A 55210-nucleotide genomic window follows, 5' to 3' on the forward strand; every position below is an offset into this window, starting at 1 on the left:
GCCTTCCAGTGTTTCGCGAGGGATGGCCCCTGGCCGCGCAGCAGTGCGATGGGCAGCAGGAACAGCGCGGCGATCGCCACCCGCACCGCCGCCGTCGGCAGCGCGCCGAACTCCGCCGCGCCGATGCGCATGAAGAGAAAAGACGCGCCCCAGAGCGCGCCGAGCAGCACGAGGTCGATCAACCAGGCGCTGGGTGCGAGGGGCTTGGCGGCGGCGATGTTGTTGTTCGTTGTGGTCATGCGTCTTTCGCTCTGTTATGAGTGCTCAGAGCGCTCCCTCGAGTTCGAGCAGTGCGGTCTTGCGTTCGAGCCCGCCAGCGTAACCGGTCAGCGAGCCGTCGGCACCGAGCACGCGATGGCAGGGCACGATCACGCTGATTGGGTTGCGCCCCACGGCCGCGCCCACCGCGCGCACCGCGGCCGGGTTGCCCACGTTCAGGCTCAGCTTGCCGTAGCTCGTGGTGGCGCCGGCCGGAATGGCCAGCAGTTCCTGCCACACGCTCTGCTGGAACGCGGTGCCGTGCGACAGGTCGAGCTTCATGTCGAAGCGATCGCGCTTGCCGGCGAAATAGTCGCGCAGCTGGGCGGCCGCCTCCACGAGTGCGGGATGGTCGTCCTTCGTGATCCAGCCCGCAGTGTCGGGCCAGTGGCGCTGCTGGTCGAACCAGACGCCCGCCAGGCCCTGGTCGGTGGCCGCCATCGTGATGCCGCCGAGCGGCGTGTCGATGTGCGAGGTGTAGATGACTTTGCTCTTGAACTTCATGACATTTCAGGCGGTGAGGCCTGCCGTAGTGATGAGAGGGGATTCCGTGGCCGCCGCTGCGGTGGCGGCCACGGCAGGAGAAGGAGAAGAGGGCGCGTGCCAGGCCCGCAGCACCGCATAGCTGCGCCACGGCCGCCAGGCTTGCGAGGCTTCGCTGGCCGCGCGCGCGGTGGTCACGCCCAGCGCCTTCTGCAGCGCCACGTCGCCGGCCGGGAAGGCATCGGGCCAGCGCAGCGCGCGCATGGCGATGTACTGCGCAGTCCAGGCGCCGATGCCGGGCAGCTCCTGCAGTGCGGCGATGGTCGAGGGCACATCCGCCCCCGCATGCAGCGCCAGCTTGCCGGCCGCGACTTCGCGCGCGATGGCATGCAGCGCGCTCTGCCGCTGGCGCACGATGCCGAGCTGGCCCAGCGCGTCGCCGCTCGCGGCGGCAATGGCCGCGGGCGTGGGAAACAGGCGATCCAATCCTTCGACGGGCGTCGCAAGCGGCTCGCCGAAGGCCTCGACCAGCCGCGAGCCCAGCGTGCGCGCCGCGGCCACCGTGATCTGCTGGCCCAGCACCGCACGCACCGCCAGCTCGAAGCCGTCGACCGCGCCGGGCACGCGCAGTCCGTCGCCATGCGGAAAGGCCGCATGCAGCGCTGCGTTGATGGCCATCGGCTCGGCGTCGAGATCGAACAGCGCGCGGGCGCGGCTGATGACGATGGGCAGCACTGCGGCCAGCGAATCGCTGATCGACAGCAGCACCTGTTCGCGCTCGAGGTCGAAGCGCAGCTGCAGCCAGCCGGCATGCGCCTGTCCGCCCTGCTGGATGCGCAGCGTGCGGGTGAGCTTCACGTAAGTGGGTGCGCTGCCCTTGGCGGGCTCCTTGCCGTCCGATGTCGAGACGACTTCGACGCCGCGCAGCGCACGGCGCGCGAAGAAGCCGAGCATGGCGTTGGCGTCATAAGGCGGACGAAAGCCCAGCCGCACCTCGATCGCCTTGCCTTCACCGCCCTCGGCCGTGGCGCCGCCGGCGCGCCGCAAGGCGCTCGGGTTCAGGCCGTAGTGTTCGAGAAAGGCCGCATTGAACCGCCGCACGCTCGCGAAGCCGCTGGCCAGCGCCACCTGCGTCATCGGCAGGCGGGTGTCGGCAATGAGCTGCTTGGCGGCCAGCAACCGGCGCGTCTGCAGGTATTGCAGCGGGGATACGCCGAACTGCACCTCGAAGATGCGCCGCAGGTGACGGTCGCTCACGCCGAGCCGCGCCGCGATCTGCGCCGCGCCCGGGCCGTCCTCCGACCACGCATCGGGCTCGTCGATCAGCCGTGCCGCCTGCAGCGCGAGGATGCGCGAGGCGTCCTCGGTCGACCAGGTGGCCGCGCGCGGCGCGAGTTCGGGCCGGCAGCGCAGGCAGGGGCGAAAGCCCGCGGCCTCGGCCTGTGCCGCGTGGCGGAAGAACCGGCAGTTCTCGCGCCGCGGCAGCTTGACGCGGCAGACAGGACGGCAATAGATGCCGGTGGAGGTCACGGCGGTGAAGAACGACCCGTCGAAGCGCGCATCGTGCGTCTTCATCGCCAGGTAGCAGGCGTCGCTCTCGAGCGCTTCGGTGGGTGTGTGGCTGGTAGGCATGGGGAAATGATACGGTTTCGACTCGTTTCAACTGGCCGTTTTCGGACATGTGGGCGCCCGGAGCCTTGCCTACAATGCCTCGTTCTAAAAACCAACAGGGAAACGCCTTTCATGCAGCTCAGCGCGTCCATCTTCAAGGCCTATGACATTCGCGGCGTCGTGCCCGTCACTCTCGATGCGGAGGTGGCCGAAGCGCTCGGCCGGGCCTTCGGCAGCGCCGCCCGTGCCGCCGGCGAGAAGTCCGTGGCCGTGGGACGCGATGGCCGCCTGTCGGGCCCCGTGCTGGCCGAGGCGCTGATCAAGGGCCTCGTGGCCACCGGCGTCGAGGTGATCGACGTGGGCGCCGTCACCACCCCGATGCTGTACTTCGCGGCCCACACGCTGTGCACGAGCGGCATCCAGGTCACCGGCAGCCACAACCCCAAGGACTACAACGGCTTCAAGATGGTGCTGGCCGGCCGCGCGATCTACGGCGACGAGATCCAGGGCCTGCGCAAGACCATGGAAGCCGGCACCGCGCAGCTCGCCCCCAGCGGCAGTGTGCGCAAGGTCGACGTGACCGAGGCCTACGTGAAGCGCATTGCCGGCGACATCAAGCTGGCACGCCCGATGAAGATCGTGGTCGACTCGGGCAACGGCATCGCGGGTGCATCGGCCCCGGCCATCTTCCGCGCCATCGGCTGCGAGGTGACCGAACTGTTCAGCGAAGTCGACGGCGACTTCCCCAACCACCATCCCGATCCGAGCAAGCCCGAGAACCTCAAGGACCTGATGGCCGCGCTGGCCGCGGGCGATGCCGAACTGGGCCTGGCTTTCGACGGCGACGGCGACCGCCTGGGCATCGTCACCAAGGACGGCCAGAACATCTTCCCCGACCGCCAGATGCAGCTCTTTGCGCAGGACGTGCTGTCGCGCGTGCCTGGCGGCACCATCGTCTACGACGTGAAGTGCTCGCAGCGCCTGGCGCCGGCCATCGAGGCCGCGGGCGGCGTGCCGATGATCTTCAAGACCGGCCATTCGCTCATCAAGGCGAAGATGAAGGAAATCGATTCGCCGCTGGGTGGCGAGATGAGCGGTCACATCTTCTTCAAGGAGCGCTGGTTCGGCTTCGACGACGGCACCTATGCGGGCTGCCGGCTGCTCGAAATCCTGAGCAAGAGCCCGAACGCGAGCGACGTGCTCAACGCGCTGCCCACCAGCTTCTCGACGCCCGAACTGAACGTGCCCTGCGCCGAAGGCGAGCCGCACACCGTGGTCGACAAGCTCGTGAAGGGCGCGAGCTTCGCGGCCCCGGCCAAGGTCTCGACCATCGACGGCCTGCGCGTCGACTGGCCCGATGGCTTCGGCCTGATCCGCGCATCGAACACCACCCCCGTGCTCGTGCTTCGCTTCGAAGGCCAGACCGATGCCGCGCTGAAGCGCATCGAAACCGAGATGCTCGCGCTGCTGCGTACGGCCAAGCCCGACGCCAAGCTCGCCGAAGCGTCCCACTGAGCCTGTGCGTTCCCTGCTGCTGCGCCTCTACGGCGTCTTCACCACCGTTGTGCAACCGCTCGTGCGCCGCAAGCTGCGGCGCCGCGCGGAGGCCGAGCCGGGCTATGGCGTGGCCGTGGAAGAGCGCTTCGGCCACTACGACGAAGCCACCACCGGCCAGGCCCAATGCTGGGTGCATGCGGTTTCGCTCGGCGAGACCCGCGCGGCCGCCATCCTGATCGCCGAACTGCGCAGGCAGTACCCGGGCATCCCGATCCTGCTCACGCACGGCACCGCCACCGGCCGTGAAGAAGGCGCCAAGCTGCTCGAACCGGGCGACACGCAGGTCTGGCAGCCATGGGACACGCCGGGCGCGGTGGCGCGTTTCCTGGACCGCTTCGAGCCGCGCATCGGCGTGCTGATGGAGACCGAGGTCTGGCCCGAAATGGCCGCCGCCTGCGCAGAGCGCCGCATTCCGCTGGTACTGGCCAACGCGCGGCTCAACGAGAAATCGCTGGCCGCGGCCGAACGGCTCGCATGGCTCGCGCGGCCCGCCTACTCGGCCCTTGCGGCCGTGTGGGCGCAGACCGAAGCCGATGCGCACCGGCTGGTGTCGCTCGGCGCCAAGGTGGCCGGCATCTACGGCAACCTCAAGTTCGACGCCACGCCCGACGTGCGCCAGCTGAACGCGGCCGTGTCGCTGCGCGAGCGCCTGCCGCGGCCGATGGTCGTGCTCGCGAGCTCGCGCGACGGTGAGGAGCGGATGCTGCTCGAAGTGCTCAAGCGCTTCGGCGCGACCTCGCCCGTGCCGCCGGAGCAGGGCGCGATCCGCTCGATTGCCAAGCGCGTGCACGACGTGCAATGGATGATCGTGCCGCGCCACCCGCAGCGCTTCGATGAAGTGGCGGCGCTGATTGAAGCCGAAGGCTTCGCCGTGGCGCGCCGCAGCGCGGCGGGCCAGCCGGCCGAGGCAGAGATCTGGCTCGGCGATTCGCTGGGCGAGATGGCGCTGTACTACGGCCTGGCCGACGTAGCACTGCTGGGCGGCAGCTTCGAGCCGCTGGGCGGGCAGAACCTGATCGAGCCGGCGGCCTGCGGCTGCCCGGTGGTCATGGGACCGTCGACTTTCAACTTCGCCGAGGCGGCGCAGCTCTCGCTGGCGGCCGGCGCATCGCTGCGCGTCGAGAACATGGAGCAGGCCGTCACGGCCGCGCTGAAGCTGGTCGAGAACCCCGAGCGCCGCGCCACGATGGCGCAGGCCGCGCTGGCGTTCTCTTCGTCGAATCGCGGAGCGGCCGAGCGCACGGCGGCCGCGGTGCTGGCGATTGCGCAGGCGGCGGAGCCTGTCGCGTCGGAACATGCGCCGCTCGAAAGCGAGCCGCCGCGCGCCGAACCCACACTCGACTGAGTTTGCATGGCTCCTTCCCCCTCTGGGGGAAGGCTGGGATGGGGGCAAGCGCCCAACGAGCGCCGCAGTGGGGCCGAGGCCGTTGTGCCCCCACCCCGGCCCTCCCCCGGGAGGGGAGGGAGAAAGAGCTTCAGCGCACCGGCGGATTGAGGATCACCGGCGGCACCGGTGCCGTCGGCATCGTCGGCGCCGGCGGATTGAACGGCGGCACCGGCACCGGCGGAATCACCGGAATGCTCGGCGGCGCGACCGGCGTCGTTGTGCTGCGATCCGGCCCCGTGGCCGGAGGCACCGCCGGCACGCTGCCGCTGCTCGCCAGCGTCGCGTTGATCGCGTTCATGTCGTCGATCGTCAGCGTGCCATTCGCCTGGCGCAGCTTCAGGTTGCCCAGCAGCACGTTGTAGCGGGCCTGCGCGAGGTCGCGCTTGGTCTGGAACAGCTGGCTCTGCGAATTCAGCACGTCGATGTTGATGCGCACGCCCACCTGGTAGCCCAGCCGGTTGGCGTCGAGCGCGCTCTGGCTCGAGGCCTCGGCCGCTTCCAGCGCCTTCACCTGCCCCGCGCCCGAGACGAGCCCGAGGTACGCCGCGCGCGTGGCCTGCGCCACGCTGCGCTTGGTGCCGTCGAGCACGCTGCGAGACTGGTCCTCGAGCGCCAGCGTTTCCTTGACGCGGTTCTCGGTGGCGAAGCCGGCGAACAGCGGCAGGTTGAACGTGACGCCGACGGTGGCCGCGTTGACGCGCGTGCCCACGGTGCTGGTGCTGGTGCCCGTCGGATTGCGCGTGACGTTGTAGCCCAGGTTGGCGTCGAGCGTGGGCTTGTGGCCGGCCTTGGCCTTGTCCACTTCGAGCCCGGCCACGTCGAGGCCCAGGCGGGCCTGCTGGATGGCGGGGTGCACGTCGTCGGCCTGCGCGACCCAGGCGTTGATGTCCGCGGGCATGGCGGCGGGCAGCACGACAGGCACCCGCAGCGGCACCGGTACGCTGCCGGGGCGGCCGACCAATTGGTCGAGCACGATCTTCTTTACCTGCAGGTCGTTCTCGGCCGCGATTTCCTGGGCAATTACCAGGTCGTAGCGCGCCTGTGCCTCGCGCGAATCGGTGATGGTGGAGGTGCCGACCTCGAAGTTGCGCTTGGCCGACGCCAGCTGCTCGGCCACGGCGACCTTCTGCGCACGCACGAGTGCCAGGCTGTCCTGGCTCGCGAGCACGTCGAAATACGCCTGGCTCACGCGCACGATCAGGTCCTGCTCGGCAATGGTGAGCACCGCCTGCGCGATGTCGGCCTGGCGCTTGCCCTGCTCGTAGGTGGCCCAGTTGGCCGGCCGGTACAGCGGCTGCGTGGCGTTGATGCCGACGTTCTGCGTGTTGAAGTCGCGCGGCGTGGTGGTGCCGCGGCCGGTGCCCGTGAGGGTGTCGATGTCGAGGTCGCTGCGCGTCACGCCGGCCGTGAGCCCGACGGCGGGCAGGATGCCGGCCTTGGCCTGCGCGGCGCGTGCGATGCTGGCATCGTACTGGGCCCGCGCGCCCTGGTAGGTGGCGTCGAAGCCGCGGGCGGATTCATAGAGTTCGTTCAGTGTCTGGCTCTGGGCCGGCGATGCGAGCAGGGCTGCGAAGAGGCTTGCGAGCGCTGCGGAAAGAGGCGAAAGCCGGGGCCTGGAAGGCATTGAACGTCCTTGAAGAAAGAATCAGTAGCGCGGGACCGTGGGGTCGTGCGAGGACCAGGCGTCGATGCCGCCCGCCACATTGGCGAGCTCGGCAAAGCCGTTCTGGTTCAGGAAGGCGGCCACGCGCTGGCTGCGCGCGCCGTGATGGCAGAGGCAGGCGATGCGGTGGTCCTGGCCCAGTTCGGCCAGCCGCCCGGGAATCTCGTTCATCGGAATCGTGACCAGGGTGAAGCCTTGGGGCGCGACGCTCGCGGTCTGCAGTTCCCAGGGCTCGCGCACGTCGAGCAGCACAGGGGCGGCGTCGGCGTTCTGGGCGAACCAGGCGGCAAGGTCGGCGGGGCGGACTTGGTCGATCATTCGGTCAACCGCCCGCTCAGAACGAGAAGCGCGAGGGCTCGGGGAAGTTCAGCAGCCGCGGGGCCACGGTGTCCCAAGGCTGGAGGGTGTCCCACTTGCTTTCGCTGGTGCGGGTGACGAAGTGGGCGCGCATCATCGGCTCTTCGCCCACGATGGCCGAGAGGCGGCCGCCGACCTTGAGCGAACCCAGCAGGTTCTGCGGAATGCGCGCGACCGAGCCGCTGAGCACGATCACGTCGAAGCTCGGGCCGCTGGCCAGCGGCACGGCGCCGTCGGCATGGCGCACTTCGACGTTGGTCACGCCGTTCTGGCGCAGCGTCTCGGCGGCGCGGGCGGCCAGCACGGGGTTGATTTCGAGCGACAGCACCTGCGCGGCGCGGGCGCCCAGCAGGGCGGCCATGAAGCCGGAGCCGGTGCCGATCTCGAGCACCGATTCATGCTTCTGGATGTGCAGGTCCTGCAGCGTGCGGGCCTCGACCTTGGGCGACAGCATGATCTCGCCGGGCACCGAACCGTCCAGCAGCGGCAGCTCCATGTCGAAGAAGGACAGCGTGCGGTGCGCGTCGGGCACGTAGTCTTCGCGGCGGATTTCGGCCAGCAGTTCGAGGATGTCGGTTTCCAGCACGTCCCAGGGGCGGATCTGCTGTTCGATCATGTTGAAGCGCAGGCGCTCGAGGGTGGGGGTGGGGTTCATGGCGTGGCTTTCCTTGTGGGCTCAGGACAAACCTTCAATTTTAGGCGTCGCTGGCGACGCCGCCGGTCCGGAGCGCATGCAGAGTCCGTTGATCACCACGTCGGCCTGGGTGGCGAGGTACTTTTCAGGGTCGAGGGCGGACGCGCCGTCGACACAGACCATGGCCGAATGCTTCCAGAGCATGATGAAGACCATGGGCGCCACCACCGAATAGATCGCATGGTCGACGTCGATGGACGTGAACTCGCCGCTGTCGATGCCGCGCTGGAAAATGCGCCGCAGCAACTCGTGGCCGGGGCGGACCACCTCGCGGCGGTAGAACTCCGCCAGGTCGGGAAAGTTGGCGCCCTCGCTCATCATGAGCTTGGTCAGGCCCGAGGCCTGGGTCTTGCCGACGCGCTCCCACCACACACTCATGCAGTAGCGCAGCATGTCGGCCGTGGTGCCCTCGAAAGCCTCGAATTCGGCATTCCACTCGGTGAAACGGCCGCCGAGGTTTTCCATGACCACGGCCTTGAAAAGTTCTTCCTTGCTCGGAAAATAGAGAAAGAGGGTGCCCTTGGAGACGCCGGCACGCGCCGCCACTTCCTCGGAGCGGGTGGCGGCAAAGCCTTTTTCGACGAACAGGTCGAGCGCGGCGGCCAGCAGTTCGCCGGGGCGCGCCTCTTTCCGGCGCTCGCGCTTGGCGCGCACCGGGCAGATGATCTTGTCGACGAAGGAACGGGGCGGGGACATGGTGTTAATGACTCGCGGGTTAGTAATGTAGTGACCGGCATCCGTCACGTCAAGTCGCGACAATACCGGGCTCGTCTTTTTCCAACCGCCCGGAGCCGCACCATGTCCACTTCATCGCCGCCCACCGAAACCGTCGTGCTCGGCGGAGGCTGCTTCTGGTGCACCGAGGCGGTGTTCGACCGGGTGCAGGGCGTGCTGGACGTGGAATCGGGCTATTGCAACGGCCAGGCCGTCAACCCGACCTACGAGCAGGTCTGCACCGGCCGTACCGGCCACGCTGAGGTGGTGAAGCTCGAATTCGACCCCGCGCAGATCAGCCTGCGCGAAGTCCTCGAAATCTTCTTCGTCGTGCACGACCCGACCACACTCAACCGCCAGGGCAACGACGCCGGCACCCAGTACCGCAGCGGCATCTACTACACCGGCGACGCGCAGAAGCAGGTGGCCGAGGAGGTCATCCGCGAGATCGCGGCCAGCAAGACCTACAGCTCGCCTGTCGTGACCGAGGTGGCGCAGCTCGCCAATTACTCGACGGCCGAGGCCTATCACCAGGATTACTTCCTGAACAACCCGAACCAGGGCTACTGCGCGTTCGTCGTGGGCCCCAAGGTCGAGAAGTTCCAGAAGACCTTCGCGTCGCGCGTCAAGGCCTGAGCGCCGACCGGTACCTGCGCCCCGTGCATCTCTCCATCCGCCAGCCCCGGACCCGTTCGACCCGTGCGCTCGTCATCGCGCTGATGGTCGCGGTGTGGTTCGCGGGCACGCTGGGGCTGATGCACCGCTCGCTGCACGTGCCGGGCCTGCCCGCCGCGGCGGCGGCGCAAGTTGCCCACAAGCATACGGGCCACCAATTGGCCAGCCTGTTCGGCGAACACAACGACGCCGAGTGCCGGCTGTACGACCAGCTCTCGCACGGCTCCGGCGTGCTCGGCGTGCCGCTGGTGGTGCTGCCGATGCTGCTGCCGTCGGCCACCTTTGCTTTTCTCGAGGGCGAATCCGTCGCCCGCTGGGTCGCGCTGTTCGACGCGCGCGGCCCGCCTTCCACTCGCTGAATCCCCTGTGTTCCGGCTGCTGCACCCGCTTCCTGCGCGGGTGGCGGCCGGTCGTTTCCCGATTCAACGAGTGTCCCTTCATGACTCCCAATTTCCGTCGCAACGCCATCGGCGTTGCCGTTCTTTCGCTCGCCTCCTTCGCAAGCATGGCCCAGGACCAGGCGCAGGTTCAGGCCCAACCCGCCGATGCCACCAGCCTGCGCGAGGTCACCGTCACCGGCAACCCGCTCGGCGCCTCCGAACTGATCGCGCCCACCACCACGCTGTCGGGCGACAAGCTGCTGCTGCGCTCCCAATCGACGCTTGGTGAAACGCTGGACAACGTGCCCGGCGTGAGCAGCAGCTACTTCGGCCCCAACGCCAGCCGCCCGATCATCCGCGGGCAGGACGGTGACCGCATCCGCATCCTGCAGAACGGCGGCGGCGCGCCCGATGCCTCCGCGCTCAGCTACGACCATGCGGTGCCTGTCGATGCGCTGGTCACTGACCGCATCGAAGTGCTGCGCGGCCCGTCGGCGCTGCAGTACGGCGGCAGCGCCGTCGGCGGCGTGGTCAACGTGATCGACAACCGCATCCCGACCGAGCCGATCAACGGCTTCGGCGGCCGCGCCGACCTGGGCTATGCCACCGGCAACAAGGAGAAGAACGGCGGCGTGGTGCTCGAAGGCGGCAACGACCGCTTCGCACTGCACGTCGACGCCTTCAACCGCGACTCGAAAGACGTCTCGGTGCCCATCACCCTCGAATGCAGCAAGCCCGGCTCGCCGTGGACGGCGCGCAAGATCTGCAACTCGGCCAACGAGGCGCACGGCGGCGCCGTCGGCGGCACGATGTTCTTCGACCAGGGCTACATCGGCGCCTCGGTCAGCACCTACCGCAGCACCTACGGCACCGTGGCCGAGGACGACGTCACCATCGGCATGAAGTCCGACCGCTATGCGCTCGAGGGCGAATGGCGCCCGGGCGGCTTCATCAGCAGCATCCACGCCAAGATGAGCCACACCGACTACCGCCACACCGAGTTCGAGGGCGGCACGCCGGGCACCACGTTCTCCAACATGAGCAACGACCTGCGCATCGAGGCGCGCCATCAGAAGATCGGCAACTTCGAGGGCCTGGTGGGCTTCAGCAGCGAAACCAATCGCTTCGCCGCCGATGGCGAGGAGGCCTTCGCGCCGCACAGCCGCACGCGCTCCAATGCGCTGTTCATGTACGAGGAATACGGCACCTCGTGGGGCCGGCTGAGCTTCGGTGCGCGCACCGAGCAGGTCCGCATCCGATCGCTGGGCTATCCGGACGATCCGACGGTCACGCGCTTTGCGGTCGGCGAGCGCACCTTCAACCCGCACAGCGCGGCCTTCGGTGCGCTGGTCAACCTCGCGCCTCAGTGGCAGCTGACTTCGAACCTCGCCTACACCGAGCGCGCACCGAAGGACTACGAACTGCTGGCCAACGGCCCGCACGTGGCGACAGCCGCATGGGAAGTGGGCGACCCGAACCTGAAGAAGGAAAAGTCGACCGGCCTGGACCTGGGCGCGCAATGGAAGTCGGGCCCGAACACGGCCCGCGTCAACGCCTACGTCACGCGCTTCAGCAACTACATCGGCCTGACGGCATCGGGGCGCAACCTCGATGAAGAAGGCAACGTGGCCGAGCCCGGCGCCACCGATACGCTGGCCGAGTACGTCTACAGCGGCGTGCGTGCGCGCTTCACCGGCATCGAGGCCAACGGCAACCTGCGCCTGCTGGGCAGCGAAGGCTTCGCGCGCATGGATGACGCCGGCACGCTGGACCTCGAATGGCGCGGCGACATCGTGCGCGCGAAGAACCTCGACACCGGAGAGCCGCTGCCGCGCATCGCGCCGCTGCGCCTTGGGGCGACGCTGGCCTATGCCAACGGTCCGTGGGGCGCGCGCTTCGGCTTCGACTACAACGCGGCGCAGCATCGCATCCCGTCGGTGGGCGCGCGCGAGACCGATGCCTACACGCTGTGGAATGCGGCCATCACCTATCGCATGAAGGTGCAGCGCGCCAACCTCACCTGGTATGCGCGCATGGACAACATCACGAACAAGCTGGCCTACAGCGCGACGTCGATCCTGACGACGACGGTGTATCCGAACGCGCCGCTGCCCGGGCGCACGCTGAAGGTCGGTTTGCGCGTGACGTTCTGATCCCGTGTTTCTCTCTCCCCTTCCGGGGGAGGGCTGCCCCCATCCCAGCCTTCCCCCGGGAGGGGAAGGAGCAAGACACTCACTGGGCTATCCTCGCCGAGTGAATTCCTTCGTCATCTCCTCGCTGCTCCCCGTCGTCCTGCTGATCGCCGCGGGCTACCTCGCCGGCAAGCGCCGCTGGATCGGCGGCAATGCGGTGAAGGACCTGTCGCATCTCATCTTCCTGCTGCTCGCGCCCGCGCTGCTGTTCCGCGCCATGAGCACGGTGCACGTCGAGCAACTGAGCCTCAAGCCGGTGGCGGCGTACTTCGTCGCCTCGGGCCTGCTGTTCGCGGCCACGCTGGCGCTGCGCGGATTCAACCGCACCGCGGCGGTGATCGCGCTGGCCAACACGTACAGCAACACGGTGATGATCGGCATCGCGCTGATCGGCTTGGCGTATGGCGAAGAGGGCATGGTGGTGCTGCTCACGCTGATCTCGCTGCATTCGCTGGTGCTCCTGACCAGCGCCACGGTGGTGCTGGAACTGGCCGTCGCGCGCGAGCACGCGGGTGTCGGCGACGAAGACAGGCGACCGTCGATGGCACGCACCGTGATGCGTGCGCTGCGCAACGCCATCATCCACCCCGTGCCGCTGCCGATCATCGCGGGCCTGCTGTTCGCGCAGACCGGGCTGGTCATGCCCGAGGTCATCGACAAGCCGATCCAGCTGCTCGGCCAGGCCTTCGGCCCCGTCGCGCTGGTGATGGTGGGTATCACGCTTGCGCTCACGCCCATCGGCCGGCACTGGCGCGGTGCGCTGGTGCAGGCGCTGGTGAAGAACCTGCTGCATCCGCTGCTGGTGGCCGCCATCGGCTGGCTGCTGGGCGTGCGCGGCATTCCGCTCACGGTGATGGTGGTGGCGGCAGCGCTGCCGATCGGCGCCAACGTGTTCCTTTTCTCGCAGCGCTACCGCACGGCCGAAGACCTGGTGACGGCCAGCGTCGCCATGTCGACGGTGCTGGGGCTCGCCACGCTCCCGCTCGTGATGGTCTGGGTGCAGTGGCTGCCATAAAGGAGCTCGCCCCCAGGCTTCGCGCACTTCGTGTCGCTACGCCAACCCCCTACCCGGGGCGACACCAGCAGCCCGGCAAAGCCGGTTCTGCGGTGTCCCGCGACTGAATCGCGCCAGTTTCATAGCGCGCCGGATTCCGGCGTTTTCGCGAACTTTTGCCCGACTGAACGACAGCGCTAGCCCTATGCCGTTTGGCAGGGGTGGCCGTTTGGTGGGCTGGCGCGCGGCGTTCGCGCCTCTACATTTGCCGGCTGATGACGATCTACCCGGCGCGTGTTTCGCCCCTTGCCCTTGCAGTGACGGCGGTGGTCGCGACAGTGATCGCGCTGCACGGCGCACGCGCGCATGCGGCGGGCGAGGCCAAGCCATGCCGCACGCCCTGCCTGGCCGTTCCTGTGCCGGCGGAGGCACCGCCGGCCAAGGAGGTTGAGCCCAAGCCCGCCGTCGTGCGGCCGGCGCCGAAGCCGCGCCCGCAGATCACCGCCACCGCGGCGCCGGCGCCCGAGGCGCATCGCGAACCCGTCGAGCGGCGCCCCGTGCCTTCGAAACGCTGCAGCGAGATCAACATGCGCGCCGCCGTGGGCGAGCCGCTGTCGGACCAGGACATGAAGACATTGAGGAGCCAATGCTGATGAAGACCACCACCACCACACAACGAGTCCGCCTGGCGCTGCGCGCGTTCACGCTGTTCGCCGCTGTGCTCGCCGCTGCCTGTGCGCACCGCCCCGCGCCGGGCAACGCCATGCCCTTCGACCAGGCCGTGAACCAGGCGGTGGACGACCTGATGGTGCAGACGCAGAAGCTGCCGGCCTTCCTCGCCAAGGTGGAATCCACGCTCACGCAGCGCCGCATCGTGATCGACCCGCTGCTCGAAGGCGCGAGCGGCCAGCAGACCGAGGTGACGCGCGTGGCCGAGCAGCGCATCGTGCAGCGCATGCAGGCACAGTTCAAGCAGTTCACCGTCACGCCGTTCAATGCCAGCGAGATCGGCAACGCGCAGTACGTGCTCAACGGCACGCTGGTGCGCGACAAGGACGCCTCGGGCGCACCGTACCGGCTGAACCTCGCGCTGACCGAGATCCGGAGCGGCGTGGTGATTGCGCAGTCGGTCACGCGCATTAGCGACGCCACGCTCGACACGCGGCCCACCGCCTTCTTTCGCGACAGCCCGGTGAACGGCAAGGACCGCGGCGTCGAGGGCTACATCCGCACCGCCGAAACCCAGCCCGGCCAGGCCGCCGACGCGCTGTACCTGGAGCGCCTGCCGACCTCGACCGTGCTGCAGGAAGCCACCGCCGCCTACGAGGCCGGCCGCATGAGCGAGGCGCTCGGCCGCTACGAGGCCGCGTCGAAGCGCCCCGACGGCCAGCAACTGCGCATCTACAGCGGGCTGTACCTCACGCAATCGCAGCTCGGCCGTACGGCCGATGCCGAGAAGACCTTCGGCACGATCGCGCGGCTGGGGCTCGAAACCAACAACCTGAGCGTGAAGTTCCTGTTCAAGCCGGGCTCGACCGACTTCCTCTCCGACCCGAAGATCAGCGCCGCCTATCCGATGTGGCTGCGCCAGATCGCGCGGCAGGCGGCGCAGATCGATTCCTGCGTGGTGGTCACGGGCCACACGAGCCGCACGGGCTCCGAGGCGGTGAACGAGCGGCTGTCGCTGCAGCGCGCGGTGAGCGTGAAGACCCGGCTGGTGGGCGAGGCGCCGCCGCTGTCGAAGAAGCTGCGCGAATCGGGCATGGGCTTTCGCGAGAACATCGTTGGAACGGGAGCCGACGATGCGAGCGACGCGCTGGACCGGCGCGTCGAGTTCAAGGTAGTCGGTTGCGAGGCCTGACGCCGAAGCAAGTCAGGGCGCGAGCCGCTCGCGCACCCAGTCCGCGCCTTCGGGCCGGTAGCGCAGCCGGTCGTGCAGCCGGCTCTTGCGGCCCTGCCAGAACTCCCAGCGGTCGGGCACCAGCCGGTAGCCGCCCCAGTGCGGGGGGCGCGGCGGCGAGAGCAGGTGCTTGGCCGCGGCAACGGCGGCGTTCTTCACCAGCACGTCGCGTCCGCTGATCACCTCGCTCTGCGGGCTGGCCCAGGCGCCGATGCGCGAGTCAAGCGGGCGGCTCGCGAAGTAGGCGTCGCTCTCTTCAGTGCCTGCCTTCTCGACGCGGCCTTCGATGCGCACCACGCGCTCCAACTCGACCCAATGGAACTGCAGCGACGCATACGGATTGCCCGACAGCTCGCGGCCCTTGCGGCTCTCGTAGTTGGTGTACCAGACGATGCCGCGCGCGTCGTAGCCCTTGATGAGCACGATGCGGCTGGACGGCCGCAGGTCGCTGCCCACTGTGCACAGCGTCATCGCGTTGGGCTCGGGCACCTGCGCGTCGATGGCTTCGGTGAGCCAGCGCTCGAACTGCTTCAGCGGATCGCCCGCGCTGTGGGCTTCGCCGAGTTCGGCGCGCTCGTAGCTCTTGCGCAGCGCCGCCAATGCGTTATTGGAGAGGGGAGAGGTCATGCGGGGATTGTTGCGCACATACTCAGACCATGACGTCCAGGACAGCGAATTCCCCGATGGTGATCGTGCTGGCCTCGGGCCGCGGCGAACGCTTCACCGCGGCCGGCGGCACGGGCTCGAAGTTGAAGGCGCTGCTCGCCGGCAGGCCGGTTCTGGAGCGCACGCTCGACGCGGTGCGCGCCAGCGGCCTGCCGTGGCACGTGGAAGATGGGGGGCACCCCGGCATGGGCGATTCGATCGCGGCCGCGGTGCGCGCAACGCCCGATGCAGCCGGCTGGCTGATCTTGCCGGGCGATCTGCCGCTGGTGCAGCCCGCGACGCTGCGGGCCGTTGCAGCGGCCCTCGGTGGCCGGGTGAATGCCGTGCAGCCGCAGTACCGGGGCGAGCGCGGCCATCCGGTGGGCTTTGCCGCCGGCTGCGGCGCGCAACTCGCCATGCTGGAGGGAGGCCTGGGCGCATCGTCCATCCTGCGGTCGATGCGTGCCATCGATTCGGTGGCCGACCTGGTGGTGGACGACGTCGGCGTGGTCACCGACATCGACACGCCCGAGGCGCTGGCGCAGGCCGAGGCGCTGTGGCTGGCGCGCGAGGGCGCCTAGCTTTTGCCGCCCGTTTCGATCAAGGCTTGGTGATCACCGCGCAGGCGATGCGCGGGCCCGAGTTGCCCGACGGCTGCGTCGTGAAGTCGTCGCGGTCGCGATGCACCACCAGCGCGCGGCCCACCACGTTGTTGGCGGCGCCGTCCGTCAGCGAGATCGAGTGGTCTTCCACGCTGAAGCGGGCCACGCCGCTGGCGTTGGCCACCAGGCTCGGCAGTTCGCCGGCATGGCTGCCGGCGGCGGCGAACTTGCCGTGCGTTCCGCCGGTCGGGTTGAAGTGGCCGCCCGAGGCGTCGCCGTTGTTGCCGCAGTCGCCCTTTTCGTGGATGTGGAAACCGTGCTCGCTGCCCGGCGCCAGCCCACGCACTTCGCCCGACACGCGCACGCCGTGGTCGAGCGCGGTGAAGGTCACCGTGCCGCGCGTCGGGTTGGGCGTGATGGCGCCGGTCGGTACCAGCTCGACGGCAGTGCTCGGCTTGCCGCCCATGCTGCCGCAGGCGGCGAGAAGGGCACAGGCGAGAAGGGCGGCGCCGGCGGCGGCGAGACGACGTTGGGTCATGTGTTTTCCTTGGACGATTCGGAAGGTTGGGAAGAAGGGTCTGAAGACCCCGGAACATATACCGGAGGCTGCGGCGCCTGACAATCGGCCGCGCCCTCGGTTTGCTGCTGGCGCTGCTGCTCCTGAACGGCGGCCAGTGCCACCAGGCGGGCCAGCGCCGCGTCGTGGATCGAGTGGCGCTGCAGTTCGAGCAGCGTCTGGCGCGCATAGTCGAGCGAAGTGCCGTAGCGGCCGACGGCGTTGGCGAAGATGTGGCGGTAGCGCTCGTCGCTGAGCTCGCCGGTGAAGTTGGGGCTGCGCCGCGACAGCGTGAACGCCAGCGCGCGCACGGGGCCCTCGGCCGTGCCGCATTGCAGCCACTTTGGGTCGTACACGCCGGTCGGCATCTCGCGCAGCCAGAGCCGGCGCAGCGTTGCGAGACCCTCGGTCCTGGGCACGCGGAACACCATGCCGCGGCAGCTGCCGCCCGAGAGCAGTCCGAACACGAGGCCGGGCACCTGGACGCTGCCGCGGTTCACGCGGCTCCACATCTTCAGCGCGCGGTGCCAGCCGCGCACCCAGGCCTGGCGCCGCTCGACGAAGTCGAACTCGGGCCGCCAGATCAGCGAGCCGTAGCCGAAGAGCCAGAGATCCTCATGCCCGCCCCAGTCGGCGATGGCGCGCTCGAGCATCGGCTGCGGATCGCGCAGGGGTTTGGGCATGGGGTCAAGTCCCGGCGGACCGGGGTTCGGCGCAGGGTCCGACATGGGGATGCCGGGACCGCCACCTACAATTTCCTGATCATGGTTCACCGCACCATTATTTACCTACCCCTTCCCTATGGAGCAAGACCCCCGATGAGCGATGACGACAGCCAGCAGAATTTCATCCTCGGATTCGTCATGGCGCTGATCGCCCTGGTGATCTTCTTCGTGGTCGGCATCGTGCTCTGGCACAAGGGCCACAACCCGTCGGCCGCGCACGCCGCCGCCAAGCCCGCGGCGGTGGTGATCTCGGCGCCTGTCCCCGGCGCGGCGCCCAAGGTGGCCGAGGTCACCGAGACCGTGACGGTCACGATCCCTGACGGCGCAAGCATCCGCGTGGTCGACGGCGTGGTGAACTTCTACTTCGCGACCGGCAGCGCCGACCTCGCACCCGGTGCCGCCGAGGCGCTGGCCGCGGTCATCAAGGGCGTCGAGAGCGGCCGCAAGGCGGTGGTCTCGGGCTTCCACGACACCACCGGCGATGCCGCCATCAACGAACAGCTCGCGAAGAAACGCGCCGAGATGGTGCGCGACGTGCTCGTGGGCCTGGGCGTGCCGGCAGCCAAGGTCGACCTGCAGAGGCCCGCCGTGACAGCCGGCTCGGGCAACGATGCCGAGGCGCGCCGCGTCGAGGTGAAGCTGGTGGACTGAGCGCCGCGCGCATCGGCTGCAAGAACAAGAAGAAGCCCGGTGACGCCGGGCTTTTTCATGGGTGCCTCCCTGCAGGGGCGCGGACGAGTGGATTCGTATTGGCGGGCACCCGGATTTCATCGGGCTTTCGTGCCCGGCTTGTTACCATGGGTCTCCAGGCCCACAGCCGCCCTGGCGGCACGCAGCAAGAGCCACCGACTCCATGAGCAGCAGCACACACCCCATCGTCCGCGACGTCACCGATCGCATCCGCGAGCGCAGCAAGGGGCTGCGCAGCGCGTACCTCTCCCGCCTCGCCGAAATCCGCGACCGCGACCGCGGCTCCGACCGCATGGGCTGCGCCAACGTGGCACACGCCGTGGCCGGCATCCCGGCCAACGACAAGTTCCGCGTGGTGGCCGAGCGCGCGCCCAACATCGGCATCGTCACCGCCTACAACGACATGCTCTCGGCCCACGCGCCGTACCAAGGCTACCCCGACATCATCAAGCACGAAGCCCGCCGGCTCGGCGCCACCGCGCAGGTGGCCGGCGGCGTGCCCGCCATGTGCGACGGCGTCACGCAGGGCACCCCTGGCATGGAGCTGAGCCTGTTCAGCCGCGACCTGATCGCCATGAGCACGGCGGTCGCGCTCACGCACGACATGTTCGACAGCGCGCTGCTGCTCGGCGTGTGCGACAAGATCGTGCCGGGCCTGCTGATCGGCGCGCTCCACTTCGGCCATCTGCCGACCGTGTTCGTGCCCGCCGGCCCGATGCCCTCGGGCCTGTCGAACAACGCCAAGTCGAAGGTGCGCGAACAGGCGGCGCAAGGCCTCGTGGGGCGCCAGGGCCTGCTCGATGCCGAGATGGCCGCCTATCACACGGTGGGCACCTGCACCTTCTACGGCACCGCCAACAGCAACCAGATGCTGCTCGAGGCCATGGGCCTGCACGTGCCCGGCACGGCCTTCATCCAGCCCGGCGACGCGATGCGCGAAACGCTCACGCGCGAAGCGGTGCGCACGGTGCTGGGCAAGGCGAGCGACGTTTCCTTCCAATGCCCGCCCATCGGCGAGATGGTGGACGAGCGCTGCATCGTCAACGCCATGGTTGCGCTGCTCGCCACGGGCGGCTCCACCAACCACCTGATCCACTGGGTGGCCGTGGCGCGCGCCGCCGGCATCGTGATCGACTGGGACGATTTCTCGAAGCTCTCCGACGTGGTGCCGCTGCTGAGCCGCGTGTACCCCAACGGCAGCGCCGACGTGAACGAGTTCCAGGCCGCGGGCGGCCCGGGCCTTGTGATCGGCGAGCTGGTCGACGCCGGCCTCATGCATGCCGACGTGCTGACGGTGCGTGCGGGCGGCATCCGCGAATACGCGAACATCCCGGCGCTGGTGGGCGATGGCGCCGAACAGCGCCTGCAATGGAGCCCCGCGGCGCCGCTGAAGAACGAAGCCATCACACGCACGGTCGCGAATCCGTTCAGTGCCACCGGCGGCCTCAAGCTGCTGGGCGGCAACCTCGGTCGCAGCGTCATCAAGGTTTCCTCGGTGCCCGACGACCGCCATGTCATCGAAGCGCCCGCGCGCGTGTTCGACTCGCAGGCCGCGCTGCACAAGGCCTTCACCGCCGGCGAACTCGAGCGCGACGTGGTCTGCGTGGTGCGCTGGCAGGGCCCGCAGGCCAACGGCATGCCTGAGCTGCACAAGCTCACGCCGCCGCTGTCGGTGCTGCAGGGCAAAGGATTCCGCGTGGCGCTGGTCACCGATGGCCGCATGAGCGGCGCGTCGGGCAAGATACCGGCCGCGATCCACGTCTCGCCCGAAGCGGCCGCGGGCGGCCCGCTCGCCAAGGTGCGCGACGGCGACCTGATCCGCCTCGATGCGGTCGCGGGTACGCTGGCCGTGCTGCTGCCCGAAGACGAATGGGCCGCGCGCGAAACCGCGACGCTGCCCGAAGCGCAGCGCATCGCCGACGGACACGGCCTCGGCCGCGAACTGTTCGCCGGCATGCGCCGCAATGCATTGACCGCTGAAGAAGGAGCCTGCTCATGGCTATGAACGACACCAAACTCACCGCCCTCGAAGTCATGCGCGACGCGCCGGTCATCCCGGTCATCGTGCTGAACGACGTGAAGGACGCCGTCCCTCTCGCTCGCGCGCTGGTGGCCGGCGGCATCCGCATGCTCGAAGTCACGCTGCGCACGCCGCAGGCGCTGCAGTGTATCGAAGCTATCGCCAGGGACGTTCCCGAGGCCGTGGCCGGCGCCGGCACCATCCGCAGCGCGGCCGATGCCCAGGCCTCGGCGCTGGCCGGCGCGAAGTTCGGCGTGAGCCCGGGCTACACGCGTGCGGTCGGCAAGGCCTGCCACGACCTCGGCCTGCCGCTGCTGCCCGGCGTGGCCACCGGCAGCGAGATCATGATGGCGCAGGAAGACGGCTACACCCAGCTCAAGTTCTTCCCCGCGCTGCAGGCCGGCGGGCTGCCGATGCTCAAGGCCTGGCAGGGTCCGTTCGGCGAAGTCACCTTCTGCCCGACGGGCGGCATCCATGTGGGCAACGCGGCCGAGTTCCTCGCGCTGTCGAATGTGGCCTGCGTGGGCGGTTCGTGGATCGTGCCGACCGACGCGATCCGCGACGGCGACTGGGCCCGCATCGAGCAACTGGCGCGCGCCGCGAGCCAGCTGCCGCGCTGATCATGCGCACCGATTTCGACGCGAGCGACCTGAAGGTCATCGCGTTCGACGTCTTCGGCACGGTGGTCGACTGGCACAGCGGCATTGCCGCCGAGGCCGAGCGCGCGTTGCCGGGTGTGGACGGCGCGGCCTTCGCGCTGGCGTGGCGCGCGGGCTACCAGCCCGCGATGAAGGCCGTGATGGAGCGCATTGCCGCGGGCGAGGGCGGCTTCACGCTGCTCGACGAGCTGCACCTGAGCATGCTCGAACAGGTGCTTCGCGACTTCGGCCTGTCCGAGCGCCTCGACGCGGCCGCCAGGCGCGACCTGAGCCGCGCCTGGCACCGCCTGCCGGCTTGGCCCGATTCGGTGGCGGGGCTCACGCGGCTCAAGAAGAAGTTCACCATCTGCACGCTGTCGAACGGCAACATCGGCCTGCTTACCGAGATGGCGAAACGCGCGGGCCTGCCCTGGGACTGCGTGCTGTCGGCCGAGGTGTTCAAGGCCTACAAGCCCGATCCGCGCACCTATCTCGGCGTGGCGGGTGTGTTCGATGCAACGCCGGGCCAGGTGATGTTGGCCGCGGCGCACCACGACGACCTGGCCGCCGCACGTGTGTGCGGCCTGAAGACGGCCTACATCGAGCGCCCGCACGAATTCGGCCGCGCCAAGCCGAAGGACGTGTCGCCGCAGCCGGACAACAACCTGCACGTGCGCGACATCGACGCACTGGCCGACCTGCTGGGCTGCTGATCAGCCGGTGAGCAGCTTCTCCACCGTACGCAGGTTGCGCGTGGTGGTGCTCGACTTGTAGCGCGTCTTGGCCAGCAACTTGGCCACCGGCGTATCGAGGCTTTCGCCGCGCGGGCATTGCCAGTACAGCACGCCCTTGCCAGGCTTCAGTTGTTCGACATCGGTATCGAAGGTGCCGGCCGTCTCCACGATCTCGTCGAGCATCGCGGTGTCCGAGCCGAACACGATGTAGGGATGCCGCTCGTCGTCGATGCGCTCGAAGGGATAGCCCGCGGCCAAGTCGGCCACCTGCTTCTGGGTGAGCAGCACGATCCATGCCTCGTAGCCGAATCGCTTGCGCAGCGCCTGCTCGATGCGCGTGCGCAATGCGGTGGCATCGCGCTCGTCGGTGTCGAACAGCACGTTGCCGCTGGCGAGCACGGTTCGCACCGCGCCGAAGCCGAGTTCTTCCGCGAACAGCGCCTTCAGGTCGGCGCTCTTGATCGCGATGCCGTTGACGTTCACGCCACGCAGCAGGGCAACGCGGCGGGTCATCAGCGCAGGCCGCCGCCGGCGGCGCCTTCGTCACGCTGGATGAGTTCGATCTTGTAGCCGTCAGGGTCCGTCACGAACGCGATCACGGTGGTGCCGCCCTTGACCGGCCCCGCCTCGCGCGTCACGTTGCCGCCCGCGGCCTTGATCTTCTCGCAGGCCGCGTATGCGTCGGGCACGCCCAGCGCGATGTGGCCGTAGGCGGTGCCCAGTTCGTAGCTCTCGGTGCCCCAGTTGTAGGTGAGCTCGATCTCGGCCTGCTCGGGGTTGCCCTTGCCGTAGCCGATGAAGGCGAGGCTGTACTTGTACTCCGGGTTCTCCGAGGTGCGCAGCAGGTTCATGCCGAGCACCTTGGTGTAGAAGTCGATGGAGCGCTGGAGGTTGCCGACGCGCAGCATGGTGTGGAGGAGTCGCATCTCGTGGGGCCGTTGGGCGTGAAGAAAGGGAGGCCGCTATTGTCTGCCTCCCGCCGCGGCGATCAAGCCGCCAGTGTCAGCAGGTGGGCCTGGTGGCGCTTCAGGAATTCCATCAGGTGCTGGGGATATTCAGGCACCACCGCATCGCGCACGCTGGGGCGGGCCGCCAGCGCCTTGCGCCAGGCCTTGATTCTGGGCAATGCGTCGAAGACATGCGAGTCGCTGATCGCATCGAACACCTCGAAGTAGCGGAACACCGGTGCGAAGACCGCGTCGACGAGGCTGAAGCTCGGGCCTGCGAAATAGGGGCCTTCTCCCGAGGCTGCCAGCGCCGACTCCACGCGCTCGAACCTGGCGACGAGCGCCAGCCGCTTCTGCTCGAACACCGCCCCGTCCTGCGTGGTCTCGTAACCCCAGAGGTCACCGAGGATGGCCGAGCCGAACTCCATCCACGCGCGATGTTCGGCGCGCTCGAGCGGGTCTTCGGGGTGCAGGCGGGCGCCGGGCTGTGTCTCCTCGAGGTACTCGCAGATCACGTTGCTTTCGAACAGCACGGCCTCGCTGCCGTCGGGCCGGCGCACCTTCAGCAGCGGCACCTTGCCGAGTGGCGAGATGTCGAGAAACCACTGCGGCTTGCTCGCGAGGTCGATGACCACGCGCTCGAAGGGCACGCCCTTTTCATGCAATGCGATCGCGGCGCGCTGGACGTACGGGCAAAGCAGGTGGCTGACGAGGGTGAGGGCTTGTTGCGTCATGGGGCTTTCCGTTCTGGCTCAAGGTGTGTCTGGAACGCCGCGATTCTTCCGGTCCCGAACAACCTTTTCCCGAAAAGCCCATTCGGAAAAACGACCTCGTGTGCTATGCCGCCGCGTCGAGCCAGTGCGTGATGCGCCCGCCGTGCATCACGCCGATGCGGTCGGCCATCGCGTGTGCCTCGGCCTCGTTGTGCGTGACGAGGATGGCGGTCTGGCCGGCCTGCTTGAGGATGCCGTGCACCTCCGAGGCCAGCCGCTCGCGCGTGCCGCCGTCGAGGTTGGAGAACGGCTCGTCGAGCAGCAGCAGGGCGGGCGAGGGCGCGAGCGCGCGGGCCAGCGCGACGCGTTGCTGCTGGCCGCCGGAGAGCTCGTGCGGATAGCGTTCGCCCGCGTCGGCGAGGCCGACCAGCGCCAGCATTTCCGCCACGCGCGATTGCTGCGCCGTGCGGCCCAGCCGGCGCAGCCCGAACGCCACGTTCTTGGCGGCCGACAGGTGCGGGAACAGCGCGTACTCCTGGAACATCATGCCCACGCGCCGCTGCTCGGGCGGCAGGTGCTTCTGCGCGGACGACAGCACCACGTCGCCGAGCCGGACCGTGCCGGCGCGCACGGGCTCGAAGCCTGCGATGGCTCGCAGCACCGTCGTCTTGCCGCAGCCCGAAGGGCCGAACAGGCAGCCGATTTCGCCCGCGTCCAATGCCAGCGAGAAGCCGTCGACGACCGTGTGCGGGCCGCGCGGTGTGTCGTATGCGAGCTGGATCGCATCGAGGTGCAGGGGGGAACTCATGGTGTCTGGTCGGGGCCGGGTGCGGCCGAAGGCGCACCCAGCTGGTTGCGCGCGAGCAGCAGGACGGGCAGCAGGCCGGCCAGCACGATGGCGAGCGCGGCAATCGCGCCTTCTTCATACGTGCCGCGCGCGGCCTCGGCATAGAGCCACGTGGCGAGGGTGTCGAAATTGGCGGGCCGCAGCAGCAGCGTGGCCGGCAGCTCCTTCATCGCATCGACGAACACCAGCAGCGCGCCCGTGGCGATGGCGGGGCGCAGCAGCGGCAGGTGCACGCGGCGCAGCGTGCCGCCGGTGGTTTCGCCGAGCAGGCGCGAGGCCTGCTCGATGGCGGGAGGAATGCGCGCGAGGCCGGCCTCGATGCCGCCGACCGGCATCGCGAGAAAGCGGATCGCGCAGGCCACGACCAGCACGATGCCCGCGCCCATGAGCGGCAGACCCTGCCATCCGAATGCCGTGGCAAGCGCGCTGTCGAAGGCCAGCGCCGGCGTGAGCAGGCCGATGGCCAGCACCGTGCCCGGCACCGCGTAGCCCAACGTTGCCGCACGCGCCTGCCATCGCGCGCGGTTGGCGAGGCCCGCGCCCTGGCTGCGCGAGGCCCAGGCCACGACCAGCCCCGCCGCGACCGCGGCCGCGGTGACACCCGAAGCCAGCGCCAGCGTGTTGCCGAGGCTCGCGACCAGGCCCTGGGAAATGCCGCCGCCCTGATGCAGCCGCTTGAAGCTTTCCCGCACGAGGTAGAGCGCAGGGGCCACGAAGCCGATCAGCACCGGCAGCGCCGCCGTTGCGCTGGCGGCCCACGCCGCGCCACCGTGCAGCCGCCGCGGCTGCACTGCGCGCATGCGCTGTGCCGAGCCGAAGCGCTGGTGCTGCCGGCCATTGCGTTCGAGCCAGACCAGCGCCATCACCACGAACAGCATCGCGCAGGCGATCTGCGCCGCCCCCGCGAGGTCGGAGCGCGTGATCCACGTCGTGTAGACAGCCACCGTCAACGTGTTCACGCCGAGGAACTCCGAGGCGCCGATGTCGTTGAGCGTTTCGAGCAGCGCGAGGCTCAGCCCCACGGCCAGCGCCGGCCGCGCCAGCGGCAGCGCCACGCGGAAGAATGCGCCGCGCCGGCTCTCGCCGAGCGTGCGCGCCGCTTCCATCAGGTGCGCCGGCTGCGTCATGAACATCGCGCGCGCCGTCATGTAGACGTACGGATAGAGCACGAAGCCCAGCACGAAGATCGCACCTGGCATCGAACGCAGATCGGGCAGGCGGAACTGGCGCGGGCTGTCGAAGCCCAGCATCCAGCGGATCGCGCCCTGGACGGGGCCGATGGGATGCAGCAGGTCGAGGTACGCGAAGGCGACGATGTAGGTCGGCATTGCCAGCGGCAGCAGCAGCGCCCAGTGCAGCACGCCGCGCCCCGGGAAGTCATGCGCCGTCACCAGCCACGCGCAGCCGGTGCCGATCACCAGCACCAGCACGCCCACGCCCGTGAGCAGCATGGCCGTGTTGAGCGCCGCCTGCGGCAGCACGTGCGCGAGCAGCGGCCCCCAGTGCCCGAAGCCCGAGCCGAACGCGAGCCACGCCAGCGTGAGCACCGGCGCGAGCACGCCGACGGCGATGGCGAACGAGGCAAGACGCCAGACCGGACCTGCGGCATGCAGGCCCGGGAGCTGGCGTCGTGTCATTCGCATGCTTCCTCAGGCACCGGGAAGGCGTGCCCGGCCGCTTGCGTCACTGGTCGAAGCCGACCTTGTCGACCAGCGCACTGGCCTGCTTGCGGTACTTGGCGATCTCGGCCACGGGCAGCGGGTCGGTCTTCAGCTCGCCGATGCTCGACGCAATGATCGGGTCGAGCGCGACGCCCTTGCGCACCGGGTACTCGTAGTTGGTCTGCGCATACAGCGCCTGTGCTGGCTCCGACACCAGGAACTCGAGCAGCTTGACCGCGTTGGCGCGCTGCGGCGCGTTCTTCGCCACGGCCGCGCCGCTGATGTTGACGTGCGTGCCGCTGTTCTTGGCGAAGGTCGGGCGCACCACCTTGATGGCGTCGCCCCACTTGCGCGCGTCGGTACCTTCCTTGGAGCTCTTCATCTGGCCGACGTAGTACGAGTTGGCGAGGCCCACGTCGCAGATGCCGCCGAGGATGTCGCGCGCCACGTCGCGGTCGCCGCCCGTGGCCTTGCGCGCGAGGTTGGACTTGACGCCGCGCAGCCACTGCTCGGCCTTGGCCTCACCGTCGTGTGCGATGAGTGCAGCGACCAGTGCTGTGTTGTAGGGGTGCTGGCCGGCGCGGATGCAGACCTTGCCCTTGTACTTCGGGTTGGCGAGGTCTTCGTAGCGGAAGCTCGTGAGTGGCTGGGCCTTGTCGGCATAGAGCACGCGCGCGCGCAGCGAGAGCGAGAACCACTGGCCGTCGACGCCGCGCAGGTTGGCCGGAATGGCCGATTCGAGCGCGGGCGATTTCACGGGCTGTGTCACGCCGCCGTCGACGAGGTCCATCAGGGCGCCGATGTCCACGGTCATCAGCACGTCGGCTGGCGAGCGGGCGCCTTCGGCCTTGACGCGCTCCAGCAGGCCGTCCTTCACGAACACGGTGTTGACCTTGATGTTGCTCTGTGCGCTGAAGGCCGAGATGAGCGGCTGGATCAGCACGGCCTCGCGCGTCGTGTAGAGCGTGAGTTCGTCGTTCGCAGCGTGGGCGGGCAGGGCGGTGAGGGCGAGCCAGGCGGTGGTGACGCCGATCAGTGCGCGCGCGGCGCGGGGTTGAGCGCCAGAGCGTTCGGTCATGAAAAATCCTCCAGGACGGTGACGTGTTCTTGTGAAATACATTGGCGGGCGCGGCCTGCGTCACCAATGCGAACAATTATCACTGACGAAGAGAGGATGAGCCGTTTGGACTTACGAGCTGAAGGCCTACTGCAGGCGAATCGACGTTCAGTGTCCACGCGGTGAGCGCCGGATTGTCGATGTCGGCGGCCAGGGTTCGTGCGGCTCCCGCCCCATCCGGATCCCCAAGGGCGGCGCGAAGGAGGTAGGCCCGCACGACGAACTCGCGCATGCCGGTTCGTGCGGCGATGTCCATCAGCTCGTCCACCTGCCGGCGGATCGGCGAGGTGCGACGCGACACGCCAAGACGGCAAAGCGCCTCGAGCACATAGGCCTCGCCCCACAGGTAGGCGTCTGGCGGGCGGGTGCAGCGAGCCAGCGTGTCCAACAGAATTTCCTCGGCGCGCGCAGCGTCGCCGCGCGCCATCGCCACCAGCCCGAGGCCGCGGCCGGCTACGCCTTCCCAGCATGGATCGCCCAACTGGCACCCCAGCGCGAAGGCGTGCTCGAAGCGCTCCGCGGCCGACTCCAGTTGGCCAGCGCTCAGGTCGATTTCGGCGCGAAAGGACAAGGGCCAGGGAAGGAATGCGGTCCATAGCCGGCCCGCCTGGTCGACGGCACGGTCGACGATCAGCCTTGCTGCTTCCCACTCGCCGCGCAAGATCATGGCCCGGCCCAGCATGGACTCGGCGTAGATCACCTGTTTGGGCTCACCCGCCTCCAGCGCCCAGGCTGCGGCGTCGCGCAGCGTTTCCATGGCGGCCGGGTAGCAGGCCGTGTCGCTCAGGATGGAACCCTTCACCGTGGCGATCCGGGCCCGCTCGGCAAGACAGGCGCCTGCCAACGGCCCGGCCCGCGCCATCCACGCCAGCGCGCGCTCGTAGCGCCCTCGCAGGAACTCGACGTAGCCCAATTCGCGGCATGCGGCGGCGGCCAGTTCGGGGGCGGCTTCACGGCCGATGGCCAAGGCCTCGTGCAGGGCCGCGGCGCCTTCCTCGTCGCGGCCGCGCGCCGCATGCACCAGCGCGCCGCCCAGCGCGACCCGCACGCGCGTGCGCAGGGCGGGATCGCCCGTGCCGTCGGCGTCGACCATGGCTCGGCGCAGGCATTGCAGGCCTGCCTCGAGCACGCCTGCGCCGATGGCCGCCTCGCCTGCTTCGAGTTGCGCCAGGGCCGCCGCGCGGCCGATGGTCGGCCGGGCCGTCGGCGTGGCCGTCACGGTGTGCAGTGCGTCGGCCAGCGCGGGCCCGGGTGCGACACCAAGCTCGCGACTGAACAGTTCACGGCAGGCGGCCGCTTGCCGCGCCGCGCCCACCCCATCGCCCGCCGCCGCGAGGCAGCGCACCAGCAGGACATGGGCGTTCTCGTCCAGCGGATTCAGGCTGACGAGCCGGTAGGCGATCTCGGCTGCCGCGCCCGGCGCGCCGCCCGTAACCCGCGACAGGGCGGCCTCGCGCAGCACGGCTTCCGACGTGGCTTGCATCCTTCGCCGCTCGGCCTGCAGCCACGCTGCAAACGATGGGCTCGATGAAAAGCCCAGGCCCTCCAGCAGTTCGCATCCGAGCCCATGAAGCGACAACGCGTCCGACCAGTCTCCACGCGTCAGCACCGCAACGTCGACGCCGGCGACCTGCTCGTGCGGAAAGGCGATTGCATCTCCGCGCAGCGTGCAGTCGCCCAGGGCCCGACGCAGCTCGCGAAGGTTCCAGCGCAGGGCAGCCAACGGGTCTTCCGCATCCTCGAACAGCAATCCGGCCAGGCGCTGCCGCGCAACGGCGCCTGGTTGGAGCGCGAGATAGGCAAGCAGTCCCCAGGCCTTGTGGCCCCGGATGGGCACGGCGGGGCCGTCTGCGCTCACCACACACGGCACGCCGAGAAGCTGGACGAAGGGCCTCATCCCTGCAGTGTGGCAGAGCGAGGCACCGGCCGCAGCAGGATCTTGGGGTCAGGCCTCTGCAGTCGTCGGATCGATCGTCGTCACCACGCGCGCCACGCTGTCGGCGGGAAATCCGCCTTTGCGCGCGTGTTCGCGCACCAGCTCTTCGCTGGTCGCGTTGTAGACGCAGTAGATCTTGTCGCCCGTGACGTAGCTGTGCACCCATTGCACGTCGGTGCCGAGCTCGCGCAGGACGCCGCACGACTTCTGGGATACGGCCTGCAGTTCGGCGGCGCTGGCGGCGCCGATGTTGGGAATGGCGCGTTCGATGACGAATTTGGGCATAGGTCTCACCTCAAAGAGAGTTGATGGGGGACCCGACCGTAGGCATGGCGCGTTTGATCTGGCGTTTGACGGCTGCACGCCACCCCGCGAAGCACTTCACTCGGCGTGCTCACGCGCATACAGCCGCAGGCCGTCGACGTTCAGCACGTCGATGCTGCCGTAGCGGATGTGAAGCAGGCCTGCTTCCTCCAGCTCGTGCAGGGCGCGATGGGCGACCTGGCGGGAAATGCCAGCCAGCCGGCCAATCTCTTCCTGCGAAATGTGCAGCACAGGATTGGTCTGCGGATTGAGCTGGGGGTTGAAGAGTTCGGCCAGGCAGCTTGCCACGCGCGAACTGATGTCGTGCATCCGATTGCTTTCGGCAAGCGCAATGAACTGGCCAAGCCTTGCGTTGAGCTGGTTGATCATGAAATGGCAGAAGGTCAGGCTGTCGGCAACCAGGTAGTGGAAGGTCTGGCTTGGCATCAAGGCGATGCGGCTGTCGCGCAGAGCGACAACGCCGTACGGCCGGAGTTCGCTCTTCAGCACGGAGCCCTCTCCGAGCCAACCGCCATCGGATACACCGGTGAGGGTGGTGCTGCGGCCGTCTGCCGAGAGAACATCCACCTTGACCATGCCTTCGACGACACCGATCCAGTGCGTGGCCGGGCTCGATTTCTGACAGACGATTTCACCGGCCGAATAGAAGCGGTCCTGCGTTTCCAGCTCGACACGCTGAAGCTGCTCTTGCGTCAGGCCGCGAGCCCAGGCAGCCGCTCGCAACATGGCAATGGTCTGCACGTGCTTTGTCATTGGAAAGACTTTCTTCCTCGGTCTTAGTGCCTAGCATGCGCAGCGCAGGCGATGGGCTGAGTCGCCTGAGTTTATGTGGCAGTACGAACAGGAGACAAATCATGAAAAACCCTCTCTCGACGGCGCGCTGCACTCTTGCGTGCATCCCCATCCTGCTGGCGGCTTGCGGCGGCGGTGGTGGTGGCGCAAGCAGCCTGCCGGTGCTGTTCCCGACACCTGCGCCAACGCAAACCCCGCCGCCGACCTCGACCCCGGCACCGGTCGCGTCAGCGCAGGAGAAGTGCGCGGTCTTCGCCGGTGCCTCGCTTGCCGGCGCAACGCTCAAGGAGGCAACGCTCGTCCCGGCAGCGGCGGGCTCCGCGGAGTACTGCAAGGTCACGGGCACCCTTCACGCCACGCTCAATTTCGAAGTGCATCTGCCCACCGTGTGGAACAACAAGCTCCTGTATGCAGGCGGCGGCGGCTGGGACGGCAGCATCAGCATCACGCCTTACTCGCCCAGCGGTTCAACCGCTGGCTACGTGCTCGTGGCCTCGGACGGCGGGCGCCAGGGCGATGGCCTGGACGCCTCGGTCTTCCTGAACAATCCCACGGCGCAGGCGGACTTCGGCTATCTGTCGATCCACTCGGTCAATGAGGTCACCAAGGAAATCGTTCGCAAGCGCTATGGCTCGGACGCCGAGTTCAGCTATTTCGAAGGTTGCTCCAATGGTGGCAGAGAAGCGTTGATCCAGGCCACGCGCTTCCCGAACGACTTCGACGGCATTGTCGTGCGCGCGCCGGCCTATTCCTTCACCGAACTGTTCCAGGCCTTCGTTGCGAACGGTAAGGCACTCGCGGCGCCGGGTGGACAGCTCAGCGATGCAAAGGCCTCGCTCATTGGCAAGACCGTCACCGCCCAGTGCGACGGCCTGGATGGCGTTGCCGACGGCATCGTGAGCAACCAGGAGGCCTGCAGTTTCAATCCGGCGGTATTGCGCTGCACGGCGGGGGACGCGGACACATGCCTGACCGACCCGCAGATAGCGACTGCCAACACGATCTATTCCGAGCTCAAGCGTGCGGACGGGACGAGCGTCTATCCCGGCTGGGGACCTGGCGGCGAAGACCAGGGCTGGCCCCTGTGGGTGACCGGCTCCGCCATTGGCGGCACCGGCCTGCAGTTCATGTTCGGAAGCGGCCTGGTGAAGTACTGGGTCACGGGCGATCCGGCCTTCAACGTGCTTGGTTTCGATCCGGAGCTCTACTCTCCGGGACTGCGGCTCGCAGCCACCACGCTCGATGCGACGCCGGACCTTCGCTCCTTCTTCGGACAAGGCGGCAAGATGATCCTTGCCCATGGAACGAACGACTGGGCGATCAGCTACAAGGGCTCGATCAAGTACTTCAACGATGTCGCGACCACGGTGGGCGGCGCGTCCACGCGGGATGCCTCGATGGAGTTCTTCCTTCAGCCAGGCGTTCAGCATTGCGCAGGCGGAGTCGGTCCGGACACCATCGACCTCGTGGACGCTGTCGCGAAGTGGCGTGAGGGAGGCGCAAAGCCTTCCACGCAAAACATCGTGGCGACAAAACTGGATCTGACGACCAAGGCGCCCGTACTGGCCCGCCCCTTGTGCAAGTATCCGAGCTTCCCGAAATACAAGGGCAGTGGTGACGTGAATTCGGCGGACAGCTACACCTGCCAGAGCTCCTGAGCCGCCGGCCGAAGGCACAGGATGTGGCTGGCTTCGGCATCAAGGTCGCCCTCGTGGAGCCGGCAGCTGAGTGGCCGAAGCCTGTTGCGTGAGCGACAGCGTCAGAAAATCGACGAAGGCCCGCACGCGCGCTGAAAGCTGATGGCTCTGCGGATACACGGCATAGATATCTGCATCGGGCGTGTAGTACTGCCGCAGAACCTGCACAAGGCGCCCGCTGCGCAGGTAGCGAGCAATGTCCCACTCCGCACGCATCAGGATGCCGTGCCCGTCGAGTGCCCAGTTGACGGCGATCTCGCCGTCGTTCGTCGTCAGCGTGCCGCGTGTCTTGATGGCCTGCGTGGTGGCACTCTTGCCCCGGCCGCTCGACAGCCGCCAGAGGCCGTAAGCCTCCTCGCCTTGCCGGATGCCGATGCAGTTGTGTCTGGTCAGGTCATTGGGCACCTTGGGCGTGCCGTGTTTGGCGATGTAGGCCGGCGCGGCGCACAGCAGGCGGCGATTTGCGGCGATCCGCCTTGCGATCACGCGCGAATCCGGCGGTGCGCCGAAGCGCACGCACACGTCGAAGGAGTCGTCCGTCAGCGGCGGCGGATTGACCGACAACTGGAGCTGCACTTCCACCGCCGGATATTCGCGCACGAACTTCGAGATCAGCGGCGCCACGTGGCTGCGGCCGAAACCGAGCGTTGCGTTGACGCGCAACAAGCCCTTGGGCGTCGCTTTCGACGCGCCCAGCATCTCGCCCATGCTGTCGATGTCGTTCAGGATGCGGCGCGCGTGCTCGAGATAGAGCTCGCCTTCGGGCGTCAGGCTCATGCGCCGCGTGGTGCGGTTGAGCAGGCTGACACTCAGGCGCGCTTCCATCTGCGCGAGATGCTTGCTCACGGCCGCTGTCGAGACACCCAGCTCGCGTGCCGCCGCACTGAGGCTGCCGGCGCTCGCCAGCGCGCAGAAGAAGCCCAGATCGGCCGGCTGGATCTCGTTTCCCATGTTTCGGACTCCTGGCTGCCTGAAGCCGGCTCAACCCGCCGGCCGCGTTTCGAACACCAGGCAGGTCGTGGTGGCGTGCGCGTACAGCGTGCCATCGGGCCCGAAGAGGCGGGCCTCGGCGGTGGCCAGCTGGCGGCCGCAGTGGATCACCTTGCCTTCAGCGCGCACGCGCTGCACCTTGGGCGTCAGGCCTTTCACGTAGTTCACGCTCAGCTCGGCGGTGGTGTAGGCCCGCCCGGGCGGCATCATCGTGTGGACGGAGCAGCCCAGGGCGGAGTCGAGCATCGTGGCGACCCAGCCGCCATGGATGGTGCCCAGCGGGTTCAGGTGCCGCGGCAGCGGCGTTCCCTGGAAGATGGCCACCCCCGGGCGCACTTCGAGGATCGTGAAGTCCAGCGTCCTGGCGATGGCTGCAAAGGGAATCTCGCCGTTCAGCATCGCCTGCATCATTTCGAGGCCGGTCTTGCCCGCGATCTGGTCGGGGCGGGCAAGGCCAGGGCCTGGGCCGGCTTCGAGGCGTTCGGTGATCTTTCGCTCTTCGGCGATCCACGCGTCGAGCTGGCTGGGGTTGTGCGTCATGCCGGGTGTTCTCCTGTCCGGGTTGTCTGGAGGGTTAAGTTGCATATGCAATAGTTGTAGCTACAATAATACCCTATGGACACCCTCGCCAAGCCACGCGGCTGCACCAGCTTCAAGGTGCGCCAGCTCTCGCGCCGCCTCTCGCAGCACTACGACGCCGAGGTGTCGAAGAGCGGCCTGAAGACCACACAGTACTCGCTGCTGTCGAATCTGGCGCGGCTCGGTCCCTCGCGCCCGGTCGACCTGGCGAGCGAACTCAAGATGACCGCCTCCACCCTGAGCCGCAACCTGCAGCCGCTGATCGCCGCGGGCTGGATCTCACTGGGCGCCGGCGCCGATGCGCGCAGCCGGCTGGTGCAGCTCACCGATGAGGGCGACGCCAAGCGCCGCGAGGCGCAGCTGCACTGGAAGGCGGCGCAGCAAAAACTCAACGCGCTGCTGGGCATCGAGCGCGTGCTCGCGCTGCACCGGCTGATCGACGAGTCGATGGAGTTGCTGGGCGCGGATGACGCGCCCGACGCCGAAGACTGACATTCAATTCCAACAGCAGAGGTCTCATGTTCGCCACTCCCGTCTCCGCATGGCTGCAGCGCCGCGGCATTCACTACGGATGGATCGTCGCCGCCATCACCTTCCTGACCATGCTGACCATGTCGGCCGCGTTGGGCCTGCCGGGCGCCATGCTGCAGCCGCTGGGCAAGGAGTTCGGATGGAGCACCGGGCAGATATCGTCGGCACTGGCGCTTCGCTTCGCGCTGTTCGGCCTGATGGGGCCGTTCGCCGCGGTACTGATGGAGCGCTATGGACTGCGCGCCGTGGTCTGCACCGGCCTCGCGCTGGTCGGCCTGGGCATGGCGCTGGTCACCATGGCTTCGCAGCTGTGGCACCTGTTCGTGCTGTGGAGCCTGATGCTGGGCCTGGGCACCGGCATGACGGCGCTGGTGCTCGGCGCGGTGGTGGCCAACCGCTGGTTCGTCGCGCGGCGCGGCCTCGTCGTCGGCATGCTCACGGCCAGTTCGGCCACCGGGCAACTCGCCTTCCTGCCTCTCGCGGCCTGGATGATCGAGCACTGGGGCTGGCGCTCGGCCATCCTGCCGATCGTGGCAGGCAGCATCCTGATCGGCGTGCTGGCGCTGTGCCTCATGCGCAACCGACCCTCGGACATCGGCCTGCTGCCCTACGGCGAGGTGCCCGGCACGCAGCCGGCCGCACCTGCCGCCGCCGCGCCGGCGATGAACTTCGCCACGCCGTTCCGTGTGTTGAAGGAGGTTTCGACCAACCGCACCTTCCTTATCCTCGCCGCCACTTTCTTTATCTGTGGCCTGAGCACCAACGGGCTCGTGCAGACGCACTTCATCTCCCTGTGCGGCGACTACGGCATGAGCGCAGTGCCCGCAGCCTCGGTGCTCGCGATGATGGGCGCCTTCGACTTCGTCGGCACCATTCTTTCGGGTTGGCTCTCGGACCGCTACGACAACCGCAAGCTGCTCTTCTGGTACTACGGCCTGCGCGGCCTGTCGCTGTTCTGGCTGCCGCATTCGGAGTTCACCATCTACGGGCTGGGCATCTTCGCGATGTTCTACGGCCTCGACTGGATCGCCACCGTGCCGCCGACCGTCAAGCTCGCGGGCGCCGCCTTCGGCCCCGCCAAGGTGGGCCTGGTGTTCGGCTGGGTCTTTGCCGCGCACCAGCTGGGCGCCGCCACGGCGGCTTACGGCGCCGGCTTCGCACGCACGCTGCTGCTGACCTACACACCGGCGCTCTATGCCGCAGGCGCGGCCTGCCTGGTGGCGGCGGTGGTCGTGATGATGATTCGCCGTCCGGCGGCGAAGGCCGGCGCGCAGGTCGCGCGCGCCGCGGCACGGGCTTGAGTGCGAGGAGTTCACCGACATGACGGCAGCCCGCACCGAACTCGACCCGCGCACGCGCCGCCTGCTCGAGGCGCCCATCGTGCCCACGCTGCTGCGCCTCGCGGCGCCCAACGTGCTGGTGATGCTGGCGCAAGCATCCGTCGGCCTCATCGAGACCTACTTCGTCGGCAAGCTCGGCACCGATGCGCTCGCCGGCATGGCGCTGGTGTTTCCCATCGTCATGCTGATGCAGATGACCTCCAGCGGCGCGATGGGTGGCGGCATCGCCTCGTCGATCGCGCGCGCGCTCGGCGCACGCCGCAAACACGATGCGGATGCGCTGGTGTGGCATGCCATCGTCATCGCGCTGGGCTTCGGCCTGTGCTTCACGCTGGCGCTGCTGCTGGGCGGGCGCTGGCTCTACGGGATCATGGGCGGCACGGGGCCGGCGCTCGAGGCTGCGCTCACGTACTCGAACTGGGTGTTCGCGGGCGCGACGCTGGTGTGGCTCTTCAACTCGCTCTCGGCCATCATCCGCGGCACCGGCAACATGTCGGTGCCGGCCAACGTGACGGTGGTGGGCGTGGTGTTCCTCGTTCCCGCGTCGCCGCTGCTGATCTTCGGTGTCGGCCCATTGCCGGGCATGGGCATTGCGGGCGGTGCGATGGCGCTGCTGCTCTACTACCTGCTGGGCTCCGTCGCGCTCATCGTCTACCTGCGCTCGCCGCGCAGCCTGCTGCGGCCCACGCTGGCCGCGCTCAGGCTGCGCTGGCCGCTGTTCCGCGACATCCTGCGCATCGGGCTGGTGGGTGCGGTGGCGACGGTGGCGACCAACCTGTCGATCGGCATCGCCACCGCGCTGACAAGTCATTTCGGTTCGGGCGCACTGGCCGGCTACGGCACGGCCTCGCGGCTCGAATACCTGCTGGTGCCGCTGGTGTTCGGCCTCGGCGCGCCGCTGGTGGCCATGGTCGGCACCTGCATGGGGGCAGGGCAGCGCGAACGCGCCCTGCGCGCCACCTGGACCGGCGCGGCGCTGGCCTTTGCGCTCACGGAAACCATCGGCCTCGCGGCCGCGCTGTTCCCGCGCCCCTGGCTGCTGCTGTTCGGCAACGATCCGGCGATGCTCGAAACCGGCGCGCACTATCTGCGCGTGGTCGGGCCGATGTATGGCTTCTTCGGCGTCGGGCTGGTGCTGTATTTCGCGTCGCAAGGCGCGGGCCGGCTGCTGTGGCCGGTGCTCGGCAACATTGCGCGCCTGACCGTGGCGGGCACGGGCGGCTGGCTGGCGCTGCGCTGGGGCGACGGGCTCACCGGCGTGTTCACCGCGCAGGGCGTGGCGCTTGGGGTGTACGGCATCGTGATCGCATCGGCCATCGCAGGCGGAGCCTGGTTCGGCCGCGTCGGTTGGCCGCGCACCACCGGCGGGCTGTTGCGGCGAATGGCGCGGGCCTGAGTAGCAACTTCCAAGGGCATCCTGCGACTTCTACCCCCGCACGGCCGTCATGGCCTCGACCCGGGCACGAGGCCCGGACCTTCGTCAATAGCGGTAGGGATTGTTGGGCCGGCGGTCGTAGCGGTTGGGTACGCCGTCGCCGTCGTTGTCCCTGCGGCCATAGCGCGGGCGGTCGTCCCATCGGCGGCCGTAGTGGCGGTCCGGGCCGCGGTGGTAGCCCGGGCCGTAGTAATGGCGCGGCGGAGGCGGCGGTGCGTAGTAGCGGCGCGGCGGAGGTGGTGCGGGCACGACGTACACCTGCGCCTGGATGAAGCGTCCGCCCGTCTGGGCCTGGGCCGGAACGCTGAGACTGGCCAGCGACAACAAGGCCGCGGCGCCGATTGCGAAACTAAGCTTTTTCACGTGATCCCCCGGTTGTGGTTGGAAGCCTCATCCTCGCGCCTTCTTGTGAAGTTGTTGTAAGGCTGAAGCGAAATCGGATGAAGAGCTGTAAGCCGGTGCGCGCCGGATGCGGCATGGCAAAGACACAATTGTGAATGGACTTTGCACCGCGGAACATGTCCCGCCGATAGGCCATTGGCCGTATCGGCCGGATGCTCAGCCGCGCGGGGCGGGCAGCATGCGACGCAGGGCTTCGAAGAACAGGTCCGACTGCTCCCGCTCGCCCTGGATCTGCGCCGCCACGTGCGCGGCCAACTTTGCATTTACCGGCACCAGCGGCCGGCCGGTCGATTGCGCGATGACCTGGTGCAGGCAGGCGCGCTCCAGGTAGTAGAGGTCGTCGTAGGCATGGGCGATGGTGCCGCCCGCGACGATCACGCCATGGTTCGCGAGAAAGGCCACGTCCTTGCCGGCCATCGCGCGGGCGATGCGCTCGCCCTCGGCGTCGTCGAGCGCGAGGCCGTTGTATTCGGCGTCGATGGCGATGCGGTTCATGTAGCGCATCGCGTTCTGGCTGGCGGTGGGATCGAGCGCGCGGTCGGCCGTGATCGTGAGCGCGGTGGCGTACGGCATGTGGCAGTGCAGCACGACCGCATGGCCCGTGAGCCGGTGCACCGCGCCATGGATGAAGAGGGCGGTGGGCTCCACGCGATGGCGGCCCGCGAGCACCTCGCCGTGCACGTCGATCAGCACGATGTCGTCGGGGCCGATCTCGCCCCAGTGCAGCCCGCGCGGGTTGATGAGGTAGCGGTCCTGCGCGCCCGGCAGCATCACGCTGAAGTGGTTGCAGACGCCTTCGGACAACCCGTGGTGAGCGGCGGCGCGCAAGGCCAGGGCGAGGTCTTCGCGCAGCTTGCTGACGGCGGGGCTGGCGTAGGCGGCATCGGCGGACATCGAGGGGGTCTCCTTGTTCTTGGGGGGCGTTCGCGGATCAGGCCTGGATCAAGCCCGACCAGGCCGCGATGAATTTCTTCGCATCGTCGCACACCGCCGCGGCCTGCTTGCCGGGCTTGTAGAGCGCGGAACCGATGCCGAACCCGGCCGCGCCGGCCGCGCGCCATTCGGCCATGTTCGCGGGCGTGATGCCGCCCACGGGCATGACGGGCGTGCCGGCCGGCAGCACGGCCAACAGGGCCTTCACCACGGCGGGCGAGGCCAGTTCGGCCGGGAACAGCTTGAGCCCGGTGGCGCCGGCCGCGAGTGCGCCGAAGGCCTCGGTCGGCGTCATGACGCCCGGCAGGCAGACCATGCCGAGCCGCGCGGCCTCGGCGATGACCTCGGCGTTGCAGTTGGGCGAGACGATCAACTCGCCGCCGGCCGCATGCACGTCGCGCACCTGCTGTGCGCCGAGCACCGTACCGGCGCCGACCAGCGCGTGCGGAAAGCGCTTGCGCATCAACGCGATGCTCTCCAGCGGCTGCGGCGAATTGAGCGGCACTTCGAGCAGCCGGAAGCCTGGCTCGACGATGGCGTCGCCGATGTCGGCTGCCTCGGCGGGCGTGAGGCCGCGCAGGATCGCCACCAGGGGCAGCTCGCGCATCGCAGTGGTGAATTTTTCGAGAGGCGTGGTCATGTGGAAGCTCTGTCGGTGTCGAGAAAACCGGACAGTGCATGCAGTCCGGCCCAGGTGGCTTCGGCCCCCAGCGTGCGCGTGGTGACGCCGGTGGCGCGCAGGGCCAATGCATAGCGCTGGGTGAGGGCGGACGAGCCGATGAGGATCACCTCGCCGGCCGCCTGCAACGACTGCGTGCGCAGTTCCTCGCCGATCAGCAGGCCCGAGAGGTAGCTCGACAGCTCCTGCTCGGGCATGCGCTCGAACAGCGCCAGCGTGCGCGTGCCGAAGGCGTTGTGCAGCAGGCCGTGGCCGTTTTCCGAGCAGGTCACGCCTTCGAGGAAAGAGGCCTCGTCGAGCGGCGCCGATGCATCGAGCGTGCGAGCCAGGATCGAGTGCTGGCTCAGCAGCGCGTAGAACTCGCCCGTCATGTAGGTGCGGAAGCCCGCGACGCGGCCCTTCTTGACCGTGACCCATTTGTTGTGCGTGCCGGGCAGCACGAAGACGCCGTCGTCCAGGCCGGTGATCGACATGGCGCCGAAGATCTGCACCTCTTCGCCGCGCATCACGTCGGGCACGCCGGCGTGCTCGTCGCTCAGGCCCGGCACGATTGCGATGCTGGCACCGGGGATTGCGTTGATGTCGATGATCCTGCGGCCCACCTCGACACGGCCGGCGGGGCAGGCGCAGTAGGGCGCTTCGACCCAGCCCTGCTTGCTGCCAGCCATGCCGGAGATCAGGCAGCGCGCGCCTTCCAGGCGCATCCAGTCGCCGAACAGCGACTCGAAGACCGCGGGAAAGCCACCCTCGGGCACCGTGAGGATGCCGCGGGCGTCGCTGCGCTCTTCCAACACCTTGCCGTGGGCGTCCAGCAAGGCACCGCGCAGCGAGCTTGTGCCCCAGTCGATGGCTATCAGTCTTGTCATGTCTGTCGCCTGTGTTTTGTTTCGGGGCGCGTGCCCAGGCCACCGGGTACTCCCCTCCGCGAATGTCCCCCGCTTCGCTCCTCCTTTATTTCGCTGCGGGGAGCACCCGGTGCCCTGTGCACGGGCCTTTTTCGCGAAATAAAGGAGGAGCGAAGCGGGGGACATTCGCGAAAAAGGTCACCGCGTCGGCGGGATCGCGCCCCTAAGCCCGACCTGCTCAGTGATTGTCGCGCGGCACAAAAGCCCCACGGCGACCACGCAGAAAGCCCAGGTCCGCCCCCTGGTCGGCCTGCAGCACTGTGTCGACATAGAGCTTCCAGTAGCCCGAGTCCAGCGGCGCCTTGGGCGCGACCCATTTCTCGCGGCGCTTCGCCAGCTCTTCGTCGCTCACATGCAGATGCAATTTGCGGTTCGGCACGTCGAGCTCGACGATGTCGCCGTCCTGCACCAGCGCCAGCGGCCCGCCCGCAGCCGCTTCGGGCGCGGTATGCAGCACCACGGTGCCATAGGCCGTGCCGCTCATGCGCGCATCGCTGATGCGGACCATGTCGGTGATGCCCTTGCGCAGCACCTTCGGCGGCAGCGGCATGTTGCCGGCCTCGGCCATGCCGGGGTAGCCCTTGGGGCCGCAGTTCTTCAGCACCATGATGCAGTGCTCATCGATGTCGAGGTTCTCGTCGTCGATGCGCTTGTGCAGGTCTTCGGCGCTTTCGAACACCACCGCGCGGCCCTTGTGCACCAGCAGCTCGGGCGTGGCCGCGCTGGGCTTGATGATGGCGCCGTTGGGCGCGAGGTTGCCGCGCAGCACGCAGATGCCGGCCTTCTCCTTGAAGGGCTCGGCCAGCGTGCGAATGACCTGCGGGCCGTAGTTCTCGGCGTCCTTCACGTTCTCCCACACGCTCTGGCCGGTGACGGTGAGGATGTCCTTGTGCAGGTGCTCGGCGATCTCCTTGATCACCACCGGCAGGCCGCCCGCGTAGCAGAAGTCTTCCATCAGGTACTGGCCCGAGGGCTGCAGGTTCACCAGGCAGGGCAACTCGGCGGCCAGCCGGTCGAAATCGTCGAGCGTGAGGTCGACGCCCATGCGGCCTGCAATGGCCAGCAGGTGGATCACGAAGTTGGTCGAACCGCCGATGGCCGCATTGACCTTGATTGCATTCTCGATCGCCTGGCGCGTGAGGATCTTCGACATGTTCATGTCTTCATGCACCATGTCGACGATGCGCCGGCCCGCCTGCCGTGCAAGCACGTTGCGGCGGCCGTCGACGGCGGGGTAGGCCGCATTGCCCGGCAGGCCGATGCCCAGCGACTCGACCATGCTGGCCATGGTGCTGGCGGTGCCCATCGTCATGCAGTGGCCGTGGCTGCGGTGCATGCAGCTCTCGGCCTCGAAGAACTCCTGCAGCTTGAGCGTGCCGGCGCGCACCTGCTCGCTCATCTGCCACACGCCGGTGCCCGAGCCCAGCTCCTGGCCGCGCCACTTGCCCGAGAGCATGGGGCCGCCCGACACGCCGATGGTCGGCAGGTCGACGCTGGCCGCGCCCATCATCAGTGCGGGCGTGGTCTTGTCGCAGCCCATGAGCAGCACCACACCGTCGAGCGGGTTGCCGCGGATGCTTTCTTCGACGTCCATGCTCGCGAGGTTGCGGTACAGCATGGCGGTGGGGCGCAGCAGCGTTTCGCCAAGCGACATCACCGGGAACTCGAGCGGGAAGCCGCCCGCCTCATACACGCCGATCTTCACTTGCTCGGCCAGCGTGCGGAAGTGCGAGTTGCAGGGCGTGAGTTCGCTGAAGGTGTTGCAGATGCCGATGACGGGGCGGCCGTCGAACTGGTCGTGCGGCAGGCCCTTGCCTTTCAACCAGCTGCGGTAGATGAAGCCGTCGCGGTCGTTGCGGCCGAACCATTGCTGGCTGCGAAGTTCACCGGGTTTCTTCTTGGGGGCGGTGCTCATGGATGTCTCTCTTTGTTGTCGAAATAAGAGGCAGAACTCTCAGGGTTTGTCCTGCCGATCCGTGCTTTCAATCATCATATGATAAGCGCGATCAACACGCCGGACCCTTCGTGTTTTCGAGCGTCGAGATACCGAATTTCACATCGCACATGATCAAGAACATCCACGGTCGAACGCTCGAACTGCTCGGTGAAGCCGTGGTGTCCGGGCGCTATGCGATCGGTGCGTCGATCCCCTCCGAGCCCGTGCTCGGTGAGGAACTCGGCGTGAGCCGGACCGTGGTGCGCGAGGCCATCAAGTCGCTGGCGGCCAAGGGCCTGATCGTCACGGGGCCGAAGGTCGGCACGCGCGTGCTGCCCAAGGACAAGTGGAACTGGTTCGACCCCGACGTCATCACCTGGCAGGCGCGCGCGGGGCTCACGCCCGAGTTCCTGCGCGACCTGCAGGACTTGCGCCGCGTAGTGGAGCCGGCGGCCGTGCGGCTCGCGGCCGAGCGGGCCACGGCCAAGGACATCGAGGAAATAGAGACCGCCTTTGCCGGCATGAAGGAGGCCGTGGAGAACGGCGGCGACTACGTCACCTTCGACCTGCGCTTTCACAACGGCCTGTTGAGTGCCGCGGGCAACCGCATGCTCGCGCAGATGAGCAAGGTGCTCAACGCGCTGCTGCGCACCAGTTTCGAGATTTCGACCGCCAAGCCCGACGGTCCCGCGCTGTCGCTGCCCTTGCACCGCGCGGTGATCGACGCGGTGATCGCGCATGACCCAACCAAGGCCGAGCTCGCGATCATCCGCCTCATCGATGGCGCGCGCCAGGACATCGAGGACGTGCTGGGCTCGCGCCGGCGATTGCCGCGCCTGAGCCGGCCCCCGCCGAGGCTCAAGGCCAGCTAGCCGCATCTGCGCCGTCTAAGCGTTTGTCCGCAGTTCGCATCCGGTTCTTTCACCCTACGCTCGCGCCCCGAGCAAATTCCACCGAAGAAGAGAAGGAGACATCAACCATGAAACTCGTCAAGTCGCTGATCGCGCCAACGCTGCTCGCGCTGGGCCTGCTGTCGGCAGGCCACGTTGCCGCGCAGGAAAAACTCACCGTCTGGTGGGTCAAGGGCTTCTACAAGGCGGAGGACGACGCGCTGTTCGCCGCCATCAAGAAGTTCGAGGACAAGAACAAGAACGTCAAGATCGAGCTGTCGCAGTACCCGATCCAGGACATGATCCCCAAGACCGTGTCCGCGCTCGATTCGGGCAGCCCGCCCGACGTGGCCTACGCCGACGTGTACGACTTCCAGGTCACCGGCAAGTGGGCGTTCGACGGCAAGCTCGAAGACATCAGCAGCGTGCTCACGCCCATGAAGGACCGCTTCGCGCCCAACACGCTCGAAACCACCTACCTCTACAACGACCAGACCAAGAAGAAGGCCTACTACGCCTTCCCGATCAAGCAGCAGACGATGCACATCGAGTACTGGCGCGACATGCTGGCGGAGGCGGGCTTCAAGGAGTCGGACATCCCGGCCACCTGGAAGGAGTACTGGTCGTTCTGGTGCGAGAAGGTGCAACCTGCCAGCCGCAAGGAAAGCGGCAAGCGCACCTTCGGCATCGGCATGCCGATGGGCGTGGATTCGAGCGACTCGTTCTATTCGTTCCTGACCTTCATGGACGCCTACAACGTCAAGCTGGTGGACGACAACGGCAAGCTGCTGGTGGACGACCCGAAGGTGCGCACCGGCCTGATCGGCGCGCTGACCGACTACACCGCGCCCTACACAAAGGGCTGCACGCCGCCTTCTTCCACCAGCTGGAAGGACCCGGACAACAACGTCGCGTTCCACAACAAGACGACCGTGATGACGCACAACGCGACCATCTCCATCGCCGCCAAGTGGCTCGACGATTCGGACAACGCTTCGCTCACGCCCGAACAGCGTGAGGAAGCGCGCAAGAACTACACCGAGCGCATCCGCACGGCCGGCTTCCCGAGCAAGCCCGACGGCAGCAAGATGGTCTATCGCAGTGCGGTGAAGACCGGCGTGGTGTTCAAGGACGCGAAGAACAAGGCCCGCGCCAAGGAGTTCGTCGCCTTCCTGATGCAGGAAGAGAACCTGACGCCGTACGTCGAAGGCTCGCTGGGCCGCTGGTTCCCCGTCACCAAGGCCGCGCAGCAGCGCGACTTCTGGAAGGCTGACCCGCACCGCCTCTCGGTCTACAACCAGTACGCCGCCGGCACCGTGACCTTCGAATTCACCAAGAACTACAAGTTCACCGTGCTGAACAACGAGAACGTCTGGGCCAAGGCCATGAGCCGCGTCGTCACCGACAAGGTGCCAGTGGACAAGGCCGTGGACGAGATGATCGCGCGCATCAAGACGGTGGCGGCGCAGTAAGCCGTACGCGTACGGCACCACTTCATCGGACTGACTCGTATGAGCTCTATCGTCGCCGCCGCGCCGCCCACGGCGCCTGTTGCCAATCTCGGGGCGCGCCATGCGCGCTGGCAGTTCTGGGGCGCGGTCATGGTCGTGCCCTACCTGCTGGTGTTCGTGGTGTTCGTGCTCTACCCGGTGGGCTACGGGCTTTGGCTCGCCCGCCATCCGCAAAGCTACGTGAAGCTGGTCGAAGACCCGATCTTCTTCCGATCGGTGATCAACACGGCCATCTTCCTGATCGTGGCGATCAACCTCAAGATGCTCGTGGCACTGGTGCTTTCGGGCTTCTTCGTGACATCGCGCTGGTGGATCAAGATCGTCTCGGCGATCTTCATCCTGCCCTGGGCGATGCCTTCGATTCCAACCATCCTGTCGATCCGCTTCATGCTGAACCCGGAGTGGGGCGTGATCAACAGCACCATTTTCCGCCTGACCGGCGCCGACGGGCCCAACTGGCTCAACGACCCCGCGCTGGCATTGGCCTTCGCGATGGTGGTCCACGTGTGGAAGTCGCTGCCGTTCTGGACGCTCATTCTGGTGGCGGGTCGGCTGGCCATCCCCAACGAGCAATACGAGGCCGCCTCAGTCGACGGCGCATCGTCCTGGCAGAAATTCCGCTTCGTGAGCTGGCCCGCGTTGAAGACGCTCTACGTCACCTCGCTGATCCTCTCGATGATCTGGACGCTGGGCGACTTCAACAGCGTCTACCTGCTGACCGGCGGCGGACCTGCCGACCTGACGCACGTGCTCGCAACGCTGGGCATCCGCTACCTGCGGCTCGACCAGGTCGACCTGTCGATGGCTTCCATCGTGGTGGCGCTGCCGCTCGTGCTGCCGCTCGTTTACTTCATGATGAAGAGGCTCTCGAAATGAGCCCCCACGTTCATCACTTCGTGTATTCACTGCCCCCCGAGGGGGCCGCCGCCCTCCTAGAGGCGGCTCGTCGGAGGGCGAAATGAAACGCTGGACCCCCAAGGCCGTAGCGACCGAGGCCAAGCTGCTGCTGATCGGCATCCCGGTGCTGCTGTGGACGCTGATCCCGGTCTACCACATGGTGCTGTTCGCGATCTCGTCGAAGGACTCCGCGACCTCGGGCCACCTGTGGCCCAAGAACCCGACGCTGGACAACTTCCGCATCGTGTTCCAGCAGAAGCACTTCTACCTCGATCACTTCTGGCTGCAGCTGTGGAACTCGCTGCTGATCGCGTTGTCGGTGGGCGTGCTCACGCTGTTCGTTGCGACCACGGCGGCGTTTGCCATCAGCCGGCTGCGCGTGCGCGGCGGGCGCACGGTGATGAACCTGGCGCTGTTCACGTACTTCATCCCGGCGGCGTTCCTGGCCGTGCCCATGTACAAGACCATGGGCAACTACGGGCTGCTCAACAGCCAGTGGGCGCTGATCCTGGCGATGGTGACCATCGCCTCGCCGTACTGCATCTGGGTGCTGAAGCAGGCGTCGGACAAGCTGCCCTACGAACTCGACGAAGCCGCACGCATGGACGGCGCCTCGCCGCTGCAGCTGTTCCGCCTCGTGTACCTGCCGCTGATGGTGCCGTCGCTGGTGGCGGTGGGCACCTATTCGCTGCTGCTGGCATGGAACGAGTACCTCTATGCCTTCCTGCTGCTGTCGAACGACAGGAGCGTGACCCTTGCCGTCGCGCTCGGCAACTTCCTCTCGGCGGACGATTCGCCGTGGGAGCTGCTGATGGCCACCGGCCTCATCTATGCGTTGCCGCCTGCGGCGATCTACTACGCCTTCAAACGCTACATGGTGGGTGGCCTGACGGCCGGCGCCGTCAAGAGCTGAACGAATTCAGGAACGACAACATGGCATCCGTAACCTTTCGCAATATCCAGAAATCCTTCGGCAAGGTCCAGATCATCAAGGGCCTTGGCTTCGACATCACCGACGGCGAATTCGTCGTGCTGGTCGGCCCTTCGGGCTGCGGCAAGTCGACGCTGCTGCGCATGCTCGCGGGCCTGGAAGACATCAGCGGCGGCGAGATCGTCATTGACGGCCGCGTGGTCAACGACCTCGAGTCGAAGGACCGCGACATCGCCATGGTGTTCCAGAGCTACGCGCTGTACCCGCACATGACGGTGGGCGAGAACATGGGCTTCAGCCTGCGGCTGCGCAACGCCGAGAAGTCGGTGACCGACGAACGCGTGTCTCGCGCTGCGAAGATCCTCAACCTCGACGCGCTGCTGGGCCGCTATCCGCGCGAGCTTTCGGGCGGCCAGCGCCAGCGCGTGGCCATGGGCCGTGCCATCGTGCGAGACCCGAAGGTGTTCTTGTTCGACGAGCCGCTGTCCAACCTCGACGCCAAGCTGCGTGTGGCGATGCGCGCCGAGATCAAGGCGCTGCACCAGCGCCTGAAGACCACCACCGTCTACGTGACGCACGACCAGATCGAGGCCATGACCATGGCCGACCGCATCGTGGTGATGCACGACGGCATCATCGAGCAGATCGGCACGCCGCTGGAGCTGTACGACCGGCCCGACAACCTGTTCGTCGCGCAGTTCATCGGCTCGCCATCGATGAACGTGCTCGAGGGCACGGTGCGGCGCGCCGGTGGCGACTGCTGGGTCGAATCGCAAGGCGCGCGCTGGCCGGTGCCGGCCGGCACCTCGGCACCCGACGGACAGCCTGTGCACTACGGCATCCGGCCCGGCGACATGACGCTCGGCGGCGGCCCGCACAGCGTCGAAGCGAAGGTGATCGTGGTCGAGCCCACCGGTGCCGAGACCGAACTGCTGGTGCAGGTCGGCGAGGAAAAGCTGGTGCTGGCGGTGCATGGCCGCGTCGATGCCGGACCCGACGAGACCGTGCGGCTGGCCATCAGCGCGGAGAGCGTGCACCTGTTCGACCGGCAGACCGGCCGGCGCATGGGCTGATCTTCAGGCCGTGCGCAGCCGCAGCAAGGCGCGCACGAAGCCGTGGTCCGAGCGCGAGCGGTCGCGCCCTTCGTGCAGGTGGTCGTTGAAGTAGTCGACGCGCCGCACGTCGCCCAGGCTGTGGCGGCTGGTGGCAACGAATTCCTCGCTCACGAAAATCTGGTCAAGCACATCCGGAAAGCCCTGGTGGATGTGCGAGTACGCCACGTCCTTCTTGAGCGCCGATTCACCCTGCATCTCGTAGGCGTTGAACAGGGCCACGTCGCGCGCGGCCTTGTCGTAGGCGACCTCGGAAGTGGCGGCCACGAGCTGCGTCGTCACGCTGTGCGGGTTGTCGTTGAAGTCGCCCATCACCACGAGCGGCACGTTCGTGTCCTGCAGCAGGTCGATGACGATGCAGCGCAGGGCCGAGGCCTCCGCGCCGCGCATCAGCAGCGAGCGCAGCGACGCCATCACGCCCACCTTGCGGTCGTCGCGGTCTTCGAGCGGGTTGCCGTGTGCGTCCTGCAGGAATTTCGGGCGCTTGGACTTCAGGTGCACCGTGAGCACATGCACCTGCTGGCCATGCTTCATGCGCACCGTGGCGAGCAGGGGAGGCCGCTCGAAGCGCGTGTGGGGGCCCAGGCCCGGCACCTCGACGCCGAAGCCCGGAGGGAAGTCGACGAAGGAGCGAAGCTCGTCCACCTTCAGCCGCGTCGCGATGCCCACGCGCGGCGTGCCCTGCGCGCCGGTGTGCGGTGGCGTGTTCTCGGCACCCGGCACCGAGACGAAGTCGTAGCGCAGGCCGCTGCGCGCGATGCAGGCCTTGAGCGCCGACTCGTCCCACACTTCCTGCACCGCCAGCACGTCGGCATTGAGCGCATGGAAGCGCTCGCTGGTCCAGTCGATCTTTCGTTCGTACTCGCGCTCGGTGTAGGCGTCCTGGTTCTCGTAGTACACGCGGTTCGGCGCCGCGAGATTGAGGAGGTTGCAGGTGGCTACGAAGAGGGTGGCGTAGTTGGGTGGGATGTACTGCATGGCGGCAACGATTGTGGCCCGGGTCACCGTTGCTTATCGAAACCTTGCCTGCCACACACGCTGACGACCGCAAAAGAAAAAGGGCACCGAGTGCCCTTTCTTCATCTTCCGGGTAGGTGTTCTACCCGCGGCGAGTCTCAGCGACCGAACGAACGGCCACCACCGCCGCCGCCCGAGCGGCCACCGCCGCCGTAGCCACCACCACCACCCGAACGGCCACCGCCGCCCGAACGGTTGCCGCCGTAGCCGCCACCACCACCGCCGCCCGGGCGGCCGCGACCACGTCCGCCACCCATGTGGTCGACGCTCGTGCGCAACGGATCCGGCTGGCCGGCGCCGCCTGCGACCGCTTCGGCGCGCAGGTGCGCGACCTGGTTGGCCTGGGTCGGGCTATGGCTGTTGCCGTGATGGCGCGGCTGGCGCTCGTCGTGCGGCTGATGGGCCTGTTGCTGATGCGGTGCATGGTGCGGCGTGCGTGCCGGACCTTGCGGGCCACGGCCCTGCGGTGCGCGAGCACCCTGGCCGCGCGGGCCTTGACCCTGGCCTTGGCCCCCGCCGTTGGCGTTGCGGCCTTGACCGCCACCCTGGCCGCCACCACCGCGGCGTTGACCGCCGCCATTGCCACCACCACCAGCGCGCTCGCCGCCACCCTGGCCGGCCTTGTTCTCGCGGATGCGCTGCAGCATCTCGGTGCGGGCAGCCTTGGCGGCCGCCTGCATCACGTCGCGGCTCGGCGGACGGCCGGCGCCGCCCCAGATCGTCTGGCGGCCCATGGCGATCGGTTCTGCGCGTTCGCCTTCTTCAGGGCCGAAGCCCTCGACGATCTGCACGGGAATCGTCTGCTTCGTGAAGCGTTCGATTTCCTGCATGAAGCCTTCTTCGTCCAGGCACACGAAGCTCACGGCCTCGCCGCTCGAACCGGCGCGGCCGGTGCGGCCGATGCGGTGAACGTAGTCTTCGCTGACGTTCGGAATTTCGTAGTTCACGACGTGCGGCAGTTCGTCGATGTCGATGCCGCGGGCCGCGATGTCGGTGGCCACCAGCGCGCGGATGTCGCCGGTCTTGAAGCCGGCCAGCGCCTGCGTGCGGGCGCTCTGGCTCTTGTTGCCGTGCAGCGCCATCGCCTCGATGCCGTTCTTGGTGAGGAATTCGGCCACGCTGTTGGCGCCGAACTTGGTGCGCGTGAACACGAGCACCTGGCTCCACTTGTTCTCGTTGATGATGTGCGCGAGCAGCGCCTTCTTCTTGCCGCGGCCCACGGGGTGGATCACCTGCGTGATGCGCTGCACGGTGGTGTTGCGCGGCGTGACCTGGATGCTTTGCGGGTTCTTCAGCAGCGTGGCCGCGAGGTCGCGGATCTCGTCGCTGAAGGTGGCCGAGAACAGCAGGCTCTGCTTTTCCTTGGGCACCAGGGCCAGGATCTTCTTCACGTCGTGGATGAAGCCCATGTCGAGCATGCGGTCGGCTTCGTCGAGGATCAGCATCTGCACCTGGCTCAGGTCGAGCATGCCCTGCTGCTGCAGGTCGAGCAGGCGGCCGGGGGTGGCCACGAGGATGTCGACGCCCTTCTTGAGCTTGCTGATCTGCGGGTTCATGCCGACGCCGCCGAAGATCACGGTCGAGTCGAGCTGCAGGTACTTGCCGTAGGTGCGGACAGACTCTTCGACCTGGGCCGCGAGTTCGCGCGTGGGGGTCAGCACGAGGGCGCGGATGCCGACACCGCCGAACTTGTTGGTGGCGCTGCGGCTCATGGTGAGCTTGTGCAGCATGGGCAGCGTGAAGGCGGCCGTCTTGCCGGTGCCGGTCTGGGCGCCCCCGAGCAGGTCGTGGCCTTCGAGGACGGCGGGGATGGCTTGCGCCTGGATGGGGGTGGGGGTGTCGTAACCGTGCTCGTGCACAGCCTTCAAGATGGCGGGAGCCAGCTTCAGTTCATCAAAATTCATTGGAAACAATAAGCGCCATACACGGCGCAGTGGCATCGGCCCGCTTGGCGTCTTGTTGACGCCGAGCCAGTCAAGGCAGATGAAGGTCAGGGGTGGGAGCCGGAAAGTCCGCCCTCGCAAAAGGGTTGAAATGGACCTTTCTTCGTCCCCGGCAGAGAGCCGGTGTTGCGGGCAACTGGACCCGGCAACGGTGGCTATTGTCGCATGAGTCGATAATCGGTGGTTTGCCGCGCCTGAATGCCTCCCAAGGGCTTCTTTCTGGCGACCGCGCTTTCCCCCCGAATCTTTGTACCCAAGGTAACTACTCCCAGATGGCTCAATACGTCTATTCGATGAACCGTGTCAGCAAGACCGTGCCGCCCAAGCGGCAGCTCTTGAAAGACATTTCGCTCTCTTTCTTCCCCGGCGCCAAGATCGGCGTGCTCGGCCTGAACGGCTCGGGCAAGTCCACGCTGCTCAAGATCATGGCGGGTGTGGACAAGGAGTTCGAGGGCGAGGCGCTGCCCATGCCGGGGATGACGATCGGCTATCTGGAGCAGGAACCCAAGCTCAACACCGAGCACACGGTGCGCGAATCGGTCGAAGAGTCCATGGGCGCGGTGTTCGCGGCCAAGGCGCGCCTCGAAGAGGTGTACATCGCCTACGGTGCCGAAGACGCCGACTTCGACGCGCTGGCCGCCGAGCAGGCCCAGCTCGAAGCCATCATCGCCACCGCCGGCACCGATTCCGAGCATCAGCTGGAAATCGCCGCCGACGCACTGCGCCTTCCGCCGTGGGACGCGAAGATCGGCCTGCTGTCAGGCGGCGAAAAGCGCCGCGTGGCGCTGTGCCGCCTGCTGCTGTCCAAGCCCGACATGCTGCTGCTCGATGAGCCGACCAACCACCTGGATGCCGAATCGGTGGAGTGGCTCGAAGTGTTCCTGCAGCGCTTCACGGGCACCGTGGTGGCCATCACCCACGATCGCTACTTCCTGGACAACGCCGCCGAGTGGATCCTGGAAATGGACCGCGGTCGCGGCATTCCCTGGAAGGGCAACTACAGCACCTGGCTCGAGCAGAAGGGCGAACGCCTGGCGCAGGAGCAAAAGAGCGAAGAAGCCCACGCCAAGGCCCTGAAGAAGGAACTGGAGTGGTCGCGCCAGAACCCGAAGGCACGCCAGGCCAAGAGCAAGTCGCGCCTGGCCCGCTTCGAAGAGCTGAGCGACATGGAATACCAGAAGCGCAACGAAACGCAGGAAATCTTCATACCTGTGGCGGAGCGACTGGGCCAGCAGGTGTTCGAGTTCCACGGCGTCAGCAAGTCCTTCGGCGACCGCATGCTGATCGACAACCTGAGCTTCACCGTGCCGCCGGGCGCGATCGTCGGCATCATCGGCCCGAACGGCGCCGGCAAGTCGACGCTCTTCAAGCTGCTCGCGGGCAAGGAACAGCCGGACAGCGGCCATGTGGTCATCGGCTCGACCGTCAAGGCGGCTTTCGTCGACCAGCACCGCGACGAGCTCGCCAACCAGAAGACCGTGTGGGAAGACATCTCGAACGGCCTGGACATCATCAACGTCGGCAAGTTCCAGATGGCCAGCCGTGCGTATGCAGGTCGCTTCAACTTCAACGGTGCGGACCAGCAGAAGAAGGTCGGCACGCTGTCGGGCGGCGAGCGCGGTCGTTTGCACCTGGCCAAGACCCTGATCGCGGGCGGCAACGTGCTGATGCTCGATGAACCGTCGAACGACCTGGACGTGGAAACCCTGCGCGCGCTCGAAGACGCGTTGCTCGAGTTCGCCGGCACGGTCATGGTGATCAGCCATGACCGCTGGTTCCTCGACCGCATCGCCACCCACATCCTGGCCGCCGAAGGCGACAGCCAGTGGACCTTCTTCGACGGCAACTACCAGGAGTACGAAGCCGACAAGAAGAAGCGCCTGGGCGAAGAAGGCGCGAAGCCCAAGCGCATGCGCTACAAGGCCCTCAAGTAAGGCTCCGGTATTTCTCCCTCCCCTTCCGGGGGAGGGTTGGGGTGGGGGCTCGACGGCCTTCGAACAGGCACCGCTGCATTGCAAGCGCCGTCAGCCCCCATCCCTGCCTTCCCCCAGAGGGGGAAGGAGCAAGACAAAGACAGCGCGTGGTTCTCAAAGGGACTGCGCGCTTTTTTCATCGTCCGCCGCAAACACCTCGCGCGCCGCAAACAGCCCGTTGAGCGCCGCCGGAAAGCCCACGTAGACCGCCATCTGCATGATGACCTCGACCACCTCGGTGCGCGTCACGCCGACGTTCAGCGCGGCCTGGATGTGCACCTTCAGCTGCGGCACTGCATTTCCCATGGCCGTGAGCGCGGCCACCGTCGCGATTTCGCGGGAGCGCAGGTCGAGGCCGGGGCGCGAGTAGATGTCGCCGAACGGAAACTCGATCACCAGGCGGGCGAAGTCGGGCGCGATGCCGGCCAGGCTCTCGACCACCTTGACGCCGCCTTCACCGTCGATCTCGTGAAGCTTGGCCAGGCCGCGCGTGTAGCGCAGGTTGTCGTCGTGGCCCTGGTTCTGTGTGTTCGTCATTGCTCGTCTTTCCTTCCGGGGCAGTGCCCGATGAAGGAGGACGCTTCTTCGTCTTCTCGACCGCACGATAGTGGTCGATCTTGAGCGACAGCGCCAGCATGGATTGCTGCAGCGCCGCCACCCGGGCCTGAACTTCGGCGAGGTGCTGCTCGAGCATCTCGCGCCGTTCGCCGACGCTGGCGTCCCCCTGGCTTCGAAGCGTGGCGAAGGCCTGCATGCCCTGGATGGACATGCCGGTCTCGCGCAGGCGCAACAGGAAAGCCAGCCAGTCCATGTCGGCGCTCGCATAGCGGCGCTGACCGCCCGGTGCACGGGACACCGCGGCGATCAGCCCGATGCGTTCGTAGTAGCGCAGCGTGTAGGCCGTGAGGCCGGTTCGCTGCGCGACTTCCGCGATGGTCAGACTGGTTTCCATGGCGTTGAATTCTCGAAGTTAGAGCGCGCTCCAAGTCAAGCGCTTTGACGAACTATTCTTGCTGAGCGTGCAGGTCGGCATCGAGCCAGCCGCGCAGGCTGTTCACGAAGGCAAGTGCCTGCACGCGTGGCAGATCGTCCGCCCGCACGACGGCTTCGGCAAGCTGGCCGCTGCGCAGCCGATTGGCGCGGCCGACGCCGTTCAGCAGGCCGCAGTGCAAGGGCGGCGTGACCCAGCGGCCGTCGAGCAGCAGGGCGATGTTGCCGCGCGTGCATTCGGTGATCTCGCCGTCGCGGTTCCAGAGCAAGGTGTCGAACACACCCGCGGCGGTGGGCGCGAAGGCGTCGTAGTGGGCGCGTCGGGTGGTCTTGAAGCGGGTGAAGTCGCTGTCGGCCTCGTCGAACGCGCGCGTGGCCAGTTGCAGTTGGACACGCGCGGGTGGCGCCTCCATCGCAAAGGCTTCGGCGCGCGGCACGCCTTGCGCATCGAGCAGCAGGCGCACGCGCCACGTGCCGGTGGCGTGCCGTGCCTTGAGTCGATCGAGGCATGCAGTGACGAGCGCTTCGCTCCACGCGCGGCCGAAATGCGCTGCTGCGGCCGCCATGCGCGCAAGGTGCGCGGGCGCATCGCGCAGCTCGCCGCCAACCAGCGCAAGGGTTTCGAGCAGCTCGAACGGCGGGCTCGCTGCCTGGCCCAGGAAGGCTCGCTTGTGACGCCATTCCTCCCACTCGGCATCCGCCCGCGCATCGGCCGTGATGCCGCTGCCGATGCCGCAGCGCGCCTCGGTGCCGCGCAGCGTCACGGTGCGGATCGGCACATTGAAGGTCGCATGGCCGCCGGGCCGTACCACGCCGACCGCGCCGCAGTACACACCGCGCGCCTCGGGCTCCAGCTCGCGGATCAGCCGCATCGCGCTGACCTTGGGCGCGCCGGTGATCGAGCCGCACGGAAACAGCGCCCCGAACAGGTCGGCCAGCGTGGTGCCGTCGCGCACGAGCGCCTCGACATCCGACGTCATCTGCCACACCGTCGGCAGCGCCTCCGTGTGAAACAGCCGGGGCACGCGCACCGAAAAAGGCCGCGCCACGCGTGAGAGATCGTTGCGGATCAGGTCCACGATCATCACGTTTTCGGCCCGTTCCTTCGGCACGGTGCGCAGCCGCTGTGCCAGCGCCTCATCTTCGGCGGACGTGGCGCCGCGCGGGGCCGTGCCCTTCATGGGGCGCGTCAGGATGCGGTCGCCCTGCCAGTCGAAGAAGAGTTCGGGTGACACAGACAGCACCTGTTCTTCGCCGGTGTCGATGAAGGCGCTGTAGCCGCCGGGCTGCGCCTGCCGCAGCGCGAGGAACCAGTCGCGCGCGTCGCCGTGGAATTCAGCATGCAATGCGGCGGTGTAGTTGAGCTGGTAGAGCTCGCCGTCGGCAATTGCGCGGTGGATGGCCTGCATGCGCTGGTCGAAGGACTCGCGCGAGAGGCTGCCTTGCCATTCGACCGGCGGCATCGCGGGCGAATCATCCGGCCAGGGCTGCACTTCGTCATGCACGCCGAACCATGCCAGCGGGCCGTCGGCTTCGTGCACGGCAAACGCAGGATCGAATGCCTCGGCAGCCTCGTAGCGCAGATACCCCACGCACCAGCGCCCCTCGCGCGCCAGCGCCTCTACAGCCTCCAGCACCGGCCGCACCTCGCCGGCAGTCCGCGCCACCAGCACGCGCGATGGCGCGCCGAAAGCCAGGCGCAGCCGGCTCGCGCCATCGCTGCGCGGCTGCGCAAAATCGATCAGCGTGCGCAAGGCCGGACGCAGGGCGCCATCAGCCGGCATCGTTGGCCGCGGCCGTCGGTGCGGCAGCGCCTTGCGACGTCCTGGCCAGCACCCGCTTGCGCACCGCATAGATGTTGTTGCGCAGCGCGTAGAGCTCGTCGGCATATGAAAGCGGCACGGCCACCTTGTTGACGACACGGTCGAGTTGGTCGAGGTCTTCGAGCAGCACCTTCTGAGCGCCCTGTTGCGAATCGACCTTGGCCTCGATGTCGCGCAGCCGCGCATACCAGCGGAAGACGCGCCGCCGCACGCGGAACTGATAAAGCGGCGGCACCACGCGGCTCAGCGGCAGCATCAACACCAACAGGCCGCCCAGCACCAGCCACATGCGCTCGACCAGGTTGCTGGCCCAGAACGGCAGGTAGCGCTGCCAGATCGGCGGCGTGCCGTTGATGGCGCGGTCGCCCTCGGGGCTCACCGGCAGTTCGCTGGTGCGCGTGTTGGGGAAGTCGCGCGCCCGGTTGAACCATCCGGCGCCGCCATGCATCGACTGCGCAGCCTGTGCGAACAGCTGGCGCAAGGCAGGGTGCGTTTCCTCGCGCGACAGCAGCGAGGTGGTGGCCGCGAGCAGCGACACGTCGTGCGGCGGCAGGTCTTTCGACAGGTCGACCACGCCGCGCGGCAGCGTCACTGCCGAGAGGAACGGAAAGCGCCGCGAGTAGGCGTCGGCCTGGCCGAAGTCCATGAGCTTGATGTCGTCCGAGCGCAGCAGCCGCTGCACCTGCGGCGACTGCGGCGCCGAAGACAGCACGATGGCGTCGAGCAGCCCGGCCTGTAGCGCTTCGGCCGCGGCCGCCTGTTCGAGGTTCGACAACAGCAGGTCGCCGGGGCCGAGATTGTTGGCCTTGAGCATCCGCTCCATGATGTCGGGCAGGCCGCTGCCCGGCATGTCGACGTTCACGCGCAGGCCGCGCAATTGCGTG

General features: G+C 67.8%; 54 protein-coding genes and 1 pseudogene (2 of these 55 cut by a window edge). 23 read left to right on the plus strand and 32 right to left on the minus strand.

All coding sequences use genetic code 11. The features are described from left to right. The 3 genes in view from ASC92_RS03855 to ASC92_RS03865 are tightly spaced (at most 25 nt apart) and all read right to left on the minus strand, a layout consistent with a single transcriptional unit that may run on beyond the window. Positions 1-239, minus strand: partial view of a DMT family transporter gene (locus ASC92_RS03855; RefSeq protein ID WP_056510462.1) — the 5' portion only. Its footprint begins 703 nt before the window's first position; 239 of the gene's 942 nt are visible here — the first part of the coding sequence; it begins with the start codon at positions 237-239; its stop codon lies off the left edge, out of view. A gap of 25 nt (positions 240-264) precedes the next feature. Continuing rightward, positions 265-762, minus strand: a complete 498-nt coding sequence (locus ASC92_RS03860) for a methylated-DNA--[protein]-cysteine S-methyltransferase (protein ID WP_056510463.1) — start codon at positions 760-762, stop codon at positions 265-267. A 6-nt stretch (positions 763-768) separates the two neighbouring features. Continuing rightward, positions 769-2373 carry a DNA-3-methyladenine glycosylase 2 family protein gene (locus ASC92_RS03865; RefSeq protein WP_056510465.1) on the minus strand — a complete coding sequence of 535 codons (1605 nt, stop codon included), beginning with the start codon at positions 2371-2373 and terminating at the stop codon, positions 769-771. Positions 2374-2484: 111 nt separating this feature from the next. Here ASC92_RS03865 and ASC92_RS03870 point away from each other — a divergent pair, with 111 nt between their 5' ends. Together ASC92_RS03870 and ASC92_RS03875 are read left to right on the plus strand one after the other, a co-directional pair. After that, positions 2485-3867, plus strand: coding sequence for a phosphomannomutase/phosphoglucomutase (locus ASC92_RS03870; protein ID WP_056510467.1), 1383 nt, complete (start codon positions 2485-2487; stop codon positions 3865-3867). Between the two features lie 4 nt (positions 3868-3871). Beyond that, positions 3872-5254 (plus strand): 3-deoxy-D-manno-octulosonic acid transferase, encoded by a 1383-nt coding sequence (locus tag ASC92_RS03875; RefSeq protein WP_056510469.1) that lies wholly within the window; start codon positions 3872-3874, stop codon positions 5252-5254. 130 nt (positions 5255-5384) lie between these two features. On the opposite strand, the gene ASC92_RS03880 is transcribed toward ASC92_RS03875, so the two are convergent. Genes ASC92_RS03880 through ASC92_RS03895 form a run of 4 tightly spaced genes read right to left on the minus strand, consistent with a single transcriptional unit; the run spans position 5385 to position 8706 of the window. After that, positions 5385-6920 (minus strand): TolC family outer membrane protein, encoded by a 1536-nt coding sequence (locus tag ASC92_RS03880; RefSeq protein WP_056510470.1) that lies wholly within the window; start codon positions 6918-6920, stop codon positions 5385-5387. Positions 6921-6941: 21 nt separating this feature from the next. Then, on the minus strand, positions 6942-7277 hold the full coding sequence (locus ASC92_RS03885) for a rhodanese-like domain-containing protein (protein ID WP_056510473.1): 336 nt from the start codon (positions 7275-7277) through the stop codon (positions 6942-6944). A 16-nt stretch (positions 7278-7293) separates the two neighbouring features. Next, complete coding sequence (locus ASC92_RS03890) at positions 7294-7971, minus strand: protein-L-isoaspartate O-methyltransferase family protein (RefSeq protein ID WP_056510475.1); 678 nt, start codon at positions 7969-7971, stop codon at positions 7294-7296. A gap of 21 nt (positions 7972-7992) precedes the next feature. Beyond that, positions 7993-8706, minus strand: coding sequence for a TetR/AcrR family transcriptional regulator (locus tag ASC92_RS03895; protein WP_056510480.1), 714 nt, complete (start codon positions 8704-8706; stop codon positions 7993-7995). Between the two features lie 102 nt (positions 8707-8808). On the opposite strand from ASC92_RS03895, the gene msrA reads away from it, so the two are divergent. From msrA to ASC92_RS03925, 6 genes are all read left to right on the plus strand, one after another. Beyond that, positions 8809-9360 (plus strand): peptide-methionine (S)-S-oxide reductase MsrA, encoded by a 552-nt coding sequence (gene msrA, locus ASC92_RS03900; RefSeq protein ID WP_056510482.1) that lies wholly within the window; start codon positions 8809-8811, stop codon positions 9358-9360. A gap of 23 nt (positions 9361-9383) precedes the next feature. Then, complete coding sequence (locus tag ASC92_RS03905) at positions 9384-9758, plus strand: hypothetical protein (RefSeq protein WP_056510485.1); 375 nt, start codon at positions 9384-9386, stop codon at positions 9756-9758. Between the two features lie 80 nt (positions 9759-9838). Next, on the plus strand, positions 9839-11932 hold the full coding sequence (locus ASC92_RS03910) for a TonB-dependent receptor (protein WP_056510490.1): 2094 nt from the start codon (positions 9839-9841) through the stop codon (positions 11930-11932). 100 nt (positions 11933-12032) lie between these two features. Further along, positions 12033-12986, plus strand: coding sequence for an AEC family transporter (locus ASC92_RS03915; RefSeq protein ID WP_056510493.1), 954 nt, complete (start codon positions 12033-12035; stop codon positions 12984-12986). Between the two features lie 254 nt (positions 12987-13240). Continuing rightward, entirely contained in the window at positions 13241-13618 is a 378-nt protein-coding gene (locus tag ASC92_RS28485) for a hypothetical protein (protein WP_056510496.1), read from the plus strand. Then, the gene (locus ASC92_RS03925; RefSeq protein WP_056511843.1) at positions 13618-14826 is read left to right on the plus strand and encodes an OmpA family protein; all 1209 of its coding nucleotides are present in this window, start codon (positions 13618-13620) and stop codon (positions 14824-14826) included. Before ASC92_RS28485 ends, ASC92_RS03925 begins: the two co-directional genes overlap by 1 nt. 12 nt (positions 14827-14838) lie before the next feature. On the opposite strand, the gene pdxH is transcribed toward ASC92_RS03925, so the two are convergent. Next, positions 14839-15492, minus strand: a complete 654-nt coding sequence (gene pdxH, locus ASC92_RS03930) for a pyridoxamine 5'-phosphate oxidase (RefSeq protein WP_056510499.1) — start codon at positions 15490-15492, stop codon at positions 14839-14841. Between the two features lie 29 nt (positions 15493-15521). Here pdxH and ASC92_RS03935 point away from each other — a divergent pair, with 29 nt between their 5' ends. Next, the gene (locus tag ASC92_RS03935; protein ID WP_056510502.1) at positions 15522-16091 is read left to right on the plus strand and encodes an NTP transferase domain-containing protein; all 570 of its coding nucleotides are present in this window, start codon (positions 15522-15524) and stop codon (positions 16089-16091) included. Between the two features lie 19 nt (positions 16092-16110). Here the strand turns inward: ASC92_RS03935 and ASC92_RS03940 are convergent, their stop codons facing one another. Together ASC92_RS03940 and ASC92_RS03945 are read right to left on the minus strand one after the other, a co-directional pair. Then, positions 16111-16650, minus strand: coding sequence for a superoxide dismutase family protein (locus tag ASC92_RS03940; protein ID WP_056510506.1), 540 nt, complete (start codon positions 16648-16650; stop codon positions 16111-16113). After that, positions 16647-17351, minus strand: a complete 705-nt coding sequence (locus tag ASC92_RS03945) for a gamma-glutamylcyclotransferase (RefSeq protein ID WP_056511846.1) — start codon at positions 17349-17351, stop codon at positions 16647-16649. The genes ASC92_RS03940 and ASC92_RS03945 overlap by 4 nt, the downstream gene beginning before the upstream one ends. Positions 17352-17486: 135 nt before the next feature. On the opposite strand from ASC92_RS03945, the gene ASC92_RS03950 reads away from it, so the two are divergent. The 4 genes from ASC92_RS03950 (at position 17487) to ASC92_RS03965 (ending at position 21454) form a co-directional block, all read left to right on the plus strand. After that, the gene (locus ASC92_RS03950; protein WP_056510509.1) at positions 17487-18044 is read left to right on the plus strand and encodes an OmpA family protein; all 558 of its coding nucleotides are present in this window, start codon (positions 17487-17489) and stop codon (positions 18042-18044) included. A gap of 202 nt (positions 18045-18246) precedes the next feature. After that, complete coding sequence (gene edd / locus ASC92_RS03955) at positions 18247-20088, plus strand: phosphogluconate dehydratase (protein WP_056510514.1); 1842 nt, start codon at positions 18247-18249, stop codon at positions 20086-20088. Further along, entirely contained in the window at positions 20079-20723 is a 645-nt protein-coding gene (gene eda / locus ASC92_RS03960) for a bifunctional 4-hydroxy-2-oxoglutarate aldolase/2-dehydro-3-deoxy-phosphogluconate aldolase (RefSeq protein ID WP_056510519.1), read from the plus strand. Before edd ends, eda begins: the two co-directional genes overlap by 10 nt. 2 nt (positions 20724-20725) lie before the next feature. Beyond that, entirely contained in the window at positions 20726-21454 is a 729-nt protein-coding gene (locus ASC92_RS03965) for a haloacid dehalogenase type II (RefSeq protein WP_056510522.1), read from the plus strand. Here the strand turns inward: ASC92_RS03965 and ASC92_RS03970 are convergent, their stop codons facing one another. The 9 genes from ASC92_RS03970 to ASC92_RS04010 all read right to left on the minus strand — a co-directional run bounded on the left by ASC92_RS03970 (position 21455) and on the right by ASC92_RS04010 (position 29773). Continuing rightward, positions 21455-21988, minus strand: a complete 534-nt coding sequence (locus tag ASC92_RS03970) for a DUF1697 domain-containing protein (RefSeq protein ID WP_056510524.1) — start codon at positions 21986-21988, stop codon at positions 21455-21457. Next, the gene (gene gloA, locus ASC92_RS03975) at positions 21988-22401 is read right to left on the minus strand and encodes a lactoylglutathione lyase (RefSeq protein WP_042672808.1); all 414 of its coding nucleotides are present in this window, start codon (positions 22399-22401) and stop codon (positions 21988-21990) included. Before gloA ends, ASC92_RS03970 begins: the two co-directional genes overlap by 1 nt. Positions 22402-22463: 62 nt before the next feature. After that, on the minus strand, positions 22464-23156 hold the full coding sequence (locus ASC92_RS03980) for a glutathione S-transferase family protein (protein WP_056510527.1): 693 nt from the start codon (positions 23154-23156) through the stop codon (positions 22464-22466). Between the two features lie 103 nt (positions 23157-23259). Next, positions 23260-23943 carry an ABC transporter ATP-binding protein gene (locus ASC92_RS03985; protein WP_056510529.1) on the minus strand — a complete coding sequence of 228 codons (684 nt, stop codon included), beginning with the start codon at positions 23941-23943 and terminating at the stop codon, positions 23260-23262. Next, positions 23940-25619 (minus strand): ABC transporter permease, encoded by a 1680-nt coding sequence (locus tag ASC92_RS03990; RefSeq protein WP_157608973.1) that lies wholly within the window; start codon positions 25617-25619, stop codon positions 23940-23942. Before ASC92_RS03990 ends, ASC92_RS03985 begins: the two co-directional genes overlap by 4 nt. Before the next feature lie 46 nt (positions 25620-25665). Beyond that, positions 25666-26721: a Fe(3+) ABC transporter substrate-binding protein gene (locus ASC92_RS03995; protein ID WP_056510533.1), complete on the minus strand. Its 1056-nt coding sequence runs from the start codon at positions 26719-26721 to the stop codon at positions 25666-25668. A gap of 79 nt (positions 26722-26800) precedes the next feature. After that, the gene (locus ASC92_RS04000) at positions 26801-28657 is read right to left on the minus strand and encodes a BTAD domain-containing putative transcriptional regulator (protein WP_056510536.1); all 1857 of its coding nucleotides are present in this window, start codon (positions 28655-28657) and stop codon (positions 26801-26803) included. A gap of 48 nt (positions 28658-28705) precedes the next feature. Further along, entirely contained in the window at positions 28706-28981 is a 276-nt protein-coding gene (locus ASC92_RS04005; protein ID WP_056510538.1) for a DUF4242 domain-containing protein, read from the minus strand. Positions 28982-29077: 96 nt separating this feature from the next. After that, complete coding sequence (locus ASC92_RS04010) at positions 29078-29773, minus strand: Crp/Fnr family transcriptional regulator (RefSeq protein ID WP_056510541.1); 696 nt, start codon at positions 29771-29773, stop codon at positions 29078-29080. Positions 29774-29874: 101 nt separating this feature from the next. Between ASC92_RS04010 and ASC92_RS04015 the strand changes: the two genes are divergently transcribed. Next, positions 29875-31470 (plus strand): tannase/feruloyl esterase family alpha/beta hydrolase, encoded by a 1596-nt coding sequence (locus ASC92_RS04015; RefSeq protein ID WP_056510545.1) that lies wholly within the window; start codon positions 29875-29877, stop codon positions 31468-31470. A gap of 39 nt (positions 31471-31509) precedes the next feature. Here ASC92_RS04015 and ASC92_RS04020 read toward each other — a convergent pair whose 3' ends face one another. After that, positions 31510-32460, minus strand: a complete 951-nt coding sequence (locus ASC92_RS04020) for a LysR substrate-binding domain-containing protein (RefSeq protein ID WP_056510548.1) — start codon at positions 32458-32460, stop codon at positions 31510-31512. Positions 32461-32490: 30 nt separating this feature from the next. After that, on the minus strand, positions 32491-33039 hold the full coding sequence (locus ASC92_RS04025; protein ID WP_056510551.1) for a PaaI family thioesterase: 549 nt from the start codon (positions 33037-33039) through the stop codon (positions 32491-32493). A gap of 75 nt (positions 33040-33114) precedes the next feature. Here ASC92_RS04025 and ASC92_RS04030 point away from each other — a divergent pair, with 75 nt between their 5' ends. The 3 genes from ASC92_RS04030 to ASC92_RS04040 are packed head-to-tail and all read left to right on the plus strand — an operon-like array spanning position 33115 to position 36345. After that, entirely contained in the window at positions 33115-33570 is a 456-nt protein-coding gene (locus ASC92_RS04030; protein WP_056510554.1) for a MarR family winged helix-turn-helix transcriptional regulator, read from the plus strand. 26 nt (positions 33571-33596) lie between these two features. Then, positions 33597-34910 carry an MFS transporter gene (locus tag ASC92_RS04035; RefSeq protein WP_056510556.1) on the plus strand — a complete coding sequence of 438 codons (1314 nt, stop codon included), beginning with the start codon at positions 33597-33599 and terminating at the stop codon, positions 34908-34910. Positions 34911-34929: 19 nt separating this feature from the next. Next, on the plus strand, positions 34930-36345 hold the full coding sequence (locus ASC92_RS04040; protein WP_056510560.1) for an MATE family efflux transporter: 1416 nt from the start codon (positions 34930-34932) through the stop codon (positions 36343-36345). 84 nt (positions 36346-36429) lie between these two features. Here ASC92_RS04040 and ASC92_RS04045 read toward each other — a convergent pair whose 3' ends face one another. The 5 genes and pseudogenes from ASC92_RS04045 to ASC92_RS04065 form a co-directional block, all read right to left on the minus strand. Next, positions 36430-36747, minus strand: coding sequence for a hypothetical protein (locus tag ASC92_RS04045; protein ID WP_056510566.1), 318 nt, complete (start codon positions 36745-36747; stop codon positions 36430-36432). A 195-nt stretch (positions 36748-36942) separates the two neighbouring features. After that, positions 36943-37686: pseudogene (locus ASC92_RS04050) on the minus strand (aldolase); the annotation flags it as partial. A gap of 31 nt (positions 37687-37717) precedes the next feature. Next, positions 37718-38359 carry a 2-dehydro-3-deoxy-6-phosphogalactonate aldolase gene (locus tag ASC92_RS04055; RefSeq protein ID WP_056510569.1) on the minus strand — a complete coding sequence of 214 codons (642 nt, stop codon included), beginning with the start codon at positions 38357-38359 and terminating at the stop codon, positions 37718-37720. Further along, positions 38356-39264 (minus strand): 2-dehydro-3-deoxygalactonokinase, encoded by a 909-nt coding sequence (locus tag ASC92_RS04060; protein WP_056510571.1) that lies wholly within the window; start codon positions 39262-39264, stop codon positions 38356-38358. Before ASC92_RS04060 ends, ASC92_RS04055 begins: the two co-directional genes overlap by 4 nt. A gap of 217 nt (positions 39265-39481) precedes the next feature. Next, entirely contained in the window at positions 39482-41218 is a 1737-nt protein-coding gene (locus tag ASC92_RS04065) for an IlvD/Edd family dehydratase (protein ID WP_056510573.1), read from the minus strand. Between the two features lie 149 nt (positions 41219-41367). Here ASC92_RS04065 and ASC92_RS04070 point away from each other — a divergent pair, with 149 nt between their 5' ends. From ASC92_RS04070 to ASC92_RS04090, 5 genes are all read left to right on the plus strand, one after another. Further along, complete coding sequence (locus ASC92_RS04070) at positions 41368-42111, plus strand: FadR/GntR family transcriptional regulator (RefSeq protein ID WP_056510574.1); 744 nt, start codon at positions 41368-41370, stop codon at positions 42109-42111. Between the two features lie 107 nt (positions 42112-42218). Beyond that, on the plus strand, positions 42219-43601 hold the full coding sequence (locus tag ASC92_RS04075) for an ABC transporter substrate-binding protein (protein WP_056510577.1): 1383 nt from the start codon (positions 42219-42221) through the stop codon (positions 43599-43601). 39 nt (positions 43602-43640) lie between these two features. Then, a complete protein-coding gene (locus ASC92_RS04080) occupies positions 43641-44516 on the plus strand; it encodes a carbohydrate ABC transporter permease (protein ID WP_082519458.1) in 876 nt (291 codons plus the stop codon). An 82-nt stretch (positions 44517-44598) separates the two neighbouring features. Further along, positions 44599-45450, plus strand: coding sequence for a carbohydrate ABC transporter permease (locus ASC92_RS04085; protein WP_056510582.1), 852 nt, complete (start codon positions 44599-44601; stop codon positions 45448-45450). A gap of 20 nt (positions 45451-45470) precedes the next feature. Continuing rightward, the gene (locus ASC92_RS04090; protein ID WP_056510585.1) at positions 45471-46541 is read left to right on the plus strand and encodes an ABC transporter ATP-binding protein; all 1071 of its coding nucleotides are present in this window, start codon (positions 45471-45473) and stop codon (positions 46539-46541) included. A gap of 3 nt (positions 46542-46544) precedes the next feature. Here the strand turns inward: ASC92_RS04090 and ASC92_RS04095 are convergent, their stop codons facing one another. Both ASC92_RS04095 and ASC92_RS04100 read right to left on the minus strand, forming a co-directional pair. Then, positions 46545-47558, minus strand: a complete 1014-nt coding sequence (locus ASC92_RS04095; RefSeq protein ID WP_056510587.1) for an endonuclease/exonuclease/phosphatase family protein — start codon at positions 47556-47558, stop codon at positions 46545-46547. Positions 47559-47695: 137 nt separating this feature from the next. Next, entirely contained in the window at positions 47696-49501 is a 1806-nt protein-coding gene (locus tag ASC92_RS04100) for a DEAD/DEAH box helicase (protein ID WP_056510590.1), read from the minus strand. 311 nt (positions 49502-49812) lie between these two features. On the opposite strand from ASC92_RS04100, the gene ettA reads away from it, so the two are divergent. Beyond that, positions 49813-51474, plus strand: a complete 1662-nt coding sequence (ettA, locus tag ASC92_RS04105; RefSeq protein WP_056510593.1) for an energy-dependent translational throttle protein EttA — start codon at positions 49813-49815, stop codon at positions 51472-51474. A 153-nt stretch (positions 51475-51627) separates the two neighbouring features. On the opposite strand, the gene ASC92_RS04110 is transcribed toward ettA, so the two are convergent. The 4 genes in view from ASC92_RS04110 to ASC92_RS04125 are tightly spaced (at most 52 nt apart) and all read right to left on the minus strand, a layout consistent with a single transcriptional unit that may run on beyond the window. Next, complete coding sequence (locus ASC92_RS04110) at positions 51628-52050, minus strand: carboxymuconolactone decarboxylase family protein (protein ID WP_056510595.1); 423 nt, start codon at positions 52048-52050, stop codon at positions 51628-51630. Next, a complete protein-coding gene (locus tag ASC92_RS04115; RefSeq protein WP_056510598.1) occupies positions 51968-52465 on the minus strand; it encodes a MerR family transcriptional regulator in 498 nt (165 codons plus the stop codon). Before ASC92_RS04115 ends, ASC92_RS04110 begins: the two co-directional genes overlap by 83 nt. 52 nt (positions 52466-52517) lie before the next feature. Continuing rightward, entirely contained in the window at positions 52518-54287 is a 1770-nt protein-coding gene (gene pabB / locus ASC92_RS04120; protein WP_056510601.1) for an aminodeoxychorismate synthase component I, read from the minus strand. Continuing rightward, positions 54277-55210, minus strand: the 3' portion of a protein-coding gene (locus tag ASC92_RS04125; protein WP_056510606.1) for a TAXI family TRAP transporter solute-binding subunit. It continues 446 nt past the right edge of the window; only the last 934 of its 1380 coding nucleotides appear in the window; its start codon lies beyond the right edge, outside the window; its stop codon occupies positions 54277-54279. The genes pabB and ASC92_RS04125 overlap by 11 nt, the downstream gene beginning before the upstream one ends.

The organism is Variovorax sp. Root411, from assembly GCF_001425205.1.
Classification (GTDB): Bacteria; Pseudomonadota; Gammaproteobacteria; order Burkholderiales; family Burkholderiaceae_C; genus Variovorax.

Bases quoted from the DNA above. Each gene is read 5' to 3' on its own strand.
- edd (WP_056510514.1), top strand. From the start codon at position 18,247: ATGAGCAGCAGCACACACCCCATCGTCCGCGACGTCACCGATCGCATC.
- ASC92_RS03950 (WP_056510509.1), top strand. From the start codon at position 17,487: ATGAGCGATGACGACAGCCAGCAGAATTTCATCCTCGGATTCGTCATG.
- ASC92_RS04080 (WP_082519458.1), top strand. From the start codon at position 43,641: ATGAGCTCTATCGTCGCCGCCGCGCCGCCCACGGCGCCTGTTGCCAAT.
- ASC92_RS03890 (WP_056510475.1), bottom strand. From the start codon at position 7,971: ATGAACCCCACCCCCACCCTCGAGCGCCTGCGCTTCAACATGATCGAA.
- ASC92_RS04025 (WP_056510551.1), bottom strand. From the start codon at position 33,039: ATGACGCACAACCCCAGCCAGCTCGACGCGTGGATCGCCGAAGAGCGA.
- ASC92_RS04075 (WP_056510577.1), top strand. From the start codon at position 42,219: ATGAAACTCGTCAAGTCGCTGATCGCGCCAACGCTGCTCGCGCTGGGC.
- ASC92_RS04010 (WP_056510541.1), bottom strand. From the start codon at position 29,773: ATGACAAAGCACGTGCAGACCATTGCCATGTTGCGAGCGGCTGCCTGG.
- ASC92_RS03935 (WP_056510502.1), top strand. From the start codon at position 15,522: ATGACGTCCAGGACAGCGAATTCCCCGATGGTGATCGTGCTGGCCTCG.
- ettA (WP_056510593.1), top strand. From the start codon at position 49,813: ATGGCTCAATACGTCTATTCGATGAACCGTGTCAGCAAGACCGTGCCG.
- ASC92_RS04055 (WP_056510569.1), bottom strand. From the start codon at position 38,359: ATGACCACGCCTCTCGAAAAATTCACCACTGCGATGCGCGAGCTGCCC.
- ASC92_RS03880 (WP_056510470.1), bottom strand. From the start codon at position 6,920: ATGCCTTCCAGGCCCCGGCTTTCGCCTCTTTCCGCAGCGCTCGCAAGC.
- pdxH (WP_056510499.1), bottom strand. From the start codon at position 15,492: ATGACCTCTCCCCTCTCCAATAACGCATTGGCGGCGCTGCGCAAGAGC.
- ASC92_RS04085 (WP_056510582.1), top strand. From the start codon at position 44,599: ATGAAACGCTGGACCCCCAAGGCCGTAGCGACCGAGGCCAAGCTGCTG.
- ASC92_RS04065 (WP_056510573.1), bottom strand. From the start codon at position 41,218: ATGAGCACCGCCCCCAAGAAGAAACCCGGTGAACTTCGCAGCCAGCAA.
- ASC92_RS04000 (WP_056510536.1), bottom strand. From the start codon at position 28,657: ATGAGGCCCTTCGTCCAGCTTCTCGGCGTGCCGTGTGTGGTGAGCGCA.
- ASC92_RS04040 (WP_056510560.1), top strand. From the start codon at position 34,930: ATGACGGCAGCCCGCACCGAACTCGACCCGCGCACGCGCCGCCTGCTC.
- ASC92_RS03965 (WP_056510522.1), top strand. From the start codon at position 20,726: ATGCGCACCGATTTCGACGCGAGCGACCTGAAGGTCATCGCGTTCGAC.
- ASC92_RS28485 (WP_056510496.1), top strand. From the start codon at position 13,241: ATGACGATCTACCCGGCGCGTGTTTCGCCCCTTGCCCTTGCAGTGACG.
- ASC92_RS04015 (WP_056510545.1), top strand. From the start codon at position 29,875: ATGAAAAACCCTCTCTCGACGGCGCGCTGCACTCTTGCGTGCATCCCC.
- ASC92_RS04090 (WP_056510585.1), top strand. From the start codon at position 45,471: ATGGCATCCGTAACCTTTCGCAATATCCAGAAATCCTTCGGCAAGGTC.
- ASC92_RS03995 (WP_056510533.1), bottom strand. From the start codon at position 26,721: ATGACCGAACGCTCTGGCGCTCAACCCCGCGCCGCGCGCGCACTGATC.
- ASC92_RS03985 (WP_056510529.1), bottom strand. From the start codon at position 23,943: ATGAGTTCCCCCCTGCACCTCGATGCGATCCAGCTCGCATACGACACA.
- ASC92_RS04110 (WP_056510595.1), bottom strand. From the start codon at position 52,050: ATGACGAACACACAGAACCAGGGCCACGACGACAACCTGCGCTACACG.
- ASC92_RS03980 (WP_056510527.1), bottom strand. From the start codon at position 23,156: ATGACGCAACAAGCCCTCACCCTCGTCAGCCACCTGCTTTGCCCGTAC.
- msrA (WP_056510482.1), top strand. From the start codon at position 8,809: ATGTCCACTTCATCGCCGCCCACCGAAACCGTCGTGCTCGGCGGAGGC.
- ASC92_RS04020 (WP_056510548.1), bottom strand. From the start codon at position 32,460: ATGGGAAACGAGATCCAGCCGGCCGATCTGGGCTTCTTCTGCGCGCTG.
- ASC92_RS03970 (WP_056510524.1), bottom strand. From the start codon at position 21,988: ATGACCCGCCGCGTTGCCCTGCTGCGTGGCGTGAACGTCAACGGCATC.
- ASC92_RS03865 (WP_056510465.1), bottom strand. From the start codon at position 2,373: ATGCCTACCAGCCACACACCCACCGAAGCGCTCGAGAGCGACGCCTGC.
- ASC92_RS04095 (WP_056510587.1), bottom strand. From the start codon at position 47,558: ATGCAGTACATCCCACCCAACTACGCCACCCTCTTCGTAGCCACCTGC.
- ASC92_RS04070 (WP_056510574.1), top strand. From the start codon at position 41,368: ATGATCAAGAACATCCACGGTCGAACGCTCGAACTGCTCGGTGAAGCC.
- ASC92_RS03910 (WP_056510490.1), top strand. From the start codon at position 9,839: ATGACTCCCAATTTCCGTCGCAACGCCATCGGCGTTGCCGTTCTTTCG.
- ASC92_RS03925 (WP_056511843.1), top strand. From the start codon at position 13,618: ATGAAGACCACCACCACCACACAACGAGTCCGCCTGGCGCTGCGCGCG.
- pabB (WP_056510601.1), bottom strand. From the start codon at position 54,287: ATGCCGGCTGATGGCGCCCTGCGTCCGGCCTTGCGCACGCTGATCGAT.
- ASC92_RS03990 (WP_157608973.1), bottom strand. From the start codon at position 25,619: ATGACACGACGCCAGCTCCCGGGCCTGCATGCCGCAGGTCCGGTCTGG.
- ASC92_RS03895 (WP_056510480.1), bottom strand. From the start codon at position 8,706: ATGTCCCCGCCCCGTTCCTTCGTCGACAAGATCATCTGCCCGGTGCGC.
- eda (WP_056510519.1), top strand. From the start codon at position 20,079: ATGGCTATGAACGACACCAAACTCACCGCCCTCGAAGTCATGCGCGAC.
- ASC92_RS03945 (WP_056511846.1), bottom strand. From the start codon at position 17,351: ATGCCCAAACCCCTGCGCGATCCGCAGCCGATGCTCGAGCGCGCCATC.
- ASC92_RS04030 (WP_056510554.1), top strand. From the start codon at position 33,115: ATGGACACCCTCGCCAAGCCACGCGGCTGCACCAGCTTCAAGGTGCGC.
- ASC92_RS03860 (WP_056510463.1), bottom strand. From the start codon at position 762: ATGAAGTTCAAGAGCAAAGTCATCTACACCTCGCACATCGACACGCCG.
- ASC92_RS04005 (WP_056510538.1), bottom strand. From the start codon at position 28,981: ATGCCCAAATTCGTCATCGAACGCGCCATTCCCAACATCGGCGCCGCC.
- ASC92_RS04060 (WP_056510571.1), bottom strand. From the start codon at position 39,264: ATGACAAGACTGATAGCCATCGACTGGGGCACAAGCTCGCTGCGCGGT.
- ASC92_RS04035 (WP_056510556.1), top strand. From the start codon at position 33,597: ATGTTCGCCACTCCCGTCTCCGCATGGCTGCAGCGCCGCGGCATTCAC.
- ASC92_RS04115 (WP_056510598.1), bottom strand. From the start codon at position 52,465: ATGGAAACCAGTCTGACCATCGCGGAAGTCGCGCAGCGAACCGGCCTC.
- ASC92_RS03885 (WP_056510473.1), bottom strand. From the start codon at position 7,277: ATGATCGACCAAGTCCGCCCCGCCGACCTTGCCGCCTGGTTCGCCCAG.
- ASC92_RS04100 (WP_056510590.1), bottom strand. From the start codon at position 49,501: ATGAATTTTGATGAACTGAAGCTGGCTCCCGCCATCTTGAAGGCTGTG.
- gloA (WP_042672808.1), bottom strand. From the start codon at position 22,401: ATGCGACTCCTCCACACCATGCTGCGCGTCGGCAACCTCCAGCGCTCC.
- ASC92_RS03870 (WP_056510467.1), top strand. From the start codon at position 2,485: ATGCAGCTCAGCGCGTCCATCTTCAAGGCCTATGACATTCGCGGCGTC.
- ASC92_RS03940 (WP_056510506.1), bottom strand. From the start codon at position 16,650: ATGACCCAACGTCGTCTCGCCGCCGCCGGCGCCGCCCTTCTCGCCTGT.